This window comes from Pseudomonadota bacterium, from assembly GCA_026388275.1.
Taxonomy (GTDB): Bacteria; Desulfobacterota; Syntrophorhabdia; order Syntrophorhabdales; family Syntrophorhabdaceae; genus JAPLKB01.
In genome coordinates this window covers 1-57,671 of sequence record JAPLKB010000020.1, presented here as the reverse complement: position 1 = coordinate 57,671, position 57,671 = coordinate 1, and the positions used below count along the sequence as shown (strand labels likewise).

Below are 57,671 nucleotides of genomic sequence, written 5' to 3'. Positions count from 1 at the left end.
GTCCGAACTGTTTATCCATCTTCATTCCTACAATCATCTCAATGCCTTTAAGTACTTCTTCGACAATAATACCTTGAAACCCTTTGATTTTGCCCATCTCTGCGAAGACCTCTCCAAGTCTTTTATCGTCCGGTATGCCCAAAACAACCCCTGAAGCATCCGATTTATGGATAATATCGGGTGAAACCACCTTTGCCACAACAGGATATTTGATCTCATCGGCAAACCGTATTGCCTCAGCTACATCCGCTGTAAAGAGGAAACGCGGTACATCCACACCCGCAAGACGAAGCAAACCCTTTGCCTGCGGCTCCATGACCCAGCCCCGTTCTTTCGCCTCAGATAATATTTCCCGGATATTGTCTCTCAACATGATTTGTACCTCCTCATGGCTTCAGCCATGTGCACCGCGTCTTCTATGGAATCAGCAACGGGAATCTTATTCAGCATGAAACCTTCAACAAGCATCCTGTATTTATCCACATGAGGCACGTAAGCAACGATAGGCTTCCCCTCCTGCTGGTAAAGAAGACTTATTTGTGCTCCCAGATCCATCGTTATCCTGGGCAGGTAAGGGAGTAGAAGTACAATAATGCATTCTATGCCGTCGTTTCTGCTTACTGAACGTACTACTTCCATAAAATCACTGTCTGTTGCACTGCCTGTAAGATCGATAGGATTGGCAAATGAAGAAATTTCCTGAATAGTGGGCGACACAAGGCTATGAAGCTCCGCCTGGGCAGACGGGCTCAAAACAGGTACTGAAAGTCCATGTAAAAAGCATGCATCGGTTGCCAGGGCACCGTGACCGCCGCTACCCGTAATAATTGCAACTTTTCCCTGAATTGACCTTTGATAACAGCTTAATGACTCGGCAAAGGCAACCATCTCAAACTCATCCTTTGCTTCTACCACTCCATATTGTGTCATAATGGAAGAAAAGACTTCATAATCGCCGGCGATAGATGCTGTATGACTTTTCACAGCCGTCGTTCCTCTGGGGGTTTTGCCGGATTTGAGGACAATCACTGGTTTTCCACATTCTGAAGCGGCAACAACAAACTCACGACCTTCGTTTTCACCGAATCCTTCCAGATAAAAACCAATCACATCCGTTTCAGGATCGTCCTTGAAATATCTCAGCATATCCAGTTCTTTTATCATTGCTTTATTGCCTATGCTCACTGCCAGAGACACACCAACCCCTTCAGCAGCACACTTGACCATATGATCCACGAGAATACCTCCGCTCTGGCTTACCATGGCAACTCTTCCCCGTTCCGGTATCACCAGCCTCTCGCCTTGTATGAAGAAAGTGTCCATATGGCCAGAGGCAAAGATTCCAAGACAGTTAGGCCCTATAAACGGGAAATCCCCCTCTTTTGCTATTGAGACTGTCCTATTCTGCAAATCCATAGCTCCTGTTTCAGCAAACCCGCCGGAGATAATCACGGCGCCTCCTGCCTTTGCTTCGATACAGTCTGAAATTATTGAGGGGACGATCTCCGCTTTTGTGGCAATAATTACCAAATCTATATTTGCCGGGACATCCTGCAACCTCCTGTATACGGTTTCACCCCTGATGGCACCACCTTTTCCGTTAACAGCAAAGACCTTGATGGGGTAACGAAGACGGTTTTTGTTATATACAACATTTGCCGGATTTGACTCGTTGGTGAGAGAAACACCCACCACTGCCATTGTTTCGGGTTTGAATAACCGTTTGAGATTCACAGTACCTCCTTATTCGTCAAAAATTCTATCCATTTATTATGGTATTCAGTGCAGTATGTGATGCGGATCGCCAACCTTACCTTCTACACCATAACCATAGGAAATTGTAATCCTTTGGAATAAAGAATACAAATAGTTTTCTGAATATTGTCCAGAGAAAATTTACCGGGATAAGATGGGGAGTCTTTTGAATATATTTCTTTGTTTTATGGGTAGAGGTACCGATAAAATAGTTCTTTATGCGTTGATGATAAAAGCAGGTTATTATATATTAAATTTAAGGAGGTGCTATGAAACCTAAAGTATATATTACGAGGAAAATCCCTGAACAAGGTATCAAACTTATAGCTGAATTTTGTGACATTTTCATTCAGCCAGGCGGAGAACCACCGGATGAAAAAGAAATTATCAGAAATGTCGGAAACAAGGATGCAATTCTATGTCTGCTTTCGGACAGGATTAATAAAAATATCATAAATGCTGCCCCGGTGCTGAAGGTAATCAGCACAATGAGTGCAGGTTTTGAGCATATAGACGTGAGTGAAGCTACAAATCAAGGTATATATATAGGTTATACCCCGGGTGTCCTTACTGATGCAACTGCCGATCTTGCCTTTACCCTCCTGCTGAGTGTATCCAGAAGAATAGTAGAGGCAGACAGATTTGTCCGCGAAATTAACTGGAAAATTGCCTGGTCGCCTGAATTACTGCTTGGGCAAAGTGTCCGGGGATGCACAATCGGGATTATAGGTCTTGGAAGAATAGGCAAGGGGATGGCAAAGAGGGCTCAGGGTTTCAATATGAATGTTATTTACAACAGCACAACCAGACTTTCATCCGAAGAGGAAAAGGAACTGGGTGTTGAATACAGGTCTCTTGACGACCTACTTATAGAATCGGACTTCGTTAGCCTGCACATCCCCCTTACAAAAGAAACGTATCATATAATAGATGAAAAACGACTCGGATTAATGAAAACGGACGCCATTCTGATTAATACATCGAGAGGATCTGTGATAAATGAGGCAGCACTTATAAAAGTTTTAAAAGAAAACCGGATTGCCGGAGCAGGTCTTGATGTGTTTGAAAAAGAACCTCTTGATGCAGATAATCCCCTTCTTAAGATGAACAATGTCATACTCCTGCCTCATATAGGTAGTGCGAATAAGAAAACACGGGGAAAAATGTCGGAAATTGCCGCCGACAATTTGCTGGCAGTATTAAAGGGGCAGCAGCCGCTTTTCTGGCTTAACCCCGAAGTAGAAAAGATAAAATCTTTGACGGATATGAAAATGATCTAATGTAAGTCAGCCTTCATTTTATTTATAGAATTTTGGATATAATTTCTTTGCGCACTCCGGGCAAATACTATGACTAAATTCTGCATCGGAGTGGTCTGCTATATACTGTTCAATTTGTTCCCATTAACCCTTGTCATTACGTATTTTATTACAGCACAGATTTAGGAAGTAAATAGCTCAAAGCTTTTATTTTAGCGAATCCATCCTCACCTCAAGTTCAGAAATAAGCCTCTCCCTTCCCGCAAAGATGCTTCCGATTCCTTTAACTTTTCATAACGTTTTCGTGCTACTTCTCAGTATTTATTACGTTTAAAGTACAGTTTGGGTTTGTACGTCAATTTCATATCCATTATCCTTAACAATGAAACAATTATACAGTCAAAATAATTATGTCAAGCACCTAGGGATTTCTTAAGCAAAGACGAAAGCGCCATGGTAAAATAAGGAACGGTCATCGTCCGCTTTAATATTGATGGTATACTGGCTTATTCATGTAACTTTCGTAAAATCAAATTCTGCATTGAAGCGCAGATAAAAAGAAACGCAAGGTTATTTTTGTTACTATACGACGCTCATAAAGAACAATTATGTGTTATTAATATCCGGGAAATGACAATATTGTAACATCATGGTTATTACTAATGCTCTGTATTGTCACCAGAAATTTAATTTTCTATAAAATAAATCCCTTTGTTATTCCTTTTATAGATTGTTTTATAGATTGTTTATTCATTAGAGTAAGACTATTGGCATTCATTTTGCTATATAATAATGTTCGTACTGCTGTATAATAATGTTCGTAACATTAATTTATCATTTTGCTGTATAATAATGTTCGTAACATTAATTTACCATTAATATAGTAACGGAAGAGAGATGCAAAATATGGAACTGGCAGAAGAATTCAAAAAAATAGCGGGCGATATAAAGATTATCGACAAAGAAGAAGAAAAAGAAATGTACAGCCATGATATAGGCGATGTTCCTACGATCATGACCAAAACATTTTTTCAAATACAACCTGATTTTGTCGTCCAGCCTAAAAGCGTTGATGAGATAAAGAAAGTGCTGGAATTTGCTAATGAGAAGAAAGTGCCGGTTATTCCGAGAGGTGCCGCATCATGGGGATTCGGGGGTGTAATTCCGACAAATGCGGGCATAGTCATTGATCTATCACCGTTTAGAAAAATCCTCTATCTCAACAACGCACAAAAAACCATAACTGTGGAAGCAGGGGCAAGATGGAGCGATATTGACATTCTGGCTAAAAAAGAAGACTTGTGCCTTATGACATATCCGTCAAGCAAGTTTTCCACGGTTGCCGGTTGGATTGCCACGGGCGGTTACGGCATCAATAGTTTTCGCTATGGCCACTTAGCCAACCAGATAGTATCAATGACAGTTATAACACCGTCCGGCGAATCCAAAAAGATTACCCCCAATGATCCGGAGTTTGAGTACTTCGTTTCCACAGAAGGTGAATTTGGAATTATTGTTGAAGTAAACCTTAAATTACGTGATGTTCCACAGGCCTCCTATCCACATCTGTTTTATTTTGAAAGGGACAGAGATGCTTTCCTGTTCATTCAAAAATTCATCAAATCAGGGCAGGCAGGCGATCTGAAACCCAATGTAATCCGTTTTCTTGATGAAAATCACATTAATGACATCAATGAAATCATGCATTCGAAGGTATTTAAAAAGAGTGCAGGAGTGTTAATAGAATTCAGTAGCCCTGAAGAAGATAATAAGTTTTTGTCAATTATAGAGCCAGGTGATTACGTCGAAGAAGCGCCTCGCTATGTTGCCAGTTATTTATGGAATGAGCGGCTTTTCGGCATGAAGACAAAACGCCTCGGTCCGACAATTCTGGCCAGCGAAAGTATTATACCCATAGATTCGGCTGCGGGATTTATTGAAAAAGCAAAAAACCTGGGTGCTAATTTTGGCGTGGAAATATTCATTGATTCTTACATCATTGATTCCAAAATGGCTCTGATCATGACCAATTTCCTTTGCGATTCAAGGAAGTTTAAATATTACATTGACTTGCCCTTGACAATGATGCTTACCAAAACAGCAATCTCCATGGGAGCAGAACCATATGGATTGGGTATTTGGAATGCGGGGTTTATCAATTATCTGTATAAAAGTGAAAAGAAGCAAGAACTTCTGGCCTACAAAGCAAAAGTTGATCCGAATAATATCATGAATCCAGGCAAGTTTTTTGGAATTAAATCAAAGTTCTTCAATATTCCGGCTGTTGTTTTCCGTCCATCCATTTTCAGTTTTTCCATAGAGATATTGATTCTGCTGTCACCTGTGATCGGGAAAATTGCAACACTGCTTCTGGGCAAATTGAAGAAAGTCGACAGTCTCAATTTTGAGCTTACTACTCATGCCTGCGCCAAGTGTGGAAACTGTATTGCAGTTTGTCCGGCATATCTTGTCACCGGAAATGAAGAAATGACCGCAAAAGGAAAGATTGCTCTGGCTAAAAAGCTCATTGAAGGCCGGCCGGTAACTAAAGAAGAAGCTGAAAGTGTGTTTATGTGCATGCATTGCAAGGCCTGCGAGGAGATTTGTCAAACTAATCTCGAACTGATGCTGCTCTGGGATGCACTGGAAAAAAGAATCGAGGGAACATTTGGCCGACCCGAAGAAAAAATCAATGAATTTCTTAAACGGGTTGATGACAGCAAGGATTACTGGGAGATGGTGGATAGAAATAACTGAACCATAGATTGTAATGAATAAGAGAAAAGGTGAATTAAAAGATTATGCCAAAGAAATATCACATTCACACTAAAGTAACGCCGCTTAATCTGGATTACGTTTTCAAATTCAGTATTAAACGGGGAGAAAACTGCATCAACTGCGGCAAGTGCACTAAAGTGTGTATTTATGAAGCACATAAACGGGGGAAAGGCGGCGATCCGCGCAAAATGGCTGACCCGAACACTGTGGTCTGCAGAAACTGCTTCCGATGTATTCAGGAATGCCCTCGGGGAGCGCTGGAAAAATCTCTGGATAAGGATTTTTTAAATATCGGCGGTTCCTACTGGAAGTCCGATATGTTTATAACTTTATGGAAACAGTCTGAGGACGGCAAGGTTCCTGTTACCGGTGCCGGCTACCGTGGCCCCTTTACCGGACCGGGGTTTGACAGCATGTGGACCGACATGTCGGAAATTGTCCGCCCGACACGCGACGGAATTCATGGACGGGAATACATCAGCACATCCGTTGAACTGGGACGAAAACTCAATCACCTGACGTTTGACGAAAATGGCAAATTGCTTTCGAAAATTCATAATACCATTGATATTCCTATTCCCATCATCTTTGATTTCCCTCAAGTAAATTTTAGTCCGAATGTAAAAATCGCCATAACCAGAGCAGCTGCGGAGTTGAATACTTTTGTCGTATTGTCCGCGGATGATATTACGGCAGATATAAAGAAACACATAAAAAACATCATCCCGTTAATTTCCTACAAAGAGATTGACAAGCATCAGGCATTGATCAAGAGTATTAGAATGGTGGCGATTGATTATGACGATGAAGTTTTAAGCACTTTACCTGCACTGCAGGATAAAATTAAGAAAATAAATGATGTGCTTACTATCGTTCGAGTTCCCGCAACAAAGGTCGTTGAAACCACTGTTTCCAGGCTGGCGCAAAATGGCGCGGAAATCATCCACGTCGTGGCCGATTATCGCGGCATGGAAAATAATGAAACTCCTGCTGAAAACCGGCGGCTGGCCAAGGATATTATCCGAGCCGTACATCTGAAACTGGTTGAGGAAAGAATTCGCGATGAGGTTACAATTATTTTCTCTGGCGGAATAGCCATGGCCGAGCATGTGCCGAAGGCAATGCTCTGCGGTGCGGATTTGACTGCGATAGATTTACCGCTGCTTATTGCACTGGGCGCCAGGTTGTATGAAGAACCGGAAAAGATTATACTGTTCCCTGAAGGATTGGAAAAAATTACTAAGCGAATTGTAACGCAAAGAATTATCAACCTCATTGGCGCATGGCATTCTCAGCTTCTTGAGGTTATGGGCGCAATGGGCATCCGTGAAGCGCGTCGTCTGCGCGGTGAAACCGGAAGAGCCATCTTCTTTGAAGAAATTGATAATGACACTTTTGGAAAACTATTTAAAAAAAGAGAAACTGCAAACCTATGAAACCACCAACTGTAATAATTAAAAAAATGCCGTCTCGATTCAAACACCAGGTGCCCAAATACAAAGTCACCAGATCCGACGCCTGCATTAACTGTGGCACTTGTGCCAAATCATGCCCTTACGGAGTGCACGAAAGACTGGAAGGGCACAATAAAACGAGTGCGCCCATAGACTATAGGTGTATTGGCTTTGAATGCAAAAATAACGATTTTTATTGCGTTAATAAATGTCCGCGCGGCGCATTGACTATATCGCTTAATCCAATGTATGAAACGTTGGGTGACTACCGATGGACAGCGGATATGATTACCGGAACTTGGATAATGGCGGAAACAGGATATCCACCAGCGCGAAAGGATTTGGAATATAATACCGGCAATTCCGGCGGCGGGTTCGACAAACTGCGTCTCAAATTTCCCTCCGGAAGGCCGAAAATTGATAAGTTCGAAATATCAACGGAAATTCCCTTAAACAGAAGAAATGACGGCCGTGCCAATATCATCATTTCCACACCTGTCTATGGAGGGGGAATGTCCTTTGGTTCGGTAAGTCTGCCCACCATGGTTTCCAAGGCACGTAACGCCGCCATATGGAATACCTTTACCTGCACCGGCGAGGGAGGTTACCCGGAGTTGCTGCAACCTTATAATGACCACGTCATCACTCAGGTGGCTACAGGTTTGTTCGGAGTGCGCGAAGAAACGATACAACGGGTAAAAATTGTGGAATTTAAATACGCACAGGGCGCTAAACCTGGCCTTGGCGGTCATCTACTGGGTGAAAAAAATACGGAAAGCGTTGCCCGGATGCGGGAAGCGGTCAAAGGCACCTCCTTGTTTTCACCTTTCCCATTTCATTCGGTGTATTCCATCGAAGATCACAAGAAACATATTGACTGGATCAAGGGAATCAATCCCCATGCGCTTATTTCCGTCAAGGTTTCGACACCCAATGACGTGGATATGGTTGCGGTCGGTTCTTATTATGCCGGCGCCCATATAATACATATCGACGGTGGATATGGCGGCACAGGCGCAGCGCCGGATATTGCCAAAAAAAACATCGCTATGCCCATAGAATATGCAATAACTAAAGTTCACAACTTCTTAAAGGATGAAGGAGCCAGGGATGCAATGACACTTATTGCCTCAGGCGGCATACGAACTGCTCATGATCTGGCCAAAGCCATTTGCCTGGGTGCTGATGGCGCAGTTATCGGCACAGCAGAACTGGTTTCTTTGGAATGTGTCCGCTGTGGAAACTGCGAATCTGGACGCGGCTGTGCCCGCGGTATCGCCTCCACGGATTCTGAGCTCGCTGATTTGTTTAATGAAGAATGGGCAACACAGCGTTTGACAAATATGTATCACGCCTGGAATGTCCAGCTTGTGGAAATACTGCAGAAGTTCGGGATGAAGAGTGTAAGAGAACTTGTAGGCAGGACGGATTTGTTGGAACATATAGATTACAGTAAATAAAGCGGAGCTTGCTAATAATGGACAATGTTGAAAGAATAATCATATCACGCGCTGAAATTTGCAGGCAGACACCGCCTTTGAGTTTAAACACTGAAGAAGAAGGCGGCTGCGGCGTAACAGGATTTATATGTTCTATTCCTGTAACGGGAAAGAACATCTTCGAGCCGTCAGTCCAAATGCACAACAGAGGCAACGGGAAAGGTGGAGGCATCGGAGCTGTCGGGTTTATTCCCGAAGCGATGGGTGTATCCAAACAAGTGCTTCAAGATGATTACATGTTACATATCGCTCTTTTGGATGTAAGCGTTTGTACTGAAATAGAAAATCAATACATCAAACCGTACTTTAAAATAGATAAGTCGGAAAAGCTCGCCACCATTAATGATCATCGCAGTATCGGTCTGGATGTACGGCCTCCGGATGTAATGCGCTATTTTGTGCGCGTTAAGGATGATGTCCTCGATAAGTTCATTTCCGATAACAAATTTTCTTCCATGGACCGGCGTGACGCCGAGGATGAGTTTGTCTATCAGAATAGTTTTAAGATTAACACCCACTATTACGCGTCTCTTGGTGAGAAAAAGGCTTTTGTCATGTCGCATGGCAGGAATATGATGATCCTGAAAATCGTAGGATATGCGGAAAACGTTGTCAAATACTATAAACTGGAAGACTTCAAAGCTCATGTATGGCTGGCTCACCAGCGCTATCCGACGCGCGGACGTGTCTGGCACCCGGGCGGATGCCATCCGTTCAGCGCGCTAAATGAAGCACTGGTGCATAACGGCGACTTTGCCAATTATCAGGCTGTTAATGAATATCTCAAACAGCGCAACTATTACCCTCTGTTTCTGACAGATACAGAAGAAGCAGCGCTGTTGCTGGATTTATGGAGCAGAGTATATAAATATCCGTTGGAATATCTTATTGAAGCCATGGCGCCGACTTCTGAAATGGACTTTGATATGCTGCCTGCTGAAAAAAAGGTGCTGTATAAAGCCATTCAAACCCATCATGTAGGCGCATCACCTGATGGACCGTGGTTTTTTATCATAGCGAGAAACGATATTGAAAACGATCAGTTTCAGCTCATCGGTATTACCGATACCGCCATGCTGCGTCCGCAGGTTTTCGCCCTGCAGGAGGGAGAAGTCCAGGTTGGTCTCATTTGTTCGGAAAAACAGGCCATTGATGCGACTTTAATCTCTCTGGAGCGGGAAGATTCTCGCTTCGGGCCTATTGCCGATAAATATTGGAATGCCCGCGGCGGTAGCTATACAGATGGCGGCTCATTTATTTTTAGCCTGAAAGATACCGCGGAGGGTATGAAACTAATTTGTACCGATAAATTCGGCAAGGTGATTAAAACTCCAAAAGGCAAAACCACCTGTGATTTAGCTAAAAAGATAACGGCTACAGAAGAATACAAGTCCATATCAGATAAGCTTGCTGCTTTGTTTGCCGAAAGTGATTATTCAGCCGCTGTCAATAAATTGTTTACATATGTAAAGGATAACATGGGCAACTTTAATCCCGATAAGCTCATGTTTTGCGTTGAAGCAATCAAGGGCTATTCCCTGAAAAATGATGATTGCAAGCAAGCAGCCATCAGCGCGTTAGCTCTTTTGAATGATCGTAGATTCAATACTGATTCGATAAAAAGAAGTTCGTTACAGCATGTTCTGAAATTAACGCTGGATGAGATTTTCGACACATCGCCAATGATCACCGAAATATCAAATTCACGGTTTGTTCGGATTAATTTTGCCAGCCGTGACCAGCTTCGCACGCCAAAGGACAATGAGAAAGTCCTTATTGTTGATGCCGAACAGTTTGAACCTGAAGGCGATAAGTGCGATGCCGTAATGATTGTAAAGGCCTTTAAACTTGGCTGGAAGCATTTCATTATTTATAAATATCGCGGCCAGAGGTTTACCGGTTGTGGTTTTGGCCCAGCCACAAAAGATGTGAGAATTGATATTTATGGGGCGTCGGGCGATTATATCGCTTCCGGTATTGACGGAATGGAAATTTATATTCACGGCAATGCTCAGGATCAACTCTGCCAGATTATGAAAGAGGGAAAACTCGTGGTATTCGGCGATGTCGGCCAGACATTTATGTACGGGGCCAAAGGAGGCGACGCTTATATAATGGGTAACGCGGCGGGCAGGCCTTTAATTAACGCTGTGGGAAGGCCACGGGTGGTTATAAATGGAACGGCGCTGGATTATCTTGCCGAATCCTTTATGGCCGGCGATCCGCTCAATGGCGGTGGTTTTGTAATTCTCAACGGCATCGGTTTTGACGATGAGGACGGTTCGGTTTGTGAATACGATACACCCTATCCCGGTTCGAATATATTTTCTCTGGCTTCCGGCGGCGCGATTTATGTCCGAGATCCGCACGAAAAACTTGTTGATGAACAACTCAATGGGGGAGAGTTTGTCGAGATTACAAATGCGGATTGGAATCTGATAGAACCTTATCTGGAAGAAAACGAAAGACTTTTCGGTATTGCTATAGAAAGGCTTCTCACGGTTGACGGAAATAAAAAAACTCCGAAGGAAGTCTACCGAAAAATAAGGCCTCTAAAAGCAGCTGATATCCAAGAAGAAGATGATGGTTTAGAAGAGTAATGTGAATATTAATATCATAGTGATTTTATGATTTCGATATCCAGTGTCAGCACAGGCATTAAAGGATTGGACAAAACTCTTAATTACCTGCAAATGGGTGATAATGTTGTCTTTCAGGTCGAAGATATTGAAGACTACAAAAAATTTGTCAATCCCTACGTAGAAAATGCCTTGGAAAAAGGGCGGCGTATTGTTTATATGCGCTTCGCTAAACACCCGCCAATCATAGAGGCCAGCGGCAAAGTAGCAATTTACAAACTCAACGCCGATATCGGTTTTGAATCCTTTTCCACGCAGGTTCATTATATCATCCGGCAGGAAGGACGTGATGTTTTTTATGTGTTCGATTGCCTGTCGGATCTGCTTCTGACCTGGGCTACCGATCTGATGATCGGCAACTTCTTTGTGATTACCTGCCCCTATCTTTTCGAGTTAAACACTGTCGCTTATTTTTCCATCCTGCGTAACCGACATTCTTTTAAAACAATCGCCCGCATAAGAGAAACTACACAGGTACTGCTGGATGTTTATAATTATCAGGGTACATTTTGTGTCCACCCTATTAAAGCTTGGCAGCGTTATTCCCCGACGATGTTTCTTCCGCACATTATGGAAGAAGACGAATTTGTCCCCATCCTGAACAGCGTTGATGCCTCGAATTTATTTTCCTATCTTAATCAGGCAAGCGCCACCGGTGCCGAAAGAAATCTGGACTATTGGGACCGCATATTCATGGAGGCAAAATATATACTGGAAAATTCAAAGAGCATGTCGGAAAAACAACAAATGGTGGAACAACTCTCCCGCGTGTTGATCGGCAAGGAAAGAAGAATGCTGTCCCTGGTAAAAGAATATTTTACGCTGGAAGATCTTATCGAAATCAAAGATCGGCTTATAGGAACTGGTTTCATCGGCGGTAAATCCGCGGGCATGCTGCTGGCACGCAATATTCTGCGCAAAGACCCTTCTGTAAAATGGTCGGAGCATCTGGAAATGCACGACTCGTTTTATATAGGTTCTGATATCTTTTATTCCTTCATCGTTCAAAACGGCTTGTGGAGAACGCTGATGTCCCATAAAACAAAGGAAAGCTATTTTGAGAGCGCACGGGATTTGAAAGACAAAATGTTAAAAGGGGTTTTCCCGGAAGAAATTCGGGAACGTTTTCAATTAATGCTTGAATATTATGGACAGTCGCCGATCATTGTGCGCTCCAGCAGTCTTCTGGAAGACGCTTTTGGCAATGCTTTTGCCGGAAAATACGAAAGTTATTTCTGTGCCAATCAGGGGACACCGGAGGAACGTTATGAAAAGTTCGAGGAAGCGGTTAGAAAAATCTTTGCCAGCACAATGAATATAGACGCCCTCACTTACCGTATGCAGAGGGGGTTGGACCAACAGGATGAACAAATGGCCCTGCTGGTGCAGCGGGTTTCCGGTTCTTACCGCAAATACTATTTCTTTCCCGAGCTGGCCGGTGTCGGTTTGTCTTATAATACCTTTGTCTGGCAAAAAGGCATGGATCCCAAAGCTGGAATGCTCAGGCTTGTTTTCGGATTGGGTACAAGAGCCGTAAACCGCATGGAAAATGATTATCCACGTATCGTAGCTCTGGATAATCCCTTGGTTAAACCCTACGCCAAACCGGAAGATACAGGACGTTTTTCCCAGCATTATGTTGATGCTTTAAATCTGGAGGAAAATATTTTTCAATCCTTATCATTTACTGAGGTGCTCAATAAAGATCTGGGAGCGCGCATAAACCTTATAGGCACCCGTGATATTGATGCTAGTGAGCGGATGAACGCTTTAGGCAAAAACATGGATGTGTGGATACTTACCTTTGACGAGCTGCTTTCGTCAACGGAATTCCCCGATCTTATGTCCAGGATGCTCAAACGGTTGGAATCAATTTATAAATATCCGGTAGATATTGAATTTACAGCAAACTTCAACGCGGATGGGAAAATGCAAATCAATCTGCTGCAATGCCGGCCTTTTCAGACGAAAGGTCACCATAAACGTGTGAAGATTCCCGATAAGATCGAGAAAAATAAAATATTGTTGAAGCAGGAAGGCAACTTTATGGGAGGCAGTGTTTACGAGAATATTTCGCTAATCATTTACATTGACCCACAAGGTTATTCCAAACTCCAGCTTTCGGAAAAATATAGTGTTGCCCGATTGGTGGGAAAAATCAACAAGACTATTGGTAATCGAGATAAAATGCCGACAATTCTTTTCGGTCCCGGCCGCTGGGGTACAACAACACCGGCAATGGGCGTGCCGGTTACTTTTTCCGAAATCAATAATATAGCGGCCATTGCGGAAATAGCGTATACAGAAGGAAGTTTGATTCCCGATCTGTCTTTCGGCACCCATTTTTTTCAGGATATGGTAGAGATGAACATCTTTTACATGGCTATCTATCCGGAACAGGAAAAAGTTATCTTCAATATGCTCACAATGGAATCAACGAGCAATCTCCTGGAAGAGTTTGCGCCGGAGGATCGCCAATATGTTGATGTCGTTCGCATCTACGATGTTCGGGAAAAGAATTTAATATTACTTTCCGATATTGTGGCGCAGGAAATGGTCTGCTACTTCGATTAAAAATCTACTCAGCTTTTTTGACATCTTTACTCTTTTTGCGGAACAAATTCGGATCAATCCCCAGTTTTTTAATTTTATACTGAATGATTCGTTTGGTAGTTCCCAGTATTTTCGAGGCTTTGGCTTGATTTCCCCCTGTAACTTCGAGAGTATCAACAATTAAAGATCTTTCCTGAGCTTCCACAACATAAGATAGTTTGTCGTATTCCTTATTTTCCACTTTTGTTTCTGTTACATGCAAAGATGGCGGCAAATGTGAAATTTCAATTGTATCGCTATTGGATAAAAGAATGGCACGTTCAATACAATTTTCCAGCTCCCGCACATTGCCCGGCCATTTATGAGACAAGAATGCTTCTATTGCCGCTGTAGAAATTTTTTTAACTTTTTTGCCCATTTCCTTACTGTGCTTTAAAACAAAATGATCCGCCAAAAGTATAATATCACTGCCTCTTTCGCGCAGAGGCGGCAGATATATGGGAAAAACATTCAATCGGTAGAACAAATCGGCACGAAAACGTTCTGCCACAATATCCTGTTCCAGATCTCTGTTGGTTGCGGCGATAATGCGAACATTAACATTAACAACTCTTGAAGAACCCAAAGGCTGGAATCTTTTTTCCTGCAAAACCCGCAAAAGCTTTACTTGGGCAGCAGCGGAAAGCTCTCCAACTTCATCCAAAAAAATTGTGCCACCGTCGGCCTCTTCAAAACGTCCGCGCTGCCGCCGTAGCGCACCGGTAAAAGCTCCTCTCTCATGACCGAACAATTCGCTTTCAATCAGAGTATCAGGAATTGCCGCGCAATTGACCTGCATTAAAGGCGCTCTTTGCCGTGGAGAGTTCATGTGGATTGCTTGAGCGATCAGTTCCTTGCCCGTCCCGGTTTCTCCGGTTATTAAAACAGTTGTTTTGGAATCTGCTACCTGAGCGATCAAACCGAATACTTCCTGCATTGGTTTGGAACGACCTACAATATGTATCGAAGGTGCTTGTGTGTTGCCGACAATTTTTCTCAGCCGCCTGTTTTCCTCTTCCAAAGCTCTGATGTGCACGAATTTGGCTGTTAATTCCGCAATCGAGGAAAGCATCGCCAGTTCTTTATCCAGACTTTCCACTTCACGCGCGACCTTGTCGGCGGATAAAACGCCTACAACATGGTCGTCATACATAATAGGAACACAAAGAAAGGCCAGTTCAGATCTGTTTAAGTGACGCCGGGCGCCTGTGCGGTCTAAAAAATGAGTGGCATGCCCCAGATTAGCCACCGCAATCGGACGTCCTGTCTGGGCGACTTCTCCGGTAATACCTTCCCCGGGCTTGTATGTCACATCCATTCCTTCAATATTTACATCATGTGCAATATCCAGCCAAACTTCATTTTTGTCACGGTCAAATAGAGATATCATTCCCCTCTGCATTCCAAGACGTAAACTCATTTCTTGCAGAACTTGCTCTAACTCATCACGCAAATCCGTAGGTTGGGCTAATATTTTAGCTATCGCGTGCAAAGCGGCCAGTTCTTCATAACTATGAATACTCAATTTGCGCTCATTCTCCGAAAATATTTTTTGTTCTCTTGCTTATAGAGGGTTCTTATAAATCTGAAGGTATTTTGATACAAAATTGTGCCAATAGCAACAGTTTTTTTGGGAGCAGGTCGGATATATCCAAAAAACTGGTATGGAAAATATGTGTAATATCCAATCCCGGAAACAACCTGTGGTGCAGGGAATAAAAAAGGCAGGGTCATAAAAACCCTGCCTTTTTGTGTCATTCCTGATTTCTTTATTCGAAAAATCTTCTTCTAAGCCCTGCCAGTCCTGCCAGACCGGGGCCAAAAAGCCATATGGCACCAGGGATAGGAACAGGAGTCGTACTTGTTTCAATTGTGAGGTTAACGCCGGCATAGTCACCCGTGCCCTGACCGCTCAGATGTAACTGGATGATATCCCCAATTGATATTGATATGTTGTCCAAGTCATATCCAGTGGTAAATAAGGATGGATTATTACGACTGTCTGATCCTCCTGAGCTGACAGATCCACTTGCCAACTGTACACCATTGATATAAATATACCAATTGTTAGTACGTCCCCAGTCTCTAGTATGCCAGACGCCGCCGCTTATTGAAGCGACACCGCTAATCGGGCTTGTCCATGTAATATCGGTATAGTCTGGGCCGGAAGGTGTATGTGTTATAATATCCCCTGCTATCCAATCGTGGGGAAATTGTTCCGTTCCATTACTCTTGAACCATCCGATATGACCATAAGGATATGTTACCCAACTTATTTGCGGAGTTCCCCAGTTGTCGCCTCCCCTGATTGCCGAAGGAAGGGGTGAACCATTTAAATTATAGGACCATACCTCATTAGGATTGCTTACATCGCTCCAATCGCTTCTCAAGTCATAGATAAGTGCATATGAGTTGGAAACCATGCACATTCCAAGCACAAAAAATCCAATCAACAATATTGATAAATATCTTAGTTTCATTTTACCTCCTTATATTATGAAAACAAAGTCATGTAACCCGATAACTCTATATTCTGTTGTCAAATAATACCCGTTAGCTTTCTACTCCTTTCCTGCTATGGTTAATTCTATAGATATATTTGACAATGTATAACAGATCAATTTTTTTGTATGTAGGAAAATTACTACAAATTGTGAAGGATATTTACGACAATTGCAAACAAAGTTATATGGAAATTATGAACATGTTAAGTTAGATTGTAAAAATGGAGCGATATTCAAATTTCCGGGGTAAAGCAATTCTTTTTCTTTTATTTCTTTGGTGTATATGGTTTTTTAGCTTCTCAGTCAGGATAATATTCTCACCAATCTTACCGATTGTAGAAGATGAGTTCATGGTAACTCACGCTAAGGCAAGCAGTATTTTCATTTTTCTGTCATTCGGATATGGTATTGCAGTGATTTCTTCCGGGCTTTTTTCCGGCAAATTCGGTTATAAAAAGTCTATTGTCTTCTCTCTGTTACTCTTAAGTCTGGTGGCCTTCTTAATCCCCTTTGTTCACAATTTATTTTTACTGTACCTTTTCGCTTTTGTACTCGGTTTTTCCGTCGGCATATATCTACCTTCTGCCATACCACTAATCACTGAATATTACTCTGAAAAAAACTGGGGCAAGGCAATAGCCATTCATGATACCGGGGCCTCAATCTCCATCTTTGCTACTCCCTTTGTTGCGCTCTTTCTTCTCCACTTTTTTCCCTGGCGCGGGATATTTGTGGTGTTTGCCTGCATCTTTCTGGTCTGCTCAATTGTTTTTCATTTGGGAAGCAGTGAGGTAAAAATCAGCCATTCTCCCAAAGCAATGTTCCGGGATATTGTTAGAATACGATCCCTTTGGCTGATGGCTATAATGTGGACTTTCGGCGCAGGGTCAAATCTCGGCATTTACTCCATCGTACCTCTGTATTTGACAAAGGAACTTCAGTTAAATATAGATTATGCCAATACCATATTGGGCATATCAAGATTGGGATCAGTTGGCGTAGCAATCACATGCGGTTTTCTTATTGACAGATTTAACCTTAGAAAAGTCATGTTTCTTTTGATAATCATTACGAGTTTTTTCACCATTCTCCTGGGTCTGACTCCTGTCAAATATATTGGGATCATTCTTTTCCTGCAGGCATTTTTTGTAACAGGTTTTTTCCCGGTAGGACTTGTAGCGATCGCAAAGACGTTCAGCCGGGAAATGAGAAGCCTGGCTACGGGGATTATCCTCGCCATAAGCATATTCTCCGGGGGCGGCATCATACCCTATTTTTTAGGTATCTCAGGGGATCTGTATAGTTTCAGGTTAGGCATTATAATTCTCGGCATATTCGCAGCACTGACCAGCACATTGGTTTTCCATCTGAAGGAACTTGAATAACCGAAAGGTGCTTTTCGCTGATAACTTGCCCTTGGTTTAAAATCTTCATAAAGTCATGTTGGACGCAGCAGAGCTTCCTGGAATTTCTCATTCAATAAAACATTGAGGGTCTTCTTCGAGGAAATCATCTCTCCCCTGAGAAAGCGAGTAGGCATAGGCAATGGCCCTGCATCCCCGGCAATTCGACCACCGTTTGCAGACCCGGCATTTCCCCTTATAGGCACTTTTATTTCTAAGTGCGTTGAGAACATTTGAGGCTGCCCATATCTCCCGTAATGAATCTTTTAAGATGTGACCGATGGGAATACCCAACCTCCTGCATGGAGTAATTGTACCGTCAGGAAGTAAGGTAATGCCTGATACTCCTGCTGCACAACCCCCGTCAGGAAATGAATCATCATGGTTTTCAGTAATTTCACTATTCAACTGTGATGCAACAGGGTCACCTGTGACGATTTCCAGACCCGGGGTATTGATGGAAAATATACTTTCGTATAATTCTTTTACTTTCTCCTTTTTAAGCATTCTGGGAAGTAATGTTAAACCTCTTCCATAAGGCACTAGCCTTGAAAAACCAAGGCGCTGGACACCAAGATCGGTTGCCAGCATCACCATGTCTGAAAAATAAGCTTCGTTTATTTCGGAGAGTGTTACATTCAACGTTACTGTTGTGCCCTCATCAAGAAGGTATTGAACCCCCTTTAATGCAGAGGAAAAACTATGTTTTCCCCGTATTGCTTCGTGTATTTCTTCCGGTCCCTCAAGGCTTACCTGTACGCCCTTAACGGGAATATCTGCAAAAAGCCGGGCATTTTCTTTTTTTATCATTGTCCCATTAGTAAGGAGGTATATATTGAACTTATACTTTTGAATTTTCTGAAGAATTTTCAAGAGGTCTTTTCGAAGAAGCGGCTCACCTCCTGTTATATTAAAACTTGTGGAGAAAGGAATCTCATATGTATCCGACCATTGCCCGATTGTGTTGGAGATATTTTGCAATGTCCTGTTAATTTCCGGGAGTGTCATCTCCGCCATGGTTCTTTTTTCCTGGTAGCAATGGGTACATGCAAGATTGCATCTTTCCGTAAGATGCCACTGAATAAAATAATCGAAAGAATTCTCTGTTTTATCGGTTTCATTAAATTCCATATTTTATTCCTTGCTTTCCATTAAGATAAGTATCGGTGTCGGGTTGCCCTAAAGCAAACACGCTTATTACGCTTAAGGCGGTAACATTTGCTCACATCCGGGCTGAAATACAAAGACAGGCAGATAAGGTAACACAGTACCTTAGCTGCCTGTCAATTATTGCGTTGCAGACCTGCAACGTTAAGTCTTTCAGCTCTTTCAATTGTGGCATCTCTTTACAGTATCTTTTACCAACGTTTTTTTGATACTGTTCCAGAAAACAGCCTCCTTCTCAAGTATCCCTTTATTCACCCTTTTTTTCAATTTTATCACCTCCTTCTGACCCTTACTTTATCGTGTAGTAATAATTCAATTATAACAGTCTTTAAAATACTGTCAAGGGTATTATGAACAGGACAATTGCATTAAATAAACTTACAAAGTACTGGCTACTTTAGTTTTGCACACAGTCTGCGTCATACTAATGATAAGAACACCTCGCCGGCTTTTCATCTGATAATCCTTTATCCCTGTTGCCTATCCGCCAGGAATCTGCAATAATAAAGAAATGCGAATTCTACTCATTGAAGATGATAAAACCATCGCCTTTTTCATCATGAAAGGTCTCAAGGAGGCTGGTTTTGTTGTCGACCGCGCAATAGATGGTTTTTTGGGCACATTATTAAATGAAGTGCTCTCAGGGGTCCAATCTATTATACGGACTTCTGAAGCGATTACCGGAAAGGGAAGCTACGGTGGGTGCAAAGGATAATATGTTAAAATGTTTGATATTGCTTCTCATTGTAGTGATACCGCTCTTTTCGCTGGGTATTTCCAACCACGGGCTCTGGACTGCCGATGAACCGAGGGTTGCGGAGATTGGCCGGGAAATGGCAGAAACAGGTAACTGGGCTGTTCCGACGTTAAACCAAAAGCCCTTTCTTGAAGAGCCACCTCTTTACTATGGAGTCCTGTCACTCACTTTCAAGGCCTTCGGGGTTTCTGATAAAGTGGTACGAATCCCATCTGCCTTCTTCGCCTTTGCATCTGTTCTCGTTATTTTTTTCATGGCACATCTCCTCTTCGGTTCAAGGGTTGCCCTCCTTGCCGGACTTGTCCTTGCCACAACCGGCGAATACTTCCGTGTCGCCCATTGGGTTATTGTAGACGGCGCTCTTACCTTCTTTATTATGAGCGCCATGGGTCTTTTTATTACTGGATATCTTTCCGAAAGCAACAGGAAGAAACTTCTATGTTATATCCTCCTTTATGTATCATGTACATTCGCCTTCTACACTAAAGGATTCATCGGCATCGTTATACCCGGACTGACCATCCTTGTCTTTCTGGCAGTAGAAAAAAATTTCAGGGAACTTCTTAAAATGCGTCTATGGCTTGGCGTTCTTATCTTCATTATCATGACTCTTCCCTGGTTTGTCGCTCTCTGGCAGCAGGCCGGTATGGAGCATCTCAAGGTTTTCTTCATACATAACCATTTGCAACGGTTCCTTCCTGCCGGCATGGCAGGGAGTATTTCCGGAAGTGTATCGGGACACCACAGTCCTTTTTACTACTACCTCACAGGATTTCCAACCGGTTTTCTTCCCTGGAGCATTTTGCTTGTACCAGTCTTCTATTATGCCTTTTCAAAACCAAGTCAACTAAATGCGGCCAACACTGCATCACAAAAAGGCCGTCTATTCGCAAAATGCTGGTTCCTTTCGGGTATTATCTTCCTTAGTATTGCATCGACGAAACGGACGCTTTATCTCATGCCCATCTTCGCACCTATGGCTATGCTCACTGCAGGTTATATCAATTCCACCATGACATCCCAAGGACTGAACAGGATTGGAAAAGTCTTCCTCTGGGCTTTTGCTGTGTTTTTGCTTATTATCGGTTTTGCTCTAACACCCGCCTATTTCTTAATGAAGAAGGCGTTACTCACCGGTGTTCCCGGTAATTTTTTAGCTGCGGTCATTGTTGTTTCCATACTTGTCACGGTAATCTCTCTCACAGGGATTTTATATCTTTACCATGGAAATCTCAAAAGATACTGGATTTCAATCAATCTCTCGACTATTGCGTTATTGCTATTTGCTCTAACAGCCATAGTTCCTATCCTGGATGGTCACAAAAGCTTTGTCCCTTTCTCCAGTAAGGTCATGGCTATCGTACCGGCCGATCAGCCGCTTTACGCCTATCAGCCCGATGAAACTTTGAGGGGTGCCGTACCTTTCTATACAGGGCGTTATGCTATTGAAATTGAGGAACTCGGCAACGATCTTCTCAAAAAAGAAGAACCTTTCTTTGTCATGATCAGGGATAAAAGAGATGAAATGGAAAAGAAATTATTGTCTACAGGCAAGTTCTCCGTTCGGGTTAAACAAGAGATGGGAACAGACCGAGCACTTGTCCTTCTCTCAAACAAACAATAGGGAAAACCGTAAACGGACATCTCCTTGCCGATAGTGAGAGCACGAGAATCATTACTCAGAAATTAGGCGCCCGCTCCCAGTTCCTCTTTCAGCCTTACAAAATAGTCCTTGATGTAATTGTAATCCTGCAAGGCCAGATTTCGCGTCTCCGGAAGGGCAAGCCCTTCCCACCGGGCATCAATGTCATCGAGCATATAATCTATGGGTTTCTTTCCATAGAAATGTCGGATGTACCTGAGAACACCCACAACCCCAAGAGTATCAATTTTATCGGCATCATACAAAATCTTTGACTCAAGAGTTGTCCTGTCCTCCGAACCGGCACTTACATCATGAACCTTGATGGCATGCAAGACAGCGTCTCTTTTTCCCTGCGGAAAAACGATCCGCTCGAGCACCGGCTCAGCCTTTTGGGCGCTGAGAGCACCGTGAGCCTTGTCATCAATATAATGACGCCCGAGATCATGGAGATAAACTGCCGCAACCAGTATCTCAAGGTCCGCGTCCAGTTTTTCTCCAAGGCGTATGCAACGTCTCAGCACACGGATAATATGATCCCTTGCATGAACTTCAGAAGGTGAAGGTGCCTTCTGCATTTCAACAGAAAGTTCGTTCTCAAGCACCGGAATCCAATGTTTCCACTGACTTGTCTGATTGTCCATTCACTCCTCCTCATCATCTTATATTCCACCAATCTTAATGCCAAACATAGGAGGCCGCCAGCGAGCCGCTTTTTTGTTGATTAGCTGCACGCCTCATTAAAATCAGGCGGTCTTACAAGTACAGTCCGGGTACATAGGTTACACTTTGTTCCTGGTTTTGGAATACCTTTTCATTGCTTTCCCCCTCTTTTGCTCGGGTATCCCCGACTCACATGGTACTTTTGTTTGGCAGAGTCCGCAGACGTTTATATCAATATTGAAGTGCGTCTTCGCATACTCGGTGCAAATTCCGTCACAGTGGGCTCTGCATTTCACCTTATCGTGCCCTTTTTCTGTAATGGCTCCTACAGGGCACCTTTTAATACATAAGCCGCAGGCGCCTTCTGTCAAAAAAAGACAGTATTCCGTATGCTTTTTATAAGGTCTCTTCGTGGGAGAAATGGTGATTTGTGCTACAATTGACCCGCATCTCATTGCTTTACCTGCAGGAGTGATGAGCCCATCGCAGAGCCCGAAGGTACCGAGTCCCGCGGCATATGCGGCGTGTCGTTCAGACCAGGTCGAGGAATAGCCGTACTTTTCCGATATCTGTTCCGACCAGTGGGACGGAGCACAGGGAGCCATGGCCTTGTAACCGGCTTCTCCGAGCGTTTTTATCAGATGTTTCTGTAGCTTCACGTTAACGAGAATGCCAAACTTTTTTCCTCTGGCCCAGCGCTCGGAAGGATAAGCTTTCTCTTTTCTGTTATCCATTTTGGTCTGTTTTATATGCGGCAATATCCAGCTTATTACGGTCAACTCATCAGGTCTTACCCCTGATCCGGAATAAACTTTTTCAAATACTTCCAGGGGTGTCAGGTAGAAGACGCCGATATCCTTTTTGAATTCATCAAAGATCGGATCGTCTCCGCGGGCGTATCCTACAATAGGTGCGTCAAAGACCTTGTCGTTGGCATTATTCCCAAGGGTGTTTTCGGAAGATTCGATAAAGTCTTCAATAAGCCCCCTGATCCATGCCTCTTTGTTATTTTGCTTGGCGTTATTCATTAGACCACCTCTTTAAGGAATCTTCCCTTTCCATATTATAGTCAATTTTCTTTTGTATCGTTGTATCCTAACAAACCTGTAGAAAAAGTTCGATATTTTTTTATGGCTCGTAACTAAATGATATATCCGGGATTAAAGCATAATTTATTCAAATCTACTTTTTAAACAGGCTCAACCAAAAAAAATCAGCCGCGGCTGTAAGCTGGCGACTGGACTGAGTTATTGGACAACTTGTTGTTGTATAATGTATTTGCCACTATTACTTTTAGTCGGTCTTAACAAATAATTCAAATGTCAAGGGTTTCCCTCTATGCTTCCCTCAAAACTGTGTTCCGGCCGCCTTGTTGGCTTTGGCAATGGCCTGGTGGGCCATGTCGATGGAGCGGCCCAGAGTGTTCATAACTTGGTCAGGGTTATGGAAACCCATGCTATTTTCGGCAGCCACTATATCCCAGAACCATTGAGCCTTTCGGGCCAGTTCCCGCGCCTGGTCGAGTTGTGCCTTATCAGCCCTGACAACGGCCCCTGCCTTGCCGATAACCTCATGAGCCCGTGCGACGGTCTGTCCGGCTGTTCGCTGCAACTGCCAGACATTGTTCTGGATGATCCTGACACGATCCAGGAGCCAGACTGCGTCTTGGGTGTGACAGGTCTGGCAGGAGGTCTTCGTATGCTTCATGGGACTGGTTACCCAGTGGGATGTGTATTTTTGACCGTTTTCACGTATGTATGGCATGTGGCAATCTGCACAGGAGACTCCGGATTTCCCATGTACACCGTTGGTCCAGGTTTCAAAGTCCGGGTGTTGCGCCTTGAGCATCTTCGCCTGTGAATCTGGGTGCTGCCAGTCCTGGTCAAACCCGGCAGGGGTGCCGCTATAGTAAGCATACATCTGTTCAGGCAGGAAACCTTTGTCCCAGGGGAAGACAACCTTCTTAGATTCAGGCTCGAAATAGTACTCTGCATGGCACTGGCCGCAGACATAGCTGCGCATCTCTTCACGGGACGCTTTCTGCAAATCAACGCCTCGTCGCTGCATGGCTTCGATGAAAGCCGGATTGATGACACGGAGATTCATAGTCGCCGGGTCATGACAGTTTGCACACACAATGGGATGCTTCATTTTTGGGAAAAGCTCGGTAAGGGGTATTTTGGCATATTTCCATCCCATCTCCCTGTAAATGTCGATGAGGTTGGCTGTTTTGCAAGTCATACAGGCGCCAGGGCTTGCCGGCGTGATCCGTTTCGTTTTTTTAATATCTTCAAGGGCGTAAGGGTGTCCCCGATCTTCAGTGTATTCCTTACTGAAGGCCATTCCCTTGAAGTTCATGAGGATTTCCGGTTCTTTAAGAGACTTTTCAATCTTTTCGCTGCCGCCAAAACCTGTTGGGGATGGTGCCATTTCCAGGTTTCTTATATAGCTTTTGTATTCCAGGGGATAATATTTCCCCCAGACTGCCGGATCGTACTCTCCGGCAGGTATCTTCGCCAGCTTGAGCGTCAATTTGGGTTGATGAAGGAAAGCTTGTACGACAACAGCAACAAAAACAATGATCACGATCCCAAGTATCAGCAGCGATAGCTTTGTTTTCTTACTCAACTTTCATTCCTCCTTTTTCCAATCCTCGTCCATGAACCAGATTGTGGTGGCATTTCAGGCATTCACCTCCCTGTCGGGCCATTGGCGTGTTTTCAATAGTTGAATAATGACAACGGAGACAATTTCCTTGAGCAATTCCCTTGCCTTCCGACGAGATGAGGATTGCCGCCGGGTAGGTCCGCAAAGTTTCATGGAAAAGGTCGTTGAGCCCGGCTCGGGCCTTGTAGGTAGCCTGGACGATAAAATTACTGTTTGGCAGGTGACATTCGATACAGGCAAACTGTTTATGGTAGGATTGTTGCCAGCGATTGCCAACATGTTCCATGCTGTGGCAAGTGACGCAGAAGCGGGGGCTTCCCGCTCCGTGATAGCCAATAGCCATGAATACCGCAATCAGGATGCCTATTATAATAACAGCGACTATGATTAATCTGCCCGATTGGCAGCGGTTGTCTATGGGTCTCACTTTTCCCTCCCTCGATCAGGTGAATAAAACCAGGATCAGCCCTTGATATTTGAAAATTTACCCAACACGATTAAACTCTGATTGCCCCCTCAGTGCACATCTCCTGGCAACAGTAACAACGTATGCACTTTTTGTAATTAAAAAACACGGTTTTTTCAACAACAGAAAGAGCACCTGCTGGGCACACATGCTCACAGACCCCGCATCCCTTACATATGCTTTTTTGTAATTTCGGTTTTTTTATAAAAACGTTTTTTAGCACCTTCTTCGCCATATCGGGAAGATTCCAGTTGGTATCCATCGTACCCGGCATTTGAAAGCCATCCGATATGGATGCAGGAGCATTAACTGAGATCGTCTCAAAATCGGGCACCATACCATATTCTCTAGCCTTTGAGGTTATAGGAAGAGGAAATGGTACACATGCAAGTTGCTCTACATAGCGATCAAGGGCGAATGCATTCTTACTTAGAGCAACTATCCCAAAATCTCTTACCCTGCCGCTGCCTGGTCCATCTCCATCCATGCCGATAATTCCGTCAATAATCGTTATTGCAGGTTTCACAATGTTATGAATATCAATAAGTATCGAGGCAAAGATTGCTTTATCCGTTCCTGCCTTCAGGTGCCACTTTGCTTTATCAAGGCCATGAATAAAACCAAAGGTGTTTTTTACTCCCAGAGTAAGGCCCATCATTACATGAGTTTTTAGCTTGGGAAGGTTGATAATTATTTCGAAATCATCGGGGTCTTCGCCCAGAATAAACTCTCGGTAAGGGGAAATACCCTGATATTTTTTTATAATCTTTTTATTAAAAGAGAGTATCTTTAAACCACAATCTTTAACCACATCCATAATACCTGATTTTGACAGGACTTTTTCTGTGGATTCATATCCCGGACTATCCCCGATATAAACATCACATGAGGAGTCCAGCAATAATTCAGATATAGCCCTTACAAATTCCGGCCGGGTAGTTACGGCTTTTTCCAGTGATTTCCCGCTTAAAAGATTAGGTTTGAGCAGAACCCTTTGGCGTGACGCCTTAAAACCTACTTCCATAAAGCCTGTGTGGAAAAAATCCTTCAGCATTTTAATATCGTAGGAATCACATCTTTCTGCCACTACCTTTTCCACAACATATTCTCCACGACCAGGTTTATTTTGAATAGTTTTCGATACAACGATCTATCCGGCATCAGGTAAAAAGGAACACGCCCTTAACCTCCGGTAATTAACATAAATAAATCTGCATAAAATCCCTATTGCTCTTTTTCATCAAAAACAGCTTCAAGGAAGTTCATACAAATACTACCATCCTTGCCCTTCCAGCATATACTATTTTCAGTATTGTCGAGCCGGTATATAACCACATAATTTTCCCTTTTAAAGTAAACGCTTTCCCGGCCTTCTTTCCGATAATTCATAAAAGATATATCATCTATAAATTCATTGAGTTTAATTCCAAATCTTTCTTCAAACATTTTTTCATTACTGAATTTTTCGTCACTGCTTACAAATGAGAATTTATCCCTGTTCTTGGCAAGATAGACAACTGTTTCCCCAAAGGGTCCGTAAACCTCGAACTGCAGCCTATCGGGGTGTTTCATTTTTAAAGACATGGAGCCTGAATATTTCATATCCCTCCAGGAAATATCAATATCGCAAAGCGCCTCCAGATACTCTATTTTTTCAGGCCATATTATATGTGTTTTTCGGGGAAATAATGCACAGGATGAAAGCAGAATAAAAAAACAAAAAACTATGAATGTTTTTTTCACTTTCTTTTTTCTTCTATTGCCTTTATCTTCTTCTCAATTGCCTTTTTCTTTTCCTCTTTGCTTTCCAGTTTCATGGATTTTTCAAAATACTCCTTTGCCCTGTCGTAATCTTTCATACTTGTATAGGCTTCACCGAGATGCTCGGTAATGGTCGGGTCATCAGGCAGCTTCTGATGTGCCTTTAATAATTCATCAAGGGCTTTCTTGTAATCACCCTTTTTATAATATACCCAGCCTATGCTGTCCATGATATATCCATCGTCGGGCTTTTTTGCAAGTGCCTTTCTTATCATCTCCTCAGCTTTGTCAAGGTTAGTGCCCTTATCTGCCCATGTATAACCTATGAAATTCAGGGCATTCGGGTAATCAGGATCAATTTTCAGCGTTTCTTCCATATATAGCAATGCTTTATCAGTATTCCCGCTCTTCTCATATACTATTCCGATCTGATAAAGAAGCTCAATATTTTTCGGATCACGTCTATTTGCTTCTTCCAGGACTTCAATACTCTTTTTGTAATCCGACTTTTCTTCATAAAGGGCAGACAACATTACATAAAGGTCAATATTGTCTTTTTTGCTTTCCAGATAGTCCTTAAATTTATTTATTCCCTCTTCAACCAAACCTGTTTTAATATACAGCAAGGTCATGGTCTTTATTGCACTATTAAATTCCTCTGAGCCAGGGTCTATCTTTGCCAATTCATCAATAGAACTCTTCATATCGCCTTTTTCTTTCAATGCATAGGCAAGATACAACCTGATCATATTGTTTTTTGGCGATGATGCAAGTAATATGTTGAATTCTCTTATTGCTTCATCATATCTACCTTTTTCAAGATGCAGCAGACCTATTTTGCCCCTTACAGAAAGATCTTCCCTGTCCATGTCAGACATTTTTTCAAATTCATGAATAGCCTTATCATATTCTTTTTCCCTGACAAAAATATTTGCAATTTTTGTCCTCGCTTTTTTATTGAGGGGGTCAAAAGCAATAATTTTTTGATAATACTCCATAGCTTTAGCATTATTATTCTCAATCTCATAAATAAGACCAAGATCGAAAAATGCAGGCTCAAAATTAGATTTTAGCTCAATGACCCTGCTGTAATATTTTTTTGCTTCTTCATAATCCTTTAATTCAGCTTTTAACCTGCCGATATAATAAAGTGTTATGATATTGTCATTATCATAGGATATTATTTTTTCATATACTTTAACAGCTTCATCATGATTCTTCTCAGATATATACAAAGAACCCAGGTGCAGATAGGCTTCTGTATCCTCAGCATTGATGGCAATACATTTTTCATACATTGTCTTTGCCTTGCCGAGCAGCCCCTTCGCAGAGTAGACACCTCCAAGCAAAATAAGGGCGGTACGATTCTTTTCATTCAGGACAATTGCTTCCTCAAGCAGCTTTTGTGCATTGTCAAGTTCGCTTTTCTTGATATACGAAAAAGATAGCTCCGATCTGATATAGGAAGAATCGGGGTTAAGACGAAGAGCAGACTTATAATAATTTATGGCATCTTCAGACTGGCCCCTTGTTTCGCTTCTGTATCCCTTTAAAAAAAAGAGTATGGACGAAGAGTAATCACTTGCAAGCAGGGAGAAGGGGATAAACAACATGAGCACATAAATAAAGAGTTTTCTCATAATACCTGATAATAACATACAAGCCTTTTAAAATCTATTATCGTATAAGATTCCCAATCCTCGACCACCTTATGAATCCAAGCGCATTGTCAGGCTTTACATTCCAGGAAAAATACAATATAAGCGCCCTCCCTACAAGATGATCTTTAGTGACAACACCCCAGTATCTGCTGTCAAGACTTCTGTCTCTGTTGTCGCCCATAACAAAGTAGGAATTCTTAGGCACTTTGTATGGTCCAAAATTATCTCTCGGGTTAACATGTTCAGGCAGTATTATGTTGTCTATGTAATGCCCCCATTTGTCTTCTATCCTTTTTCCATTTATATAGATGACTTTATCCTTGATAGATATATTATCACCTTCGGTTGCCATGACCCTCTTAATAAAATCCTTGTCCGGGTCAATGGGATAACGAAAGACCACTATATCCCCCTTTTTTGGATCTCCAAGACTAAAGATTACTTTATCCGTGAAAGGAATCTTCATCACATAGCTTAACCTATTTACAAGAAGATGGTCACCAATAAGGAGTGTAGGCTCCATAGAGCTTGAGGGTATCCTGAATGCCTGAACAAAAAAACTTCTCACAAAAAATGCTATAATTGCTGCAATAATTAATGATTCAACATATTCCCTGGTTTTACTCTTAGTTTTTCCTTTTATTGCTTCCATGTTTATGTCTTTTGTATTTTTCACTTTTCACCTTTTACTTTCTTTACTTTTTCACAGATTCCTACATTTTTTCAGGCGTTGATACGCCGAGTATATCCAACCCGTACTTAATCACATACTGCAGCATGTAAAGAAGCAGCAGCCTTGCGATAGTCAGGTCTTTCTCGTTCTTTAAAATCCTCGTCTTATTATAATAACTGTGAAACTTACTTACAAGTTCTATAAGATAAAACGTTATCCTATGCGGTTCAAGACTACGTGAACTTCCCTCCAGGATATCATAGAGATGGAGTATCGATTTGATCAAATCAATTTCCTCTTTAACCGTCAAAAGATCAACCCTGACAGCGTCTCCTTCCAATGCCACATCACCATTTATTGTCTGCTCCCTGGCTTTTGCCTTCAAAAAATCAATATCTATTCCGTCTTCCTTAGCATTCCTGAAAATACTTGCAATCCTTGCATAGGCATATTGAACATAATATACAGGATTTTCGCTTGATGTTTTCTTCGCAAGATCAAGATCAAATTCAAGATGAGCATCGCTTTTACGCATTAAAAAGAAAAAACGGGCAGCATCCTTCCCTACCTCATCAAGAACCTCCCTGAGAGTTGTGAACTGCCCTGATCTTGTCGACATACCCACCGGCTTTCCATCTTCAAGGAGAGTAACAAACTGGATAAGGAGAACCTTGAGATCTTCCTTGCGGCCCCCAGTGGCTTCCACGCCTGCCTTCATCCTCGGGATATACCCGTGGTGATCAGACCCCCATATATCTATGAGAATATCAAAGGACCGGTTGAACTTGTCTTTATGATAGGCAATATCTGAAGCAAAGTATGTCTTCTCGCCATCAGACTTAATCAATACTCTGTCCTCATCCTTCTCAAAAAGGCTCGTCTTGAACCAAAGCGCTCCTTCCTGCTCATACGCATAGCCCTTTGTTTTGAGTGATTCCAGGGTCGCTTCGACAATTCCGTTCCTGTGCAGGGTTGTCTCACTGAAATAGTTGTCGAAAAAAACACCGAAGCTCTCAAGGTCACTCTTGATACCATCCAGGACCGTATCACCGGCAAATTTTGCAAAAAAATCTATGGCCTCTTTTCTATCTTCAGGAATAATTAACCCCTGCTTGATTGCATCGGCTGCAATATCCTTAACGTACGCACCCTTATAAAAACTGTCTTCAAATACAACATCCTCACCTTTCAGCTCTCTCCACCGTGCGTAGGTCGATTCACCGAGCGTATCTATCTGTTTACCCGCATCATTCACATAATATTCCTTTACAACGTTGTAACCGGTTTTCTTTAGTATGTTTGCAAGCACATCGCCTACAGCAGCTCCCCTTCCGTGCCCTATATGAAGGGGCCCTGTAGGGTTGGAACTCACAAACTCCATAAGGACTTTTTTGCCTTTCCCAACGTCGGGCATGGAGGCCTCCAGTCCATTGTTGAATATCTCCGATAGTGCCTGCCGCCATATTTCATCTTTTATATAAAAATTTATAAACCCTTTCCCTGCAAGTTCGACCTTATTACATACATCACCAAAATGCATACGGCCGATGAGAATTTTTGCAATATCCTGAGGGCTTTTTCTGATTTTAGGGGCTAATAAAAAGGCAATGTTTGTGGAATAATCGCCAAACTCTTCTTCTCTGGGAATTTCTATAATAGGCTCTGTTTTAACATCGTAAGGTAAAATACCTTCAGTTTTACATATATCACAGGCCTCATTTATTATCTCCACTACCCGTTTTCTTATCATCCGGTGTCTCCGTATTCTTAATAGAAAGATCCTTTGTAAAATCAGGACATCTTAACGTTACATCCTTACTTTTTAAAAACTTTTTCTGACAATTCTCTCTCCATGCACAGATTATGCAGAGTGAAGGTTCGTTAGCCATTATATCTCCTTTATAATCTCCTTATAAAATTTAGGCTTTCTTTCTTTCATCAGCGGCCACTCTCTCCGGATATGTTTCAGATATTCAAAGTCAATATCTGCCAAAAGGATACTGTCAACCGCCCCAGTCGGCCCCCCTATCAATTCTCCCTCCGGATTCACACAAAAACTCATCCCGTAGAAATCAAGGTCATTCTCGCTTCCTACCCTGTTTACTCTCATAATATACAAACCATTCATTATAGCATTTCCTGAAATAACCGTCTGCCATATATGCTGGGTCTTGAAAGCGCACGCAGTGGGTGAAAAAACTATTTCAGCGCCTTTCAAAGCAAGGACTCGTGTACTCTCGGGATACAGGTTGTCCCAGGAGATTTGAACTCCAAGTCTTCCATACTTTGTGTCAAAGACGGGCAATCCTTTTTTGCCTGGAGAAAAATAATATTTCTCTTCCCATAGCGGTATATCAGGAATATGAATTTTTCTGTATACTCCGGATGTCTTACCGTCAGCATCTATAATTACACAACTATTATAAAAATGCGACGTATGCTTTTCGAATATGGGCAGCAGGATTACGGAATCTGAGGCTTTCGCCTTCTTCCTGAAAGTACCAACAATTTTATTTCTTATATCATCGGCTAACAGGAAAGCTTTTTCATCTCTTCCCTTGGGAAACCAATGCTGGTTGAACATTTCCTGAAAACATATGATCCGTGCACCTTCTTTCAGGGCTACATCCATGATTTTCAGAGCCTTATTAATATTTTCCTCTTTATCCTCAGAACACGCAAATTGAATGCCTGCTATCTTCATATATTGAAAACCCGTCTCATTTTTTATTATATTGATTATGCACTTTCAGGTAAAAAGAACACCATATACAGGGAAATATCTGCTGTATATTTCATTGTTTGCCCTCTTTGCATTGTCATGTCAAAACTAACAGATGAAATTGAGACATGTCAAGGGAAAAACCGCAGGATATGTCCGGATCGTCTTCGGTTCTATACATGTTGGAATAAACCGTCGGCTTTAGCCGGTGGTTTATTCCAACCATTACTTTATCTTGAATGCTTCCTCCATGCCTATATACTTTTTCCTCAGTTTTGTCTTCTCTATTTTGCCGGTAGGATTCCTTGGAATCTCACCGAAAAAGACCTTTCGGGGACGTTTGTATTTCGGCAGTTTCTCGCAGTATGCAAGGACCTCTTCTTCGGTAAGCATTTTGCCGGGGACCACATCAACCACAATGGCAACAATCTCTCCAAGCCGCTCATCAGGAATGCCGATAGCTGCGGTATCTTTAACACAGGGGTTTGTGTGGAGGAAATCTTCAACTTCAACAGGAAAGACATTTTCACCGCCGGTAATAATGACATCCTTCTTCCTGTCCACAATATAGATAAAGCCGTCTTCATCTTCTTTTGCCATATCACCGGTAAAAAGCCATCCGTTTATAAGTGCCTTTTCCGTTGCTTCAGGATTCTTGTAATACTCACGCATTACACCATTGCCGCGGACACATAGTTCTCCCGGCTCGCCCTTCTTTACAGGATTACGGTTTTCATCGACAATCTTTGTTTCACAGTTGAAGCCGGGACGTCCTATAGCGCCGACCTTGTGGATATTCTCAATCCCCAGATGGACACAGTTCGGTCCTGTGGCCTCGCTCAAACCATAAGTAGTATCATAGGCCATATCCGGAAAATATTTCTTCCAGTGGATAATAAGGGAAGGCGGGACCGGCTGTGCGCCTATATGCATGAGACGCCATTGGGAAAGCTTGTAATCCTTTAATTTTAATTCGCCGCTGTCCAGTTTGAGCAATATATCCTGAGCCCAGGGCACAAGAAGCCAGACAATGGTTCCTCCTTCCTCATTCACCGCCTCAAGAGTCCATTGCGGGGAAATTCCTTTCAGGATTACGGAAGTCCCTCCTACAATAAGGCTGCCAAACCAGTGCATCTTCGCTCCTGTATGGTAAAGGGGCGGTATGAGTATGAAGATGTCCTTCTTTGTCTGGAAATGGTGCATGTTTTCCGTAATACAAGCCGTTGCCATATTTAAATGAGTAAGCAGAATCGGCTTCGGTTGACCCGTTGTGCCGGAAGTAAAATAAAGGCCGCAGGGATCTTCGAAAGTAATGTTTACGATCGGCGGCATTGGAGACGATCCGGTCAGAAGCCGAGAAAATGATTCGGCATAGGAAGGACATTTTTCGCCTGTACAGATGTAGTGTTTAACAGAGGTTAATCCGGCATTGATAGGCTCTATTCTTTCTTCAAATTCTTCGCCGAAAATAAAAATATCTGGTTGAGCCACATCAGCACAATATTGGATGTCGTTGCTCATAAATCTGAAGTTAAGAGGCACTACCCATGCGCCTGTCCTCACTATACCGAAATAAGCAATAAGCCAGTCAATGGAATTATTCATTAGGTGCATGACTTTATCGCCTTTTTTAATGCCTTTTGACAAAAGAACGTTGGCAAAACAATTAGCACGCTCATCAAATTCACGCCATGTTATGATAAACCTTTTACCCTCCGCCGGCATCCTTTCGACAAGGGCAATATCATCAGGATACATCCTGCCGTTTCTTGCCAGCATCTCACCGATATGGACATTAATGTCAGTCATTTTTAACCCCCTTTATTTTCAACTACATAACACCACAATATTTATACGTATGTTCATTGTCTGCCGCCAAGCATCGCAGAGAACTTTCCGGCATGTTCAGTAACTATGGCGCCATATTCTTCAATGCGTGACTCAGGAAATGTTCCCATGATAAATAGAGATCCGATCAATCTCTCATGTGAATCAAAAACAGGAGAGGCAATGACATTGATGCCTGCATTTAATTCACCCATATCAAAGGCGAAACCTGTTTGCCTGCATTTCGTAAGCTCCTTTTCCAGCCTGTTGCGATCCAGTCTTGAGGCATCGCCATGAAAAAAGAGTTTATCCTGTCTGAGTATGCTCTCTCGCTCCTCCTCCGGCAGAAAAGCGACTATTGCCTTTCCATGGGCGCCGTGGGAAATGTTGAATCTGTATCCAAGACGGATTGTAACACTGATGTCTTTATCCGCCTCCTGCCTGGCTACAACAAAAACATTTCCATCGTTTATGATACCAAACAGGGCTGTGCTGTGGGTCTTTTCTGCAAGAGTTTCAAGAAAGGGACCTGCTGTTTCGCTGTAATTTAAGCCATCCAGAACCCTTCTTGACAGGGATATCAGTCCAAGCCCCAGAAAGTAGGTTTTCCCGGCAGGATCTTTTTGTACAAAACCATACTTCTGCAAGGTATTGAGAATCGAGTACCCCTTGCTCTTGTATATACCGACATCTTTACATATCTCTGTGAGATTCATCTTCTGGGACGGGCTTTTTGTAAGGCAGAGCAGGATTCTTGCTGCTTGATCTACCGCAGGAACCAAGCCATTATATTCGGATTTCTTTTCCTGTTCTTTTTTATCCAAAGAGACCTCCTGAGTTCCTAAACAGCCATCCTGCCTTCATAAAATGCTTTCACATTAAGGTCATGAAGTTTTGCCGGCAAAAGCGCCTTTATCGCATTTGTCCACTGTTCTTCCTTGATTTTGGGGAAGAAATTGGAAAAGGCACCTGTAAGCACCACGTTTGCAGCCTGAATATTACCAAGTTCCCGCGCCATTTCCTGCCCGTTAATTATCCAGACATTGTTTTTGAAGTATTTCCTGAATGTCCTTTCAATATCTCCGGGATACTCTGCCTGCCCAAGGCTTACGCCAGGCGGGAGAATTGCCTGTCTATTGATGATAATTTTCCCTTCAGGCTTCACCCAGTTTATGTATCGTGCAGCTTCAAGCAGCTCAAAGGACAGGAGAAAATCTGCCTCGCCGTACTCAATAAGCGGCGAGTATACTTTCTTACCGAATCGAAAATGAGTGGTAACATCTCCGCCTCTCTGTGCCATACCGTGAACTTCAGCCTTTTTTACATCATACCCTGTGTTGAGGAATACTTCAGCAAGAATGTTGCTCGCAAGAATCGTCCCCTGACCTCCAACACCTGAAAGAAATATATTTGTGACTTTTCCATTCTCTGTCATAATCGCCTCCCTTACTATTTTCTGGGGCTTGCGTCGCCCCCTCCAGCGACCCACTCACAGGGTGGGTCCCCCGGCCGTCGGAGCCTCCCCTTCTCGCTCGCTGTGCGAGCTATTTATCACCCTGACATTGTATACGCCGGGCTTGCGTCGCCCCCCTTATCTTGCTCCTGGTGTAATGGCTTTAAATTTACAGACCTGAACACAGACCTCACAGCCGACGCACTGGTCTTTGTTGATAAACACTGTCCCTTTTCTCTTATTGCCGTCCTTTGTCTGACCTTTACCCTCCTGCCAGCTTATTGCAGGACAGTTGATCTCAAGGCAGACCTTGCAGCCTCTGCACATACCAGTGTCAATTAAATACACCGGATACTTGAATTTTCCTAAGGGGTTTGTCCTGCGCAGGAGCATACAAGGACTGTTCATTGTGATAATAACTGAGGCATCATTCCTGTTGACTTCTTCCCTGATTACTTTCATTGTTGCTTCAATATTATATGGGTCTACTTTTCTCACATTTTTGACACCCAAAGCTCTTGCTATCTGCTCATAGTCGACCATGTTGGCAGGTTCACCTTTGATCGTATATCCTGTGCCGGGCGTTTCCTGTTGTCCGGTCATGGCCGTAATCCTGTTGTCAAGGATAATTGTAGTTGAATAGCCTTTGTTGTAAACCGTGTCCATCAATGGTCCGATACCGCTATGGAGGAATGTGGAATCACCGAGCACCGCACAGATCTTCCCAAGCCCCTCCTTGCCGAGAACCTTCCCTGCGCCATAAGCGCCACCGACACCGGCACCCATACACGTTGAAGCATGCATGGCAGCAAGGGGCGGTGCAACTGCCAGCGCATAACAGCCAATATCGCCGAACACATACAATCCAAGTTTTTTCAGAGCATAGAACAACGGCCTGTGTGAACAACCGGCGCAGAGATTCGGCGGTCTTCTCGGCAAGTCTTCCGGTTTTATCATTATTTTCGGTGGTTTATATTTCCTGCCCTCCACAACTTTTATAAGCGATTGTTTGACTATACCTGTTGACAATTCACCTACTGACGGGATCAGGTCTTTACCGTGCCAGACTTTGTAGCCCATTGCCCTGATCTCTGTTTCAAGAAAAGGGTCAAGTTCTTCCACTACAATTACCTTTTTAACCTTTTTAAAGAATTCGGCAATCATGTTCTTTGGCAGCGGCCATACCATACCCAGCTTCAAAAAGGAATATTGAGGGAAAACATCCTTTGTATAGAGATAGGAAACACCTGACGAGATAAAACCTATTGAAGGATCATTGATCTCCATAACATTGTATGGGAATTCGGTATCTGCATATGCAGCAAGTTTTTTTATTTTATCTTCAAGGGCAATCCGCTTTACCCTGGAATACATGGGAACCATGACATACTTGGGCGTATCTTTTTGGTCAAGACCTTTCTGAATTGCAGATTCCTTTCTTTCACCCAGTTCAACAGTGGAATCGCAGTGTGAAACCCTGGTCTCGGTCCTTAAAAGCACGGGAGTATCAAATTTTTCGCTCATATCAAAGGCTATTTTCGTAAAATCCTTACACTCCTGAGAATCAGCCGGTTCAAGCATTGGGGCCTTTCCGAAACGGGTCCAGTTTCTGCTGTCCTGTTCATTCTGGGAACTATGCTGTCCGGGATCATCAGCTACAACAACGACAAAACCACCCTTAATGCCTGTGTAAGTAATGGTCATAAAAGGGTCGGCAGCTACATTCAGTCCTACATGTTTCATACATGCAATCGCCCTTCCACCGGCAAGGGAAGCGCCGTGGGCAACTTCCACTGCTATTTTCTCGTTAGGGGACCATTCCGTATAGACTTCATCATATTTGGATATTTCAGCCATAATTTCACTGCTTGGCGTCCCCGGATAGGCACATCCCACACTTACACCTGCCTCCCAGGCACCTCTTGCAATCGCCTCATTCCCTTGCATTATTTTTTTCATACCCTTATCTCCTTTATTGATGATCGCTCCATTTTCCATAATCTTTCTCTCAATGCTCTATGAAGTATCTTACCGGGCCCTGATCTCGGCATTGCCATTGTTCATGGGGCTTGCGTCGCCCCCTCCACCGGCATTAAGCCACGACCCGCTAAAGCCCGTACCCCGGCCTCCCCTCTCTCGCCCGCGGTACGGGCTAAACAGATGCCTTTATTGATGATCGCTCCATTTTCCATATCTTTCTCTCAATGCTCTATGAAGTATCTTACCCGGCCCTGATCTCGGCATCTCATCGTCCTTGATAAAAATTACATTCTTGGGGACTTTGTAGCCTGCGATCTTGCCCTTACAGTACGAGGAAATTTCTTCCGGAGTTGCCGTCTGCCCTTCATGAAGCACAACAACGGCTGTGACCTGCTCGCCCCATTTCTCATGAGGCACGCCAATGACCGCCACATCTTTTACTTTCTCATGTCCGCCTACAATATTTTCCACCTCGGACGGGAAGATATTCTCGCCGCCGGAGATGATCATGTTCGCCTTTCTGTCAACGAGAAAAACATACCCATCCTCATCCTTGTAAGCCATGTCGCCGGCAGTGAAAAAACCGTCTTTCATAACTGATGCTGTCTTTTCATGGTCTTTCCAGTAGCCCTCGAAGAGCATGGGACTTCTCGAATAAAGCTCGCCAACCGTATTCGGTTTTGTAATAAGATTGCCATTTTCATCATAGAGCCTTATCAAATCTGTGCCGATAAACTCACGTCCGCATGAACCAAGCTTTGCAAGCTGCTCTTCCGGTTTCAGGATTGTGACGCAGCCTGCTTCTGTTGAGCCATAGGCCTCGTCAAGCTGGGAATTCGGAAACATCTTAAGGATACCGAGCTTTGTATCGCGTCTGGCTGGAGCAGAAGAGATAAGAAGTTTCTTGACAGAAGTGAGGTCGTATTTTTGCTTCACCTCATCAGGGAGGGTAAGCATCATGATATAATGAGTCGGCACAAGGGAAGTAAAGGTGATCCTGTGGTCGGAGAAAGTCTTCAACAGGTCTTCAGGATCAAAGCTTATCATATTGTAGCACATAACCGTTCCCCCCACCCAGGTGACAACAAAGGAATAGTTCAGCGAATTGATGTGACAGCAGGGCATGACAAGAAGATTCGTGTCATTAAAACCAAAGACATGGTCGTAAATCATGATAAGAAACTGCGCAAACATATTTGCATGGCTTTTCATAACACCCTTAGGTTTGCCTGTTGTACCCCCTGTGTACATAAGAACCCAGATGTCATCAGCATCTACCTGCACAGCCGGTTCTTCCGGGCTTGCCGCGGCTATTGCATCTTCAAAGGAGATAAAGTTTTCATAACGATGATTATCAGAGGAAAAGGAAACATATTTTTCTACTGAAGGAAGATTCTTCTTCATGCCGTTTACTATGTCTATCCATGGGTATGCCTTACCGTCTCTCGGATCTGCTCCGCCCTGAACAATAAATACTTTGGATTCGCTGTTGTTGATATTATATTCCATTTCCGGCGCAGAAAGCCTGAACATAATAGGTACGCAAATAAACCCGCCTTTTGCAGCTGCTGCATAGATATCCATCCATTCCACGCAGTTGTATGCAAGAACGGCAAACCTGTCGCCTTTCTTCATGCCCATATTTGTGAGCGCATTTGCAAGCCTGCATGAACGTTCATTCCACTGCTTAAATGTATATTCCTTGTATAGATCTTTAGCGCCTATCTTATCCGGCCATTTAAATGCATTCACCTTTAATACATCTTTTGCCGTCATCCAGTGACCGTTGTTCATTTTCGTCCTCCTTAACCAGTATTATATCCAGCCAATGGAACACATTATTTTGTTGAATAGTTTTTTTTGATTCGCCTGTGCACTTGGCCTTTTAATCTATGTTTTATTATTCTGTATATAGAACATCGTTCTGTATATCAATTATTTTAACGAAAGAAGGGATATTTTGTCAACAGGAATTGCATGTAAATTTCTGAGTCTTTCTGAGGTTAATACTGCGTGTTTTTTGCCCGAAGCTAACCGTTTCAGCCTGAAATGCTCACCCCATGATATTTGCCTGAGGCACAAACTCCTTCCTGAAGTCGAGTTTATGTCATTATCTCTAAAAGTTTAACATTTCAAATGGCAATAAATTTGGTGATTCTTCTGAAAGATTAGTTTCTCTCCGATCGATAGTGAGCAATTACTGCATGCAATATAACATCGGAATGTTAATGTTATATTGCAAAATTTGTCCCGTCATCTATTTTTGAAATGTATTGTATCTATCTGATTTTCTGGGTATTATTGTTCAATGTTTAATTATTTAATTTGTTGACATCTTTCATGGCAAATACTAATATTTGGGAAATTACTGCATGCAGTATGTTGATAGTTAGGAGTTAGAATCATGCAAGACCTACCCGTCATAAGTACAATCATTCAGGGCTTTGCAACGATTGTGCTGGTTTTTGTTACGTGGCGCTACGTGAATTTGACGAAGAAGTTAGTTGAACTTCAAGTTGAGCCACGCATAGACTTGCTAATACCAGAGGACATTCTGCACGATCCTACGCGATCCGCTAAGCTCGTCAACAATTCGGGATGTGATGTTGATACTATTCACATGCAGGTTTCGGCAATCTATCGACACACTGACGGCACTCCCTCCCCGATTATGAGGTGTATTGACACACGGACATGGAATCAGAAGCTGAAACCAAAAACCTCTCTGCAATGCGATATTGCCCGATACTTCGCCATCGCTACTGAGATTGGTGCAGAAACTGAAATACCAGAAGGTTTGGAGCTCGTTAGACGTTCTATTCTGCTTTCCGTTTCCTTCAAGAGGTCCGTGGATGGAAAGGAGTTTTGCTTTGAAGAACCTTATTCCGTAATCGCTCACGAGAATGGAACTGCAACCGTATCTAGGACTGGGTTCCGTCGGAGCGTGGATACTCTTGATAAGACCATAATGAAGATAAAGAAAGTGTAATGTACCTTACATATGAAGAAAGAGCTAAAGAGTATAAGACTCCTAACGACCGGGTGCACTGGATCGCGTACCTCGCCCAAAAGGCGGGCCCCCAGTGACCCAGGTGTTAGGCGACATTTTGCTTGGCAAAAAAGGAGGTGATGGTAATATGAGGCTTTAGGGAGCAAGGAAACAGGTAAGATTTTTTAGGGCTGGTGAAAGCCTTACTTTAGGAAATAATTACCAGGTAAATCTTAAAAAATAGAGGTTAAATTAGGAGGTATGTTATGTCTATTTTGATTAAAAGATGTGAAAGGTATTATGAGATTCCTGAAGACTTATTGAATAATTATGAGATCTCAAAAGAGCAATTTGAACAAGGCGTTAATAAAATACCGGCAGATTATGAGCGGCCACTAATATTTGCTACAGATAGATGCGGGTGCACCGGTGCTGGAGTCGGAGACTGTTAATAAAACGAAAGTCCATCGCAGTGATTCTACTCTTTGGGCGTAATAGCTGTAATGGTTTTGGGCAGAGAACATCTTAGAAAAAAATGGCCCTTTAGCCATATACTATTGTTGCACCGTTGCTTTCAACCAATATGGTTGGCAATTGGTTAATTATACATGCGCAAGGGGTGACTTCTGCAATCGAACAAAACTCCGGTATCTGCGTCGCCTATGCTAATTATTTATCAAAGCTCCTGACCTCATACACCGGAGTATCGCACGTCTTGCATCACATGCAGGTTAAGACTTCTACTGATATTTGATAACCCCGCAATAGGAGACTAGATGCTTATCGATTCACTTATCATTAAAAAGAACAATGCTGGAATAACGCTATTCGACTTGACAAATGGTGCAAGCTATCAATTTAACAATACCGGTAAGACGATTATTGAGTGTTTGCAAGATGGACAAACTGAGGATCATATAGTTTCTAAATTATGTAATGATTATGCACATATTCCACTAGGTCAAATAAGCGAAGACGTAGCCAAATTTATAAAGAAATTAAATCACTTTGGTTTACTTCGTACCACTGATGTCAATGTATCTAAGATTGATGCACTATGCTGGGATATTACATACAAATGTAATTTATCGTGCGCTCATTGTTACCTTGGAGATATTATTAATAATCATGACGTCAATGAAAATTTACTTTTGACTGTTTGGGAACAATTAAAAGATAAACAAATTGGGATTATAGACTTTAGTGGTGGAGAACCGTTTTTACATAAACATTTCCTCTCATTATTACAATTGACGACATTGAATAATAATGGAGTCATGATCAAGACTAATGCCACGCTTATAGACAACACAACTGCTCAATTACTATCACAATTGGATAATATTCTTGTGGTAAGCATAAGTCTAGATGGACCTTCACCTGAAATTCATGATGCAATGAGATCTCCTGGGGCTTTCCAAAAAACTGTTAAGGGAATTGAAAACCTTGCCAAGTACGGTGTTTATACTAATTTGGTCTTTACCTCCACAGATTTCAACTATCCTTATATCGAAAATACAATTAATCTTGGCATACGGTTAGGCGCAAATTCGTTTCAAGTGAGTACGGTATTCTCTCAAGGCAGAGCCATCACTAACTCGATAGAACTTAGCCACAATACTCGTAAATTCCATTTCATCAATCTGGATATTATCACCAAAAACTTAAAAGGGGAAATCGGCATTACCTCATTTTCGGACAGATATGACCTCTTCGTGGAGGGTAAATTCAAAAGGAAAGGGTGTGGCCTTACGAAAGGGAATTTTATGATCGATCCTTCCGGGAACATTTTTCCGTGTCGCCGGTTTTCTGGTATGGATGCCCATAAGATAGGAAATATTCTGGGAATAGACTTCGATTGGGAGGAAACAATTCATAAAATAAAAAGTTTTTCTTCTCTTACTGTGGACAATCTACCAAAATGTTCCCTCTGCAAAATTAAGTATCTTTGTGGGGGACTTTGTAGACAGAATGCCGTTGTTCATACAGGCGACTTTTTAGGACAAGACCCGGACTGTCATAGCTTCAGGCGTGCCTGCGAAACCTTCATTTCGTGGAAAACTTAGACACACAATGAAGTAAAGGGGGACAATCCTATAATCTCCTGTCAAGGCAAAATTTAAAGATACTGCAAAAACAACCGGTTAAAGAAAAACCGGTAAAGAAAGGAGACGCAACCCTTTTCTGGAATCTTTTGCCTAACCATTCGCTGAAGCTGACTGGCGAGGACGCCAGCAGCTTAGCTCAATCGTTATACCACATTTCAGTTCGTAATTGTCGATAACATATTTATTTTTAATTACTTAGTTGTAGGTGTTAAAAATATTCATCAAGGAACGTACTAAGGGGCGCATTTCAATCCGTAGTCTTTGCCTCTGGGGAACCACGCAGTGTGCGCATTTGTGATAAAAATAACCACCAGGGAAAGGACTGAATGGGCATATTGCCATCTGTAATTCTTGCTGTTGCTCGACCTTGCTCGAAATGAAACTGTGCTGCCAGATTTGTTTCAGGGATAATTTTGCCCTGGAGTAGATTTTCAGCTTTTCCTCAAATAACATTAAGGGACTACAACTTCAGTTTCTTCCATTCTTTTCAGAACATCTTCAAGGGTACCCATAAAGGGTCCTTTAGCCTCCATCTTAATCGATGCAAGGGCTCCGGCAAATTTTATGGCGTCTTCAATGGAATGGTCTATTTTCCGGGCAAGATATGCCCCAATTGTCGCATCACCGCGCCCTGTTCTTCCTTCAACGCTCCTGTTTGAGAATCGCGCAAAATAGCTTTCCCCGTTTTTGTATACCAATACACCATCTGAACGCGTTATAATTGTTTCAAGACATCCCCAATCTTCAACTATAGCAGCAGCTCTTTTAAGATCGTCTGTTCCTGTCAGGGCTTTTGCCTCTGCTACATCCAATTTTACCGTTTCGACCATATGCAGGATCTCCTCCTTCTCAGGTAAATCTTTGTAGCGAATGGCACGTGTCTGTTGATCTACCTCCCATAAAAAACCCTGCATATCAATTGATAAGCGAAATCCGCGTGCTTTAAGTCCCTTCATAAACTCCAGGGTAAATTCCTGGTCGCTGAGAGCGCCGAGATGGATTAATCCCGGCTCCAGGGGAGGCATTTCCTCAATCCGGAAAAACCCTGCGCTCTTGGTTTGAAAGATTTGTCTTTCATCAACATTCGCAGTCGGATAAACGATCTTCATGTGTGTAGTCTCAGAAGAAGGCTGAAGATAAATGTCGATGCCCATGGCTTTTAAGGGTTCCATAACATGAGCATCTTCTTTAGACATTTTTGTTACCATTGCAATTTTTTTAGCGCAACAAACAGCCGCTGTTGCTCCGAAAAAAGCTGCGCCTCCTCCTGTTCCGAAAGAAGGAGTGTCTTCAAAAGGAACGATCTCGCCTGTTGCAGTGTGACCGATAAAAACAATGTCATAACTATTCATCGAAGCCCTTCCTTTTAATGAAATTGCCATGACTTAGACATAGATCATGGTCTATAATAAGGTTAATATTTACCCCTTTCAGATAGTTTCTGATAATGTGGTTTAATTTGCAACCTTATTTTATAACAGAAATAAAAAAAATGAACCTCCCCGCAGCAGAGCTGCGAGGTATCAGAGGAATGGGGAACATGATTATCCCCCCCCTCACCCTGCACTCTCCCTCAAGGGGCGAGGAAATGTGGTCACCCCGAAGCAGAGCTTCGAGGAATCAATTGATCGGATTAACAGTATAAATTTATTCCCTCTGCAATGTTGACAACATCTTGTAAGGGCACTATATTAACCTGAAAACTTAAAAAAGCACAGGAGGATATTACATATGGCAAAAAAAGTGATCGGTATAGACCTCGGTACAACCAATTCTGTTGTAGCGATTATGGAAGGTGGTGAGCCGAAGGTAATAATAAATGAGGAAGGTAGCAGGTTAACACCAAGCGTGGTTGCATTCACGAAAGACGGTGAAGTGCTTGTAGGGCAGACCGCAAAAAGACAGGCCATTACAAATCCTGAAAATACAATCTTCTCGATTAAGAGATTTGTGGGAAGAAGGTATAATGAAGTACAGGGAGAAATAAAGACTGTTCCCTATAAAGTAGTGGCGGATCAGGAAGGTAATGTAAGAGTTGATATAAGGGGAAAACAGTATACTCCTCAGGAAATTTCTGCTTTTGTACTCCAGAAACTGAAGAAATCTGCCGAAGCATATCTTGGTCAGACTATAGAAGATGCAGTCATTACCGTACCGGCTTATTTTAATGACTCCCAGAGACAGGCAACAAAAGATGCGGGAAGGATTGCAGGGCTTAATGTATTGCGTATCATCAATGAACCGACAGCGTCTGCGCTTGCATACGGGCTTGATAAGAAAAAGGATGAAACCATCGCTGTTTACGACTTTGGCGGAGGCACATTCGATATTTCCATATTGGAAGTCGGCGACAATGTTGTTGAGGTAAAATCCACTAATGGCGATACCCACCTTGGAGGCGACGACATAGACCAGCTTGTCATAGACTGGATCGTTGCGGAATTCAAGAAGGATCAGGGCATTGATCTTTCCAAGGACAGGATGGCCTTACAGAGGCTCAAAGAGGCAGGGGAGAGGGCAAAGATTGAGTTATCAACAGCAGTTGAGACTGAGATCAACCTTCCTTTTATAACTGCCGACAGCGCGGGTCCGAAACACCTGAATATGAAGCTTCGCAGAGCTGAGCTTGAAAAACTGGCCGATGATATAATGCAGAAGACGGTTGAACCGTGCAAAAGGGCTATGGCAGACGCAAAACTGGATTTCAGTAAAATAGATGAAGTTGTCCTTGTGGGTGGGTCCACAAGAATTCCCAAGGTTCAGGAAATTGTAAAAAGCTTCTTTGGCAAGGAACCACACAGAGGCGTGAACCCTGATGAGGTTGTGGCCCTTGGCGCAGCAGTCCAGGCAGGCGTACTGGCCGGTGAAGTGAAAGATGTACTGCTTCTTGATGTGACCCCGCTTTCACTCGGTATTGAGACATTGGGCGGAGTGATGACGAAGATCATTGAAAGGAATACTACAATTCCTACAAAGAAGAGCCAGATTTTTACCACTGCCGAAGACAGCCAGATGAGCGTAGAGATCCATGTGCTTCAGGGGGAAAGGGAATTTGCAAGGGACAATAGAACACTTGGAAGATTTCAACTGATAGGCTTACCGCCTGCCCCGAGAGGAATTCCTCAGATTGAGGTTACCTTTGATATTGATGCAAACGGCATTCTTCATGTGAATGCAAAAGATCTTGCCACAGGCAAGGAACAGAATATCCAGATCACAGCATCTACAGGTTTGAGCGAAGACGAAATAAAGAAGATGGTCCATGATGCTGAAGTGAATGCTGAAGAAGACAGAAAGAGAAAACAGGATATCGAAGCAAAAAATCAGCTTGATAATCTTATATACCAGACTGAGAAAACACTGAATGACAATAAAGATAAACTGACGAATGAAGACACGAAGCCCGTTGAAGATGCAATGGCTTCAGCAAAAGACATCTTAAAGAGCGGCGATTCCGATAAAATCAGGAGTGCAATGGATGAACTTACAAAGGCTTCACACAAGCTTGCCGAGGTGCTGTATAAAAAGACAGCAGGACCAACAGGTGGTGCCGGACAGGGCGCGGAAGAACAGAAAACACAGCAGGAAGGCCGCAAGGGTGATGACGATGTGGTGGATGCTGAATTTGAGGACGTGAAGAAATAGGGGGATTGAATGGTGATAGGTTTGAGAAACGATAAAGGCACAAAAGACAGAATATTTTATCCTTCAGAACTTCCCGTATTGCCGCTTCGAGGCACGGTTGCTTATCCTGACCTTGTTATGCCGCTTATAGTAGGAAGAGAACGTTCTATAAAACTTATAGATGAATCAATGAATATGGATAAGATGATTGCGATAATAACGCAAAAAAATCCGGATATAGAAGATCCGGATATGGAAGACCTCTATACGGTAGGCACCATTGCCACAATTATGAAAATGGTGAAAATGGTAGATGGGAGTCAGCGGGTAGTAATTCAAGGTTTATGCAGGTTTAAACTCATCGAATTTACTCAGAGAGAGCCGCATTTGCAGGCAAAAATAATGCCTATTTTTGAGGATTACCAGAAGGATATTGAAGTAGATGCAATGTATTTAAACCTTAGAAACCTTTTTAAAAAAGCTATAGACATGGCGCCTTATCTCTCTTCAGAGCTTTCCCAGATTGCAACGAAGGTAGAAAATCCAGGTAACCTTGCAGACCTTATTGCCTCTACCATAAATATCAGTGTTATTGAAAAACAGGAGATCCTCGAAAAGATTGACCTGAAGGAGAGGCTGAGAAAAGTCACGGTATTTCTGAACAGGGAGGTCGAGACCCTTGAGCTGAGCAGTAGAATTCAGACTAATGTGAAAGAAGGCATCGATAAAACCCAGAGAGAATACTATTTGAGAGAACAGCTCAAGGCAATTCAGAAAGAGCTTGGCGATACCGATGATAAAATGTCGGAAGTTGATGAGATACGGAAAAAGATACTTGATGCGAAGATGACTCCTGATGTACAAAAGGTTGCTGAAAAAGAACTTGACAGGCTTTCCAAGATGAGCACCATGTCGGCAGAGTATACTGTTGCAAGGACTTATCTCGATTGGCTCACCGAAATCCCCTGGTCAAATCAGACAGAGGATAATCTTGACATTGCCGGTGCAAATACAATTCTCAATGAAGACCACTACGACCTTATAAAGGTGAAAACGAGAATCCTTGAGTATCTTGCTGTTCGAAAGCTTAAGTCGGATATGAAAGGCCCGATTTTGTGCTTTGTAGGCCCCCCGGGAGTGGGCAAAACATCACTTGGCAAATCAATCGCCAGAGCATTGGGAAGAAAATTTATGAGGATCTCCCTTGGAGGCATACGGGATGAAGCCGAGATCAGGGGACACAGGAGAACATATGTGGGCGCTTTGCCGGGCAGGATTATCCAGGGGGTTAAAAAGGCGGGCTCCAATAACCCTGTATTTATGCTTGATGAAGTAGATAAAATCGGAACAGATTTCAGGGGAGACCCCTCAAGCGCCTTGCTCGAGGTTTTGGACCCCGAACAGAATTTTTCCTTCAGCGACCACTACCTTGAAGTGCCCTTTGATTTGTCCAAGGTTATGTTTATTGCAACGGCAAACATGCTTGATCCGGTCCCTCCTGCTCTGAAGGACAGGATGGAGGTCCTCGAACTCCCCGGTTATACTGAGGAAGAAAAGGTAATGATTGCCAAACAGTTTCTTATTCCGAAAGAGCGCTTTGAACATGGTCTTAACGAAGACCTGATTGCCTTTGAAGATGAGGCGCTGAAAATCATTATACGTTCATATACAAGGGAATCGGGTGTAAGAAACCTTGAAAGGGAAATAGCAACGATTTGCAGGGCAGTAGCTAAATTGGTTGCAGAAGGAGATACAGAAAAAAAGATAGTCACGTTGGATAGCATTCATGGATATCTCGGACCGATAAAGTTTTTCTCAGAGATTGCTGAGAGAACAAAGTATTCAGGCGTTGCAACAGGCCTTGCCTGGACTCCTACCGGCGGCGAAATTCTCTTTATAGAATCAACCAAGATGAGAGGTAAGGGGAATCTCTCTCTTACAGGTCAGCTTGGTGATGTTATGAAAGAATCTGCCCAGGCGGCGTTAAGTTATATCAGGAGTAAGGCAGGAGAGTATCAGATTCCCGAGGATTTTTTTGAGAAAAACGACCTGCATGTCCATGTTCCGCAAGGAGCTATCCCGAAAGACGGACCCTCTGCAGGCGTAACCATGCTTGTTTCTCTTGTATCGCTTATTACGGATAAGCTTGTAAGAAATGATGTGGCTATGACTGGGGAGATTACATTACGCGGGCTTGTGCTGCCTGTGGGTGGAATCAAGCAGAAGGTGCTTGCAGCAAAGAGGGCAGGGATACAGAACATAATCCTGCCAAAATTAAATGAAAAAGACCTTGAAGAAGTGCCTGAAAGCATAAAAGAAAATATGCGTTTCAAATTTATCGAGAAGATGGATGAGGCCATAGAGATTTGTCTGACACAGTAGCATCAGGCACATAGCATATAAATAAAAGATGCAGAAAGGGGCAGGGTTTTTATTCCTGCCCCTTTCTTTTGTTACAGCTTATCATCATAAGTATCGGTGTCAAGTTGTCCCGGACAAACAGGCTCATTATGCTCCGGCGGCTTCATTTACCGGGACACCCGCAAGCGGGTACCCGGTCGCCCCCTCCACGAACCAAGTCCGTGGAGCCTCCCCCTCTCGCCCGCTCAAGCGGGCTGGTTTATGCTCGCGTTCCGCTTCCCCGATAATTATTTTCCTTTAAAAACCGGTTTTCTCTTTTCGAGAAACGACAGGGCAGCTTCTCTATGATCCTCTGTTTCTGAAAGCAAAGACAATTGCGAGGATATATAATCCAGGTGAGCCCTTAAGGTGCTTGTCTGAGCCTGATATACTGCCCTTTTCATCATTCTCACAGCAAGAGGCGGTTTATTGGCAATTTTTTCTGCCAGTTTCATGGTTTCTTCCATAAGCAAGTCATGGGGAACGACTCTATTTACAATCCCAAGATCCAGGGCCTCTGAAGCACTGAGCATTTCGCCGGTAAGAAGCAGTTCCAGAGCTTTTGATGTGCCCACAAGACGGGGCAGAAAATAAGCGCCGCCATCTCCGGGTATCAGACCCATTGTGATATATGATTCGGCAAGCCTTGCTCTGTCTGAGCAGACACGCAAATCGCATATAAGGGCCATATCCATGCCAGCTCCCATGGCAGCTCCGTTGATTGCTGCAATGACAGGTTTGTCAAGGTCTTCCATGGTAAGGACAATCCGATGCACACCTTCCCAGAGGAAGTTTTTCATGCCCCATGAAAGGAGTTTTCCTTCTGCCATGTCCTTTATATCCCCGCCTGAACAGAAAGTATCTCCATTGCCTGTTACGATAATAACCCTTACTGAGTCATCCTGTTTTGCTTCCTTGAGATATCTTTCCCAGAGGGATATCATTTCCGGGCTGAAAGCATTTTTTACTTCAGGCCGGTTAAGGGTTATAACAGCTACCGTGTCCTGATGGCTGTATAATACGTGTTCGTCTTTCATAGTTATAAACCTCTTTTGTATTATGCTAACGGTATTTTATCGTAAAAAACAGTACTGTCAATGAGAAGAACAAATATATGACATTTGCTGCTATTATGGGTACTTCATTGATCAAAATGCCGTAGATGAGCCATAATACTGAACCGGTTGTTGTCATAAGCGGCATAAAAATTGAAATGTCTCTTGCTTCCTTGAGTTTCCAGATTCGCATAATCTGAGGCAGCAGGGCAAACGTTGTAAGTATGGCTGCAATATAACCGATTAAGTCCTTCATTGATAAGGTTTTACCATTACTCCATCCGAAAAAACAAATGAATTATATGGCAAAAAACGTACGTGCCTTCTTGCTCACCAAGTCAGCCGTAGAGATTCTCACTGATTGCCATGTTTATTATTTCTGTTGGCATCAGGAGTCATTTCTTGTTCTGAGAACTGCGAAATAATTGGTTACTTTGAAAATTTCGAGAGATTCACTGTATCGGTGTATTTTTCTCATGCCATGATGAAGAATACGATATACATTATAATCTGGATTCAGCGTTTCAAATAGATCGCGAAAAAAAGTTCTTGAGTCTATACCGCAGTCTCCAAATTCGAACTGAATGAAGCTGATTGGCTTAACAATGCCGGAAGCTCCTTTTAATACGCTCAGTTCGTGTCCTTCAACATCTATTTTCAGGAAGTCTATTTGATCGATACCAGCGTGTTGGCAAAACCCGGCCAGTGTGGTAAGGCTCACAGTAGAAATCGGCGCCATTGTGATGCCTGAGTGACTCAGGTGTCTATCGTAAAGGGACGCCATTCCGGAAGTTGCTCCGTTTGAATACATAAGCGCCTCATGATCTGCGTCGCTTAGACCGACATTAAAGCAATGAACATTATTCTTGCCGGCCATATTCTGCACAAGCAGGTTAAAAGTTTCCGTATTTGGCTCAAAACAGAAGATATCAGCCTTGTTCCCGAATGATTTAAGCAATTCAGTGGTATATTGACCGCTGTTCGCACCCACATCAAAGATAACCAGATGTTCCTTATCTTTGAATATTTCCTTCAGATGCCTTAGTATCCATTTCTCCCCGCCTCCTTCAACCGTTGCCCCGCGTCCATAGTTCATTCTGTGCAAAGATAGTTTGTGAAGGGACTCCCATACAGGTTGAAACATCGGTCCCGAAAGTAAATTGCCTATAATCCTTTTGCGTCTTCTCAATCCTTTCTTCCTCCTTTTCTTAGCCTGTGATTCCTCGTTCAAATTTCATAATATTTAACTTAGCAAATTTCCTGTAACACGTCCATGACTGGATAACCCTTTTTAGCGCTTACAATTCGAGCATCTGTGGCGCAGATAAGTATTGTGATTTACCAAAAGTAGTAACAAAGGTCAGCCAGAAGCCTGATTTTAGGCCGATTGGCGGCATAGTTTCGTTACCCGGCTTCATCAAGTCTTCAAATACTGCTTCAAATCCCGATAATAGTTTTCATGGGGACCGATCATGACAAGCTCCAAATCTTCACCAATTTTTCGATATGCAAGCAGGTACTGCGTAGTCTTAAGTTTAAACTTATGTACGAATACTCCTCGCAGGTCACCTTTTTTTTCCTCTCCGATGCATGGATTTTCCACAATTTTATTTATTTCCCGATCCAACGAGTCTTTCTCAGGTTTAGACATCTTCTTGACTTTCTTCTCAAATGATTTTGACTGATATACTTTCATAGATGTCTATCCGAATGTGTATTCAGTCTTCTCTCCGTGATCCAGTTCGTCTCTTCGACACATTTGCCCATTTGTGCCCAGTGCTCAATCTGCCCGGCTAAAGACCTATGGTCAATTCGTCCAAATCTCTTTGCTTCATCTACAAGTCTTTCTGATATTCTTACTGCTGTAGCCATAATCGTTCCTCCGAATATCTTTATTGCAACATGCTATCATTATATATCTCGGAATAGCATAATGCAACTAATGATTGCACATTAATTCTAGGGGTAACGTGAAGTTCACCAAGAGCCGTAATTACCAATGTAACGACTGGTTATCTGCGTTTTTTGGTATAATCCTGGTACATGGGTTACACTTCTCCATGCTCTTTCCATTTTATGCACGCTAAGAAACAACATCCCCATCGCAGGCGGAAGATCATGAACAACCATAAGGAAGTGGGCGGGAGAAAAAACTACAAATGCATTTGTCTCTCACAGAGGCAATAGAGTTCACGTAGAAAGGCCGGATAAAAGTTTGTAAATATTTTGTATTTTTATTCAAAATATTCTTGAAAATAATATTTGAAATAGTATATCAATATATACAGATTTTTACGGGGCATCTTAGTTAATATCATCTTAAGTTAAATCATAAAAAAGCAGTGAATAGTGAATAGTATATAGTATATAGTGGACAGCGATAAAGGCAGTAAACGGGTTATCGCTTCTGAGTATCTCAACCTTTTCTGTAAAGTTACTCCTTGATAAATCACCCCAGCAAGGGGGTGTGTTGCTATTCACTGTTCACTATTCACTAAAACAAAGGGGGTAATTATGGCAACAAAGAAAACAGTGGAAAACCCGGAATTTCTGTACCTGCCAATGGGAAGCATTATAGTGGAAGAACAGATTCGTTCAGCCGTTGACACAACAAGCGAGTCATTTAAAGCTCTTATGTCGTCAATTAAAGACAAGGGTGTATTAGAGCCTGTACTTGTAACTCAAAAAGACGACAAGTATCTGCTCCTCTGCGGGGAACGCCGTTATTTGGCAGCCCAAAAACTCGATATGGAAACAATCCCGGCAAGAATTGTTAATACAGTCACCCAAAAAGATGAAATACTTGCCATCCAATTAACGGAAAATCTCCAGAGAGAAGACTTAAATCCCATAGATCAGGCCAATGGCATACTTGCCTACTTCCAGGCAAAACACCCTGACAAAGGGTACAATCTGGATGGGGTAATGAGCGAAATAATGAATTATAACCTCAAGCCTGACTCTGTATCAAAGGAAGTGACGGACACTGTGTCCGTCATCGCTGTAATATCCGGAAAGTCAACACGGACGCTACTTCGCACGATATCCCTCCTAAAACTCGTTCCTAAAATTCAGGACGTAATTCAGGCAGGAAAACTTCCTGTTTCCCAGGGATATCTCTTTGCCGCTAACCTTGGAAGTCCTGACTTTTTCACCATATTTGATGAAATAATGGAGACGCCTGTAACCAATGTTAAATTAGAGAAAATGCTTACCGCATACAAAAGGAGAAAACCAGAATCAACATATCAGAAACCCATACCTATTAAAAAGAAGGTTACTGTCTTACAAAATGCAAAATCATACTTTGAGAAAAAGACCGGGATGTATGCGAAATCAGATATTCAGACATTCCTTGATGAACTGCGGGTCTTAGTCTCATTCATAGAAAAGCAGGTTGAAACAGCCCCTGAGATTGTGCCAATCAAACCGGTTAAAAAACCTGTTCCGCAGGTGTGAGGGGTGCACGAGCGTTTTCGGCAGACTGTAACTGCAAACCCTTAACCCAAATGGTAAGAGTCTACAGTTGACCTGATGAGACAGGGTAGAGAAAATCATAAGAGCAAGGATTACCTAAAAAATGCGGTTGTTTATTTCCTATCGGGATGACTCTTTTTAACATCCGCGAGAAGCACAACTGAGCGGTTTCCGAAAGGCAGGAATTACATAAAGAAGCGCTTGCCGCTGCCCATTCCCGGACAATTTCTTTTTCACTTACAAATCTGCATATCAGGTCCCTGCCTGGATGTACTAATAACCATATGAAATGCGCGAACGCCTGGCATTTTGTTTGACCGCTCCCCAAAAACTGGTCAGTCCAGCGTGTTAGTCTTCCGGCCTTCAAGCCACCAGCCCCTGAGGCTATATTATCTGTAACTATAATTCTTTAGTGGAGAAACTGACTTTTGGAGTGGTACAATAGTACGGGTCATAAATATAGTCGAGTTAGGACTGCGCGGCTGTGAGAGCCCGCGTGATATTGGAAACTTAACCTAATAGGAGTGTAACTATGAAAGAGCGCATAAAACGGCTTCGCGACGTCAAAGCAGCGGCTTCGACAGGAGGCGGTCCCGAGAAGATCGCCAAGGAACACGAGAAGGGTAAGTTGAGTGCCCGGGAGCGAATCAATCTGCTCCTCGACCCCGGCAGCTTCAATGAATTCAACATGCTGGTCAAGCACCGCATCGGTGCCCCTGGCGATGGGATCGTGGTTGGACATGGAACGATTGACGGCCGCAGGGTCTGCATTTTTTCACACGATGCCACCGTGATGGGCGGCTCGCAGGGCTACATGCACGGCAGAAAGCTGTACAAAATTCATGAGATGGCTTTTGAAATGGGCGTACCATTAATCGGCCTCAATGATTCGCCGGGCGCGCGGGTTGTCAGACACGAGGTTGCCGGCAGCGATGATCCTTACCGCGTGAGCGACGAGAAACACGCGGGCGTTGTCTTCTTTATGAATGCGCGCTGCTCCGGTGTAGTCCCACAGATTTCAGCCATATTGGGCAACTGCACAGGCGGATCAGTCTACTCACCTGCCCTGACGGATTTTATCTTCATGGTCGACGGACTTTCTCACATGTGCATAACCGGTCCCCGCGTCATAAAATCGGTCATGCACGAAGATGTGACGCTTGAAGAGCTGGGGGGCGCCAAGGTCCATTGTCAGGTAACGGGCGTCGCCGATTTTCGTGTTAAAACCGAGCAGGATTGCATTGATGGTATCAAGAAACTCCTGTCCTATCTTCCCCAAAATTGCTACATGCGGTCAGAGAGAAAAGACACTCAAGACGATCCTGAGCGTCCAACTGCTATTCTCGAGAAGATTGTACCCGGGCAACCGACTCAAGGCTACGACATGCACAAGGTGATCGACGCAATTGTTGATGAGGGCGATTTCTTCGAGATAAAGCGGGAGTTTGCGGGAGAAATTATTGTGGGTTTTGCGCGCCTTGACGGGTGCGTTGTTGGGATCGTGGCCAACCAGCCTATGGTAAAAGCAGGCTGCATGAGTGTAGACAGCTCAGACAAGCAGGCAAGGTTCATCCGTTTCTGCGACGCCTTTAACATTCCCATCGTGCTTCTCGTTGATACGCCGGGGTATCTACCCGGAAAGGGACAGGAACACGCCGGTATAATCCGCCATGGCGCAAAGGTCCTGTATGCCCTCTCTGAAGCCTCTGTCCCGAAGGTGGCCATACTACTGAGAAAAGTGTATGGCGGAGCAGCGCTCGGTATGGGCATACTGCCGGGATTTGGTACGGATCTTGTCTTTGGCTGGCCCACTACAGAGGTGGGGGCCATGGGCGCTGCACAGGCGGTGGACCTTTTTTATGGAGATGAGATCAAGAAAGCACCGAATCCCGAGGAGTTTCGTAACAACAAAGTCAAAGAATACAGGGACTTGTATGCAGATCCTTTGGCCCTGGCCTCCGAGGTGACGTGGGTTCAGGATATCATTGAACCCGCTGAGACTAGGCGATGTCTGACCCGCTCCCTGAAATTGATTGAAAATAAAGGAATTGCACGTAACGCGAAAAGACACGGCAATATTCCACTCTAAAGGAGGCATTCATGAATTTTGATCTCACCGAAGAACAGGCTATGGCCAGGAAAATGGCTCATGATTTTGCCGAGAAAGAAATGCTGCCCACGCTACGAGACTATGAGCGCCGTCATGAAGTGAATATCGGGCTGATTAAAAAGATGGCGTCTCTGGGCTTGCTTGGAGTTCATTTACCTCAGAAGTACGGAGGTATGGAGGCTGGCTATGTCACGGCGGCCATCGTATGGGAACAGTTGAGCCGTGCAAGCTGGACGCAGACGCTCATCTCTTTGGGCCATGCCGTTCTTGCAGGCACCATCCTGAGTAAAGTGGCCAGTGAGGAGCAGAAACAAAAATATCTGCCGGATTTGTGCACAGGTAATCTGATTGTTGCCATGGCTGCGGTAGAACCTAATGTCGGCAGTGACGCCTCTGCTGTTGAGACAAAAGCTTCCATTGATGGTGATGCCTGGATAATCAACGGCAGTAAAAATTTCATCACGGGCGGTAGTATTGCGGACGTCGTGCTCGTTCTGGTACAGACAGAAAAGGAACTTGGCCCACGAGGCCTGGCGCTGGTTGCTGTGGAGAAAGATGTGCCGGGTTTCACCGCGACACGTGGCGACATGGTGGGGGGCAGGGCCGGCGAAATCTCCAGTCTGTCTTTTATGGATTGCCGGGTTCCAAAGGCAAATCTGGTCGGGGATATTGGTCGCGGACTTCAAAATGCTCTGATAGGGATTGATACTGCTCGCCTGTTTGTTTCCGCGGGCGCCATCGGAATGGCTCAGTCCTGTCTTGATGCGTGCATCAAATACGCCAAGGAGCGCTATCAATTCAAAAAACCGATTGGAGGATTCCAACTGGTGCAGGAGACAGTGGCGCGCATGCACGCCGAAATTGAGACCACGCGGTGGCAAGTCTATTATGCTGCTGAACTGAAAAACAAGGGCGTACCCCATGCTAAGGAGCTTTCATCCGCAAAATGGCTTGCCTCGGAGCTTGCAGTGCGGGTTAGCGCTGAAGCTATCCGGTTGCACGGTGCCTATGGCTGCTCGGACGAGTATCCTGTTGAGCATCATTACCGGGATGCGATCATGAGCACCATCCTGGGAGGCACATCGGAGATGCATAAGCTTACGATCGGGCGGGAATTGCTTGGCATCAATGCCTTAAGCTGAAAACCGGCCCAACTAAATCACCACCGGCTAAAAGCCGGTGGGTTCAAAAGATCCAATATATTGATCCTCAATGGCCGTTTTTGGTACCGGGGAACATGGGGACATTCTATACTTGTAACTCAAAAAGACGACAAGTACCTGCTCCTCTGTGGGGAAAGACGTTATTTGGCAGCCCAAAAACTCGGTATGGAAACAATCCCGGTAAGAATTTTTAATACAGTCACCCAAAAAGATGAAATACTGGCCATCCAGCTAACAGAGAATCTCCAGAGAGAGGGGTTATTCCAATTCTAAATCAAGGATGAAACCAAGGCGGCAAGGAAGAGGCGACGTAGGCGTACGGTAATAGTACGTCGGAGGAGCAGATGACGAAGCCAACGATGATAGAGCCTTGATTTAGAATTGGAATTAAATCCCATAGATCAGGCCAAAGATACTTGCATATATTCAGGCAAAACATCCTGATAAAGGGTACAATTTGGATGGGGTGATGAGTGTGTTGATAAGCTATGAAATGCAGCCCAAAAGCCTGGCAAAAGAAATCATTGACACAGTGTCAATGATTTCTGAAATCGTCTGAAAGTCAACACGGACGCTACTTCGCACGATATCCCTCCTAAAACTGGTTCCTAAAATTCAGGACGTAATTGTCACTCCGCTGTCGTGATTAAACCGTACTGCCGGAACGCTGCCTGTTTCCCAGGGATATCTCTTTGCCGCTAACCTTGGAAGTCCTGACTTTTTTACCATATTTGATGAAATAATGGAGATGCCTGTAACCAATGTTAAATTAGAGAAAATGCTTATTGCATACAAAAGAAGAAAACCGGAATCAATATATCCGAAACCCATACCTATTAAAAAGAAGGTTGCCGTCTTACAAAATGCAAAATCATACTTTGAGAATAAGACCGGGATGTATGCTAAATCAGATATTCAGACATTCCTTGATGAACTGCGGGTCTTAGTCTCATTCATAGAAAAGCAGGTTGAAACAGCCCCGGAAAGTTTTCTCCGGGGTCTTTTAATCACCCTGCATTCATATTTTCTGAACTTCTTATCTTTTAAGCCTCTTTTCCTTTACAGCTGCCCTTGCGGCTGCCAGTTTTGCCAGGGTTACTCTGTAAGGCGAGCAACTCACATAATTCAGACCGATTCTGTGGCAGAATTCAACAGAATTTGGTTCTCCTCCATGTTCCCCACAAATGCCGATCTTAAGATCTTTTCTTGTCTTCCTGCCAAGTTCGATGCCTATCTCCATAAGCTTGCCTACACCGTTTTCATCTATCCTTTGAAAAGGATCATAGGAATATATGTCATGATCCACATAAAATCGCAGGAACTTCCCTGCATCGTCCCTGCTCATACCGAGTGTTGTCTGAGTCAGGTCGTTTGTGCCGAAAGAGAAGAACTCGGCTACTTTTGCTATCTCATCAGCGGTTAT

Annotated in this window: 46 protein-coding genes (1 of these 46 running past the window's edge); 18 read left to right on the top strand and 28 right to left on the bottom strand. The window is 43.3% G+C overall.

What is annotated here, in order from left to right; genetic code table 11:
* Nucleotides 1-373: the 5' portion of an acetate--CoA ligase family protein gene (locus NT010_05560; protein ID MCX5805524.1), read on the bottom strand. 308 nt of this gene lie to the left of the window's left edge; only the first 373 of its 681 coding nucleotides appear in the window; the start codon lies at nt 371-373; the stop codon falls past the left edge of the window.
* Nucleotides 367-1,734, bottom strand: coding sequence for a CoA-binding protein (locus NT010_05555; GenBank protein MCX5805523.1), 1,368 nt, complete (start codon nt 1,732-1,734; stop codon nt 367-369). The genes NT010_05560 and NT010_05555 overlap by 7 nt, the downstream gene beginning before the upstream one ends.
* A 290-nt stretch (nt 1,735-2,024) precedes the next feature.
* Here NT010_05555 and NT010_05550 point away from each other — a divergent pair, with 290 nt between their 5' ends.
* The 6 genes from NT010_05550 (at nt 2,025) to NT010_05525 (ending at nt 13,958) form a co-directional block, all read left to right on the top strand.
* Nucleotides 2,025-3,035, top strand: coding sequence for a D-glycerate dehydrogenase (locus NT010_05550; GenBank protein ID MCX5805522.1), 1,011 nt, complete (start codon nt 2,025-2,027; stop codon nt 3,033-3,035).
* Between the two features lie 885 nt (nt 3,036-3,920).
* On the top strand, nt 3,921-5,771 hold the full coding sequence (locus NT010_05545) for an FAD-binding protein (GenBank protein ID MCX5805521.1): 1,851 nt from the start codon (nt 3,921-3,923) through the stop codon (nt 5,769-5,771).
* 338 nt (nt 5,772-6,109) lie between these two features.
* A complete protein-coding gene (locus tag NT010_05540) occupies nt 6,110-7,228 on the top strand; it encodes a glutamate synthase-related protein (GenBank protein MCX5805520.1) in 1,119 nt (372 codons plus the stop codon).
* Entirely contained in the window at nt 7,225-8,706 is a 1,482-nt protein-coding gene (locus tag NT010_05535) for a glutamate synthase-related protein (GenBank protein MCX5805519.1), read from the top strand. Before NT010_05540 ends, NT010_05535 begins: the two co-directional genes overlap by 4 nt.
* A 17-nt stretch (nt 8,707-8,723) precedes the next feature.
* The gene (locus tag NT010_05530; GenBank protein ID MCX5805518.1) at nt 8,724-11,345 is read left to right on the top strand and encodes a glutamate synthase; all 2,622 of its coding nucleotides are present in this window, start codon (nt 8,724-8,726) and stop codon (nt 11,343-11,345) included.
* A gap of 27 nt (nt 11,346-11,372) precedes the next feature.
* Nucleotides 11,373-13,958, top strand: a complete 2,586-nt coding sequence (locus NT010_05525; protein ID MCX5805517.1) for a PEP/pyruvate-binding domain-containing protein — start codon at nt 11,373-11,375, stop codon at nt 13,956-13,958.
* Between the two features lie 4 nt (nt 13,959-13,962).
* Here the strand turns inward: NT010_05525 and NT010_05520 are convergent, their stop codons facing one another.
* Both NT010_05520 and NT010_05515 read right to left on the bottom strand, forming a co-directional pair.
* Nucleotides 13,963-15,501, bottom strand: a complete 1,539-nt coding sequence (locus NT010_05520) for a sigma 54-interacting transcriptional regulator (GenBank protein ID MCX5805516.1) — start codon at nt 15,499-15,501, stop codon at nt 13,963-13,965.
* Between the two features lie 244 nt (nt 15,502-15,745).
* On the bottom strand, nt 15,746-16,456 hold the full coding sequence (locus tag NT010_05515) for a VPLPA-CTERM sorting domain-containing protein (GenBank protein ID MCX5805515.1): 711 nt from the start codon (nt 16,454-16,456) through the stop codon (nt 15,746-15,748).
* 245 nt (nt 16,457-16,701) lie between these two features.
* Here NT010_05515 and NT010_05510 point away from each other — a divergent pair, with 245 nt between their 5' ends.
* Nucleotides 16,702-17,865, top strand: a complete 1,164-nt coding sequence (locus tag NT010_05510; protein MCX5805514.1) for an MFS transporter — start codon at nt 16,702-16,704, stop codon at nt 17,863-17,865.
* Nucleotides 17,866-17,952: 87 nt separating this feature from the next.
* Here the strand turns inward: NT010_05510 and NT010_05505 are convergent, their stop codons facing one another.
* Nucleotides 17,953-19,014, bottom strand: a complete 1,062-nt coding sequence (locus NT010_05505; protein MCX5805513.1) for a radical SAM protein — start codon at nt 19,012-19,014, stop codon at nt 17,953-17,955.
* 547 nt (nt 19,015-19,561) lie between these two features.
* Here NT010_05505 and NT010_05500 point away from each other — a divergent pair.
* Entirely contained in the window at nt 19,562-19,765 is a 204-nt protein-coding gene (locus NT010_05500) for a hypothetical protein (protein ID MCX5805512.1), read from the top strand.
* Nucleotide 19,766: 1 nt separating this feature from the next.
* Nucleotides 19,767-21,431 (top strand): glycosyltransferase family 39 protein, encoded by a 1,665-nt coding sequence (locus NT010_05495; protein ID MCX5805511.1) that lies wholly within the window; start codon nt 19,767-19,769, stop codon nt 21,429-21,431.
* A 62-nt stretch (nt 21,432-21,493) separates the two neighbouring features.
* On the opposite strand, the gene NT010_05490 is transcribed toward NT010_05495, so the two are convergent.
* From NT010_05490 to NT010_05415, 16 genes are all read right to left on the bottom strand, one after another.
* Nucleotides 21,494-22,093, bottom strand: a complete 600-nt coding sequence (locus NT010_05490) for an HD domain-containing protein (GenBank protein MCX5805510.1) — start codon at nt 22,091-22,093, stop codon at nt 21,494-21,496.
* 138 nt (nt 22,094-22,231) lie between these two features.
* Nucleotides 22,232-23,140, bottom strand: a complete 909-nt coding sequence (locus NT010_05485) for an epoxyqueuosine reductase (protein MCX5805509.1) — start codon at nt 23,138-23,140, stop codon at nt 22,232-22,234.
* A 319-nt stretch (nt 23,141-23,459) separates the two neighbouring features.
* Nucleotides 23,460-24,740, bottom strand: a complete 1,281-nt coding sequence (locus NT010_05480) for an ammonia-forming cytochrome c nitrite reductase subunit c552 (GenBank protein ID MCX5805508.1) — start codon at nt 24,738-24,740, stop codon at nt 23,460-23,462.
* On the bottom strand, nt 24,733-25,206 hold the full coding sequence (locus tag NT010_05475; GenBank protein ID MCX5805507.1) for a NapC/NirT family cytochrome c: 474 nt from the start codon (nt 25,204-25,206) through the stop codon (nt 24,733-24,735). Before NT010_05475 ends, NT010_05480 begins: the two co-directional genes overlap by 8 nt.
* A gap of 70 nt (nt 25,207-25,276) precedes the next feature.
* Entirely contained in the window at nt 25,277-26,344 is a 1,068-nt protein-coding gene (locus NT010_05470) for a DUF362 domain-containing protein (GenBank protein ID MCX5805506.1), read from the bottom strand.
* Between the two features lie 125 nt (nt 26,345-26,469).
* Complete coding sequence (locus NT010_05465) at nt 26,470-26,988, bottom strand: hypothetical protein (protein ID MCX5805505.1); 519 nt, start codon at nt 26,986-26,988, stop codon at nt 26,470-26,472.
* Complete coding sequence (locus NT010_05460) at nt 26,985-28,646, bottom strand: tetratricopeptide repeat protein (GenBank protein MCX5805504.1); 1,662 nt, start codon at nt 28,644-28,646, stop codon at nt 26,985-26,987. Before NT010_05460 ends, NT010_05465 begins: the two co-directional genes overlap by 4 nt.
* 37 nt (nt 28,647-28,683) lie before the next feature.
* Entirely contained in the window at nt 28,684-29,343 is a 660-nt protein-coding gene (gene lepB / locus NT010_05455) for a signal peptidase I (protein MCX5805503.1), read from the bottom strand.
* A gap of 37 nt (nt 29,344-29,380) precedes the next feature.
* Nucleotides 29,381-31,090 carry an arginine--tRNA ligase gene (gene argS / locus NT010_05450; protein MCX5805502.1) on the bottom strand — a complete coding sequence of 570 codons (1,710 nt, stop codon included), beginning with the start codon at nt 31,088-31,090 and terminating at the stop codon, nt 29,381-29,383.
* The gene (locus tag NT010_05445; GenBank protein ID MCX5805501.1) at nt 31,056-31,229 is read right to left on the bottom strand and encodes a hypothetical protein; all 174 of its coding nucleotides are present in this window, start codon (nt 31,227-31,229) and stop codon (nt 31,056-31,058) included. The genes argS and NT010_05445 overlap by 35 nt, the downstream gene beginning before the upstream one ends.
* On the bottom strand, nt 31,229-32,044 hold the full coding sequence (locus NT010_05440) for a hypothetical protein (protein MCX5805500.1): 816 nt from the start codon (nt 32,042-32,044) through the stop codon (nt 31,229-31,231). The genes NT010_05445 and NT010_05440 overlap by 1 nt, the downstream gene beginning before the upstream one ends.
* Before the next feature lie 243 nt (nt 32,045-32,287).
* A complete protein-coding gene (locus NT010_05435; protein ID MCX5805499.1) occupies nt 32,288-33,871 on the bottom strand; it encodes a class I adenylate-forming enzyme family protein in 1,584 nt (527 codons plus the stop codon).
* 53 nt (nt 33,872-33,924) lie between these two features.
* Complete coding sequence (locus NT010_05430; GenBank protein ID MCX5805498.1) at nt 33,925-34,713, bottom strand: IclR family transcriptional regulator; 789 nt, start codon at nt 34,711-34,713, stop codon at nt 33,925-33,927.
* Between the two features lie 17 nt (nt 34,714-34,730).
* Nucleotides 34,731-35,324: an indolepyruvate oxidoreductase subunit beta gene (locus NT010_05425; protein ID MCX5805497.1), complete on the bottom strand. Its 594-nt coding sequence runs from the start codon at nt 35,322-35,324 to the stop codon at nt 34,731-34,733.
* 156 nt (nt 35,325-35,480) lie between these two features.
* Nucleotides 35,481-37,301 (bottom strand): indolepyruvate ferredoxin oxidoreductase subunit alpha, encoded by a 1,821-nt coding sequence (gene iorA / locus NT010_05420; protein ID MCX5805496.1) that lies wholly within the window; start codon nt 37,299-37,301, stop codon nt 35,481-35,483.
* Between the two features lie 207 nt (nt 37,302-37,508).
* The gene (locus tag NT010_05415; GenBank protein MCX5805495.1) at nt 37,509-39,116 is read right to left on the bottom strand and encodes an AMP-binding protein; all 1,608 of its coding nucleotides are present in this window, start codon (nt 39,114-39,116) and stop codon (nt 37,509-37,511) included.
* Between the two features lie 610 nt (nt 39,117-39,726).
* Here NT010_05415 and NT010_05410 point away from each other — a divergent pair.
* The 3 genes from NT010_05410 (at nt 39,727) to NT010_05400 (ending at nt 42,377) form a co-directional block, all read left to right on the top strand.
* Nucleotides 39,727-40,311: a hypothetical protein gene (locus NT010_05410; protein MCX5805494.1), complete on the top strand. Its 585-nt coding sequence runs from the start codon at nt 39,727-39,729 to the stop codon at nt 40,309-40,311.
* Between the two features lie 266 nt (nt 40,312-40,577).
* Nucleotides 40,578-40,763: a hypothetical protein gene (locus tag NT010_05405; protein MCX5805493.1), complete on the top strand. Its 186-nt coding sequence runs from the start codon at nt 40,578-40,580 to the stop codon at nt 40,761-40,763.
* Between the two features lie 324 nt (nt 40,764-41,087).
* Nucleotides 41,088-42,377 carry a PqqD family peptide modification chaperone gene (locus tag NT010_05400; GenBank protein ID MCX5805492.1) on the top strand — a complete coding sequence of 430 codons (1,290 nt, stop codon included), beginning with the start codon at nt 41,088-41,090 and terminating at the stop codon, nt 42,375-42,377.
* Between the two features lie 494 nt (nt 42,378-42,871).
* Here the strand turns inward: NT010_05400 and NT010_05395 are convergent, their stop codons facing one another.
* Entirely contained in the window at nt 42,872-43,771 is a 900-nt protein-coding gene (locus NT010_05395; GenBank protein ID MCX5805491.1) for a PfkB family carbohydrate kinase, read from the bottom strand.
* Between the two features lie 379 nt (nt 43,772-44,150).
* Between NT010_05395 and dnaK the strand changes: the two genes are divergently transcribed.
* Together dnaK and lon are read left to right on the top strand one after the other, a co-directional pair.
* Nucleotides 44,151-46,064, top strand: a complete 1,914-nt coding sequence (gene dnaK / locus NT010_05390) for a molecular chaperone DnaK (GenBank protein ID MCX5805490.1) — start codon at nt 44,151-44,153, stop codon at nt 46,062-46,064.
* Between the two features lie 9 nt (nt 46,065-46,073).
* Nucleotides 46,074-48,425: an endopeptidase La gene (gene lon, locus NT010_05385; protein ID MCX5805489.1), complete on the top strand. Its 2,352-nt coding sequence runs from the start codon at nt 46,074-46,076 to the stop codon at nt 48,423-48,425.
* Nucleotides 48,426-48,691: 266 nt separating this feature from the next.
* Here the strand turns inward: lon and NT010_05380 are convergent, their stop codons facing one another.
* From NT010_05380 to NT010_05360, 5 genes are all read right to left on the bottom strand, one after another.
* Complete coding sequence (locus NT010_05380; GenBank protein MCX5805488.1) at nt 48,692-49,480, bottom strand: enoyl-CoA hydratase-related protein; 789 nt, start codon at nt 49,478-49,480, stop codon at nt 48,692-48,694.
* Between the two features lie 25 nt (nt 49,481-49,505).
* Entirely contained in the window at nt 49,506-49,754 is a 249-nt protein-coding gene (locus tag NT010_05375; protein ID MCX5805487.1) for a SemiSWEET transporter, read from the bottom strand.
* Between the two features lie 132 nt (nt 49,755-49,886).
* On the bottom strand, nt 49,887-50,687 hold the full coding sequence (locus NT010_05370) for an FkbM family methyltransferase (GenBank protein ID MCX5805486.1): 801 nt from the start codon (nt 50,685-50,687) through the stop codon (nt 49,887-49,889).
* A gap of 228 nt (nt 50,688-50,915) precedes the next feature.
* Nucleotides 50,916-51,194 carry a type II toxin-antitoxin system RelE/ParE family toxin gene (locus NT010_05365; GenBank protein MCX5805485.1) on the bottom strand — a complete coding sequence of 93 codons (279 nt, stop codon included), beginning with the start codon at nt 51,192-51,194 and terminating at the stop codon, nt 50,916-50,918.
* Complete coding sequence (locus NT010_05360) at nt 51,191-51,370, bottom strand: hypothetical protein (GenBank protein MCX5805484.1); 180 nt, start codon at nt 51,368-51,370, stop codon at nt 51,191-51,193. Before NT010_05360 ends, NT010_05365 begins: the two co-directional genes overlap by 4 nt.
* A gap of 642 nt (nt 51,371-52,012) precedes the next feature.
* On the opposite strand from NT010_05360, the gene NT010_05355 reads away from it, so the two are divergent.
* The 4 genes from NT010_05355 to NT010_05340 all read left to right on the top strand — a co-directional run bounded on the left by NT010_05355 (nt 52,013) and on the right by NT010_05340 (nt 56,521).
* Complete coding sequence (locus NT010_05355) at nt 52,013-52,957, top strand: ParB/RepB/Spo0J family partition protein (GenBank protein MCX5805483.1); 945 nt, start codon at nt 52,013-52,015, stop codon at nt 52,955-52,957.
* A gap of 550 nt (nt 52,958-53,507) precedes the next feature.
* Nucleotides 53,508-55,064: an acyl-CoA carboxylase subunit beta gene (locus NT010_05350; GenBank protein MCX5805482.1), complete on the top strand. Its 1,557-nt coding sequence runs from the start codon at nt 53,508-53,510 to the stop codon at nt 55,062-55,064.
* An 11-nt stretch (nt 55,065-55,075) separates the two neighbouring features.
* A complete protein-coding gene (locus tag NT010_05345; protein MCX5805481.1) occupies nt 55,076-56,227 on the top strand; it encodes an acyl-CoA dehydrogenase family protein in 1,152 nt (383 codons plus the stop codon).
* 60 nt (nt 56,228-56,287) lie between these two features.
* Entirely contained in the window at nt 56,288-56,521 is a 234-nt protein-coding gene (locus NT010_05340) for a ParB N-terminal domain-containing protein (protein MCX5805480.1), read from the top strand.
* 763 nt (nt 56,522-57,284) lie between these two features.
* Here NT010_05340 and NT010_05335 read toward each other — a convergent pair.
* Nucleotides 57,285-57,671 (bottom strand): pyruvate, phosphate dikinase (locus tag NT010_05335; GenBank protein MCX5805479.1); only part of this gene is annotated, 387 nt, incomplete at its 5' end.

Coding starts and splice junctions, on each gene's coding strand:
- NT010_05550 (MCX5805522.1), top strand. CDS start 2,025: ATGAAACCTAAAGTATATATTACGAGGAAAATCCCTGAACAAGGTATC.
- NT010_05545 (MCX5805521.1), top strand. CDS start 3,921: ATGGAACTGGCAGAAGAATTCAAAAAAATAGCGGGCGATATAAAGATT.
- NT010_05540 (MCX5805520.1), top strand. CDS start 6,110: ATGTTTATAACTTTATGGAAACAGTCTGAGGACGGCAAGGTTCCTGTT.
- NT010_05535 (MCX5805519.1), top strand. CDS start 7,225: ATGAAACCACCAACTGTAATAATTAAAAAAATGCCGTCTCGATTCAAA.
- NT010_05530 (MCX5805518.1), top strand. CDS start 8,724: ATGGACAATGTTGAAAGAATAATCATATCACGCGCTGAAATTTGCAGG.
- NT010_05525 (MCX5805517.1), top strand. CDS start 11,373: ATGATTTCGATATCCAGTGTCAGCACAGGCATTAAAGGATTGGACAAA.
- NT010_05515 (MCX5805515.1), bottom strand. CDS start 16,456: ATGAAACTAAGATATTTATCAATATTGTTGATTGGATTTTTTGTGCTT.
- NT010_05510 (MCX5805514.1), top strand. CDS start 16,702: ATGGAGCGATATTCAAATTTCCGGGGTAAAGCAATTCTTTTTCTTTTA.
- NT010_05505 (MCX5805513.1), bottom strand. CDS start 19,014: ATGGAATTTAATGAAACCGATAAAACAGAGAATTCTTTCGATTATTTT.
- NT010_05500 (MCX5805512.1), top strand. CDS start 19,562: ATGCGAATTCTACTCATTGAAGATGATAAAACCATCGCCTTTTTCATC.
- NT010_05495 (MCX5805511.1), top strand. CDS start 19,767: ATGTTAAAATGTTTGATATTGCTTCTCATTGTAGTGATACCGCTCTTT.
- NT010_05490 (MCX5805510.1), bottom strand. CDS start 22,093: ATGGACAATCAGACAAGTCAGTGGAAACATTGGATTCCGGTGCTTGAG.
- NT010_05485 (MCX5805509.1), bottom strand. CDS start 23,140: ATGAATAACGCCAAGCAAAATAACAAAGAGGCATGGATCAGGGGGCTT.
- NT010_05460 (MCX5805504.1), bottom strand. CDS start 28,646: ATGAGAAAACTCTTTATTTATGTGCTCATGTTGTTTATCCCCTTCTCC.
- argS (MCX5805502.1), bottom strand. CDS start 31,090: ATGATAAGAAAACGGGTAGTGGAGATAATAAATGAGGCCTGTGATATA.
- NT010_05445 (MCX5805501.1), bottom strand. CDS start 31,229: ATGGCTAACGAACCTTCACTCTGCATAATCTGTGCATGGAGAGAGAAT.
- NT010_05440 (MCX5805500.1), bottom strand. CDS start 32,044: ATGAAGATAGCAGGCATTCAATTTGCGTGTTCTGAGGATAAAGAGGAA.
- NT010_05435 (MCX5805499.1), bottom strand. CDS start 33,871: ATGACTGACATTAATGTCCATATCGGTGAGATGCTGGCAAGAAACGGC.
- NT010_05425 (MCX5805497.1), bottom strand. CDS start 35,324: ATGACAGAGAATGGAAAAGTCACAAATATATTTCTTTCAGGTGTTGGA.
- iorA (MCX5805496.1), bottom strand. CDS start 37,301: ATGAAAAAAATAATGCAAGGGAATGAGGCGATTGCAAGAGGTGCCTGG.
- NT010_05415 (MCX5805495.1), bottom strand. CDS start 39,116: ATGAACAACGGTCACTGGATGACGGCAAAAGATGTATTAAAGGTGAAT.
- NT010_05410 (MCX5805494.1), top strand. CDS start 39,727: ATGCAAGACCTACCCGTCATAAGTACAATCATTCAGGGCTTTGCAACG.
- NT010_05405 (MCX5805493.1), top strand. CDS start 40,578: ATGTCTATTTTGATTAAAAGATGTGAAAGGTATTATGAGATTCCTGAA.
- NT010_05400 (MCX5805492.1), top strand. CDS start 41,088: ATGCTTATCGATTCACTTATCATTAAAAAGAACAATGCTGGAATAACG.
- NT010_05395 (MCX5805491.1), bottom strand. CDS start 43,771: ATGAATAGTTATGACATTGTTTTTATCGGTCACACTGCAACAGGCGAG.
- dnaK (MCX5805490.1), top strand. CDS start 44,151: ATGGCAAAAAAAGTGATCGGTATAGACCTCGGTACAACCAATTCTGTT.
- lon (MCX5805489.1), top strand. CDS start 46,074: ATGGTGATAGGTTTGAGAAACGATAAAGGCACAAAAGACAGAATATTT.
- NT010_05380 (MCX5805488.1), bottom strand. CDS start 49,480: ATGAAAGACGAACACGTATTATACAGCCATCAGGACACGGTAGCTGTT.
- NT010_05375 (MCX5805487.1), bottom strand. CDS start 49,754: ATGAAGGACTTAATCGGTTATATTGCAGCCATACTTACAACGTTTGCC.
- NT010_05365 (MCX5805485.1), bottom strand. CDS start 51,194: ATGAAAGTATATCAGTCAAAATCATTTGAGAAGAAAGTCAAGAAGATG.
- NT010_05360 (MCX5805484.1), bottom strand. CDS start 51,370: ATGGCTACAGCAGTAAGAATATCAGAAAGACTTGTAGATGAAGCAAAG.
- NT010_05355 (MCX5805483.1), top strand. CDS start 52,013: ATGGCAACAAAGAAAACAGTGGAAAACCCGGAATTTCTGTACCTGCCA.
- NT010_05350 (MCX5805482.1), top strand. CDS start 53,508: ATGAAAGAGCGCATAAAACGGCTTCGCGACGTCAAAGCAGCGGCTTCG.
- NT010_05345 (MCX5805481.1), top strand. CDS start 55,076: ATGAATTTTGATCTCACCGAAGAACAGGCTATGGCCAGGAAAATGGCT.